The sequence below is a fragment of the Thalassospira sp. MIT121401 genome, from assembly GCF_047125595.1.
GTDB classification, from domain to species: Bacteria; Pseudomonadota; Alphaproteobacteria; order Rhodospirillales; family Thalassospiraceae; genus Thalassospira; species Thalassospira povalilytica.
On record NZ_CP138926.1, the window covers coordinates 2,598,015 to 2,655,685 of the forward strand.

The 57,671-nt window shown below is 54.1% G+C and carries 52 protein-coding genes (2 of these 52 cut by a window edge); 42 read left to right on the top strand and 10 right to left on the bottom strand.

Annotated features, from left to right (window positions below; translation table 11 throughout):
- The 28 genes from SIB88_RS11915 to SIB88_RS12050 form a co-directional block, all read left to right on the top strand.
- Window positions 1-430, top strand: the final stretch of a protein-coding gene (locus SIB88_RS11915; protein WP_068518921.1) for an NADH-quinone oxidoreductase subunit M. It extends 1,088 nt beyond the left edge of the window; only the last 430 of its 1,518 coding nucleotides appear in the window; the start codon falls outside the window, past its left edge; the stop codon is at window positions 428-430.
- A gap of 11 nt (window positions 431-441) precedes the next feature.
- Complete coding sequence (nuoN, locus tag SIB88_RS11920; RefSeq protein WP_412558150.1) at window positions 442-1,881, top strand: NADH-quinone oxidoreductase subunit NuoN; 1,440 nt, start codon at window positions 442-444, stop codon at window positions 1,879-1,881.
- Between the two features lie 2 nt (window positions 1,882-1,883).
- Window positions 1,884-2,651: a biotin--[acetyl-CoA-carboxylase] ligase gene (locus SIB88_RS11925; protein WP_068518923.1), complete on the top strand. Its 768-nt coding sequence runs from the start codon at window positions 1,884-1,886 to the stop codon at window positions 2,649-2,651.
- 34 nt (window positions 2,652-2,685) lie between these two features.
- On the top strand, window positions 2,686-3,477 hold the full coding sequence (locus tag SIB88_RS11930) for a type III pantothenate kinase (protein WP_068518924.1): 792 nt from the start codon (window positions 2,686-2,688) through the stop codon (window positions 3,475-3,477).
- A gap of 81 nt (window positions 3,478-3,558) precedes the next feature.
- Window positions 3,559-5,235 carry a ribonuclease J gene (locus tag SIB88_RS11935; protein WP_181848943.1) on the top strand — a complete coding sequence of 559 codons (1,677 nt, stop codon included), beginning with the start codon at window positions 3,559-3,561 and terminating at the stop codon, window positions 5,233-5,235.
- Window positions 5,236-5,381: 146 nt separating this feature from the next.
- Window positions 5,382-5,786 carry a methylmalonyl-CoA epimerase gene (gene mce / locus SIB88_RS11940; RefSeq protein ID WP_008891215.1) on the top strand — a complete coding sequence of 135 codons (405 nt, stop codon included), beginning with the start codon at window positions 5,382-5,384 and terminating at the stop codon, window positions 5,784-5,786.
- A gap of 95 nt (window positions 5,787-5,881) precedes the next feature.
- Window positions 5,882-6,121, top strand: coding sequence for a DUF1467 family protein (locus SIB88_RS11945; protein ID WP_068518925.1), 240 nt, complete (start codon window positions 5,882-5,884; stop codon window positions 6,119-6,121).
- 523 nt (window positions 6,122-6,644) lie between these two features.
- Window positions 6,645-7,112 carry a hypothetical protein gene (locus tag SIB88_RS11950; protein ID WP_412558151.1) on the top strand — a complete coding sequence of 156 codons (468 nt, stop codon included), beginning with the start codon at window positions 6,645-6,647 and terminating at the stop codon, window positions 7,110-7,112.
- A 199-nt stretch (window positions 7,113-7,311) separates the two neighbouring features.
- Window positions 7,312-8,631 carry a proline--tRNA ligase gene (gene proS, locus SIB88_RS11955; RefSeq protein WP_206927682.1) on the top strand — a complete coding sequence of 440 codons (1,320 nt, stop codon included), beginning with the start codon at window positions 7,312-7,314 and terminating at the stop codon, window positions 8,629-8,631.
- Window positions 8,632-8,745: 114 nt separating this feature from the next.
- On the top strand, window positions 8,746-9,996 hold the full coding sequence (locus SIB88_RS11960) for a lipoprotein-releasing ABC transporter permease subunit (protein ID WP_068518928.1): 1,251 nt from the start codon (window positions 8,746-8,748) through the stop codon (window positions 9,994-9,996).
- The gene (locus tag SIB88_RS11965) at window positions 9,989-10,723 is read left to right on the top strand and encodes an ABC transporter ATP-binding protein (RefSeq protein ID WP_114113330.1); all 735 of its coding nucleotides are present in this window, start codon (window positions 9,989-9,991) and stop codon (window positions 10,721-10,723) included. The genes SIB88_RS11960 and SIB88_RS11965 overlap by 8 nt, the downstream gene beginning before the upstream one ends.
- A gap of 99 nt (window positions 10,724-10,822) precedes the next feature.
- Complete coding sequence (gene dnaE, locus SIB88_RS11970) at window positions 10,823-14,308, top strand: DNA polymerase III subunit alpha (protein ID WP_412558152.1); 3,486 nt, start codon at window positions 10,823-10,825, stop codon at window positions 14,306-14,308.
- 231 nt (window positions 14,309-14,539) lie between these two features.
- Window positions 14,540-15,319, top strand: a complete 780-nt coding sequence (gene rpsB, locus SIB88_RS11975) for a 30S ribosomal protein S2 (RefSeq protein ID WP_068518931.1) — start codon at window positions 14,540-14,542, stop codon at window positions 15,317-15,319.
- Between the two features lie 86 nt (window positions 15,320-15,405).
- Window positions 15,406-16,329: a translation elongation factor Ts gene (gene tsf, locus SIB88_RS11980; RefSeq protein ID WP_068518932.1), complete on the top strand. Its 924-nt coding sequence runs from the start codon at window positions 15,406-15,408 to the stop codon at window positions 16,327-16,329.
- Window positions 16,330-16,495: 166 nt separating this feature from the next.
- Entirely contained in the window at window positions 16,496-17,227 is a 732-nt protein-coding gene (gene pyrH / locus SIB88_RS11985) for a UMP kinase (RefSeq protein WP_068518933.1), read from the top strand.
- Window positions 17,228-17,229: 2 nt separating this feature from the next.
- Window positions 17,230-17,793 (top strand): ribosome recycling factor, encoded by a 564-nt coding sequence (gene frr / locus SIB88_RS11990; RefSeq protein ID WP_068518934.1) that lies wholly within the window; start codon window positions 17,230-17,232, stop codon window positions 17,791-17,793.
- A gap of 2 nt (window positions 17,794-17,795) precedes the next feature.
- Window positions 17,796-18,536 (top strand): isoprenyl transferase, encoded by a 741-nt coding sequence (locus SIB88_RS11995; RefSeq protein ID WP_101246320.1) that lies wholly within the window; start codon window positions 17,796-17,798, stop codon window positions 18,534-18,536.
- Window positions 18,523-19,341 carry a phosphatidate cytidylyltransferase gene (locus SIB88_RS12000; RefSeq protein ID WP_288350771.1) on the top strand — a complete coding sequence of 273 codons (819 nt, stop codon included), beginning with the start codon at window positions 18,523-18,525 and terminating at the stop codon, window positions 19,339-19,341. Before SIB88_RS11995 ends, SIB88_RS12000 begins: the two co-directional genes overlap by 14 nt.
- Before the next feature lie 39 nt (window positions 19,342-19,380).
- Window positions 19,381-20,541: a 1-deoxy-D-xylulose-5-phosphate reductoisomerase gene (locus SIB88_RS12005; RefSeq protein WP_206927678.1), complete on the top strand. Its 1,161-nt coding sequence runs from the start codon at window positions 19,381-19,383 to the stop codon at window positions 20,539-20,541.
- Window positions 20,542-20,579: 38 nt separating this feature from the next.
- Window positions 20,580-21,683: an RIP metalloprotease RseP gene (gene rseP / locus SIB88_RS12010; RefSeq protein ID WP_412558153.1), complete on the top strand. Its 1,104-nt coding sequence runs from the start codon at window positions 20,580-20,582 to the stop codon at window positions 21,681-21,683.
- A 26-nt stretch (window positions 21,684-21,709) separates the two neighbouring features.
- Entirely contained in the window at window positions 21,710-24,010 is a 2,301-nt protein-coding gene (gene bamA, locus SIB88_RS12015; RefSeq protein ID WP_412558154.1) for an outer membrane protein assembly factor BamA, read from the top strand.
- Window positions 24,010-24,588: an OmpH family outer membrane protein gene (locus SIB88_RS12020; RefSeq protein ID WP_068518939.1), complete on the top strand. Its 579-nt coding sequence runs from the start codon at window positions 24,010-24,012 to the stop codon at window positions 24,586-24,588. Before bamA ends, SIB88_RS12020 begins: the two co-directional genes overlap by 1 nt.
- A complete protein-coding gene (gene lpxD, locus SIB88_RS12025; protein ID WP_412558155.1) occupies window positions 24,588-25,607 on the top strand; it encodes a UDP-3-O-(3-hydroxymyristoyl)glucosamine N-acyltransferase in 1,020 nt (339 codons plus the stop codon). Before SIB88_RS12020 ends, lpxD begins: the two co-directional genes overlap by 1 nt.
- An 11-nt stretch (window positions 25,608-25,618) precedes the next feature.
- A complete protein-coding gene (fabZ, locus tag SIB88_RS12030; RefSeq protein WP_068518941.1) occupies window positions 25,619-26,068 on the top strand; it encodes a 3-hydroxyacyl-ACP dehydratase FabZ in 450 nt (149 codons plus the stop codon).
- A 2-nt stretch (window positions 26,069-26,070) separates the two neighbouring features.
- On the top strand, window positions 26,071-26,874 hold the full coding sequence (lpxA, locus tag SIB88_RS12035; protein ID WP_101246314.1) for an acyl-ACP--UDP-N-acetylglucosamine O-acyltransferase: 804 nt from the start codon (window positions 26,071-26,073) through the stop codon (window positions 26,872-26,874).
- Window positions 26,855-27,718, top strand: coding sequence for an LpxI family protein (locus tag SIB88_RS12040; protein WP_412558156.1), 864 nt, complete (start codon window positions 26,855-26,857; stop codon window positions 27,716-27,718). Before lpxA ends, SIB88_RS12040 begins: the two co-directional genes overlap by 20 nt.
- Window positions 27,711-28,877 (top strand): lipid-A-disaccharide synthase, encoded by a 1,167-nt coding sequence (gene lpxB, locus SIB88_RS12045; RefSeq protein WP_412558157.1) that lies wholly within the window; start codon window positions 27,711-27,713, stop codon window positions 28,875-28,877. The genes SIB88_RS12040 and lpxB overlap by 8 nt, the downstream gene beginning before the upstream one ends.
- Before the next feature lie 75 nt (window positions 28,878-28,952).
- Window positions 28,953-29,393 (top strand): VOC family protein, encoded by a 441-nt coding sequence (locus tag SIB88_RS12050; protein ID WP_412558158.1) that lies wholly within the window; start codon window positions 28,953-28,955, stop codon window positions 29,391-29,393.
- A gap of 113 nt (window positions 29,394-29,506) precedes the next feature.
- On the opposite strand, the gene SIB88_RS12055 is transcribed toward SIB88_RS12050, so the two are convergent.
- Together SIB88_RS12055 and gltX are read right to left on the bottom strand one after the other, a co-directional pair.
- A complete protein-coding gene (locus tag SIB88_RS12055) occupies window positions 29,507-30,814 on the bottom strand; it encodes a citrate synthase (RefSeq protein ID WP_068518946.1) in 1,308 nt (435 codons plus the stop codon).
- A gap of 111 nt (window positions 30,815-30,925) precedes the next feature.
- A complete protein-coding gene (gltX, locus tag SIB88_RS12060; RefSeq protein ID WP_228195568.1) occupies window positions 30,926-32,332 on the bottom strand; it encodes a glutamate--tRNA ligase in 1,407 nt (468 codons plus the stop codon).
- 321 nt (window positions 32,333-32,653) lie between these two features.
- Here gltX and SIB88_RS12065 point away from each other — a divergent pair, with 321 nt between their 5' ends.
- A complete protein-coding gene (locus SIB88_RS12065; RefSeq protein ID WP_412558159.1) occupies window positions 32,654-34,624 on the top strand; it encodes a ComEC/Rec2 family competence protein in 1,971 nt (656 codons plus the stop codon).
- Window positions 34,625-34,729: 105 nt separating this feature from the next.
- Here the strand turns inward: SIB88_RS12065 and lexA are convergent, their stop codons facing one another.
- The 5 genes from lexA to SIB88_RS12090 all read right to left on the bottom strand — a co-directional run bounded on the left by lexA (window position 34,730) and on the right by SIB88_RS12090 (window position 38,529).
- Window positions 34,730-35,437 (bottom strand): transcriptional repressor LexA, encoded by a 708-nt coding sequence (gene lexA, locus SIB88_RS12070; protein ID WP_228195566.1) that lies wholly within the window; start codon window positions 35,435-35,437, stop codon window positions 34,730-34,732.
- A 158-nt stretch (window positions 35,438-35,595) separates the two neighbouring features.
- Entirely contained in the window at window positions 35,596-36,075 is a 480-nt protein-coding gene (moaC, locus tag SIB88_RS12075) for a cyclic pyranopterin monophosphate synthase MoaC (protein ID WP_068518950.1), read from the bottom strand.
- Window positions 36,076-36,094: 19 nt separating this feature from the next.
- On the bottom strand, window positions 36,095-36,892 hold the full coding sequence (gene trpC / locus SIB88_RS12080; RefSeq protein WP_412558160.1) for an indole-3-glycerol phosphate synthase TrpC: 798 nt from the start codon (window positions 36,890-36,892) through the stop codon (window positions 36,095-36,097).
- The gene (gene trpD, locus SIB88_RS12085) at window positions 36,889-37,923 is read right to left on the bottom strand and encodes an anthranilate phosphoribosyltransferase (RefSeq protein ID WP_114113316.1); all 1,035 of its coding nucleotides are present in this window, start codon (window positions 37,921-37,923) and stop codon (window positions 36,889-36,891) included. Before trpD ends, trpC begins: the two co-directional genes overlap by 4 nt.
- Window positions 37,924-37,956: 33 nt before the next feature.
- Window positions 37,957-38,529 (bottom strand): anthranilate synthase component II, encoded by a 573-nt coding sequence (locus tag SIB88_RS12090; RefSeq protein WP_412558161.1) that lies wholly within the window; start codon window positions 38,527-38,529, stop codon window positions 37,957-37,959.
- Window positions 38,530-38,810: 281 nt separating this feature from the next.
- Here SIB88_RS12090 and SIB88_RS12095 point away from each other — a divergent pair, with 281 nt between their 5' ends.
- Window positions 38,811-40,037 carry a divergent polysaccharide deacetylase family protein gene (locus SIB88_RS12095; RefSeq protein ID WP_412558162.1) on the top strand — a complete coding sequence of 409 codons (1,227 nt, stop codon included), beginning with the start codon at window positions 38,811-38,813 and terminating at the stop codon, window positions 40,035-40,037.
- Between the two features lie 77 nt (window positions 40,038-40,114).
- Here the strand turns inward: SIB88_RS12095 and trpE are convergent, their stop codons facing one another.
- The gene (trpE, locus tag SIB88_RS12100) at window positions 40,115-41,614 is read right to left on the bottom strand and encodes an anthranilate synthase component I (RefSeq protein WP_412558163.1); all 1,500 of its coding nucleotides are present in this window, start codon (window positions 41,612-41,614) and stop codon (window positions 40,115-40,117) included.
- Window positions 41,615-41,699: 85 nt separating this feature from the next.
- Window positions 41,700-43,592, bottom strand: a complete 1,893-nt coding sequence (locus SIB88_RS12105; RefSeq protein ID WP_412558164.1) for a peptidyl-prolyl cis-trans isomerase — start codon at window positions 43,590-43,592, stop codon at window positions 41,700-41,702.
- A 331-nt stretch (window positions 43,593-43,923) separates the two neighbouring features.
- On the opposite strand from SIB88_RS12105, the gene tpiA reads away from it, so the two are divergent.
- The 12 genes from tpiA (at window position 43,924) to SIB88_RS12165 (ending at window position 57,423) form a co-directional block, all read left to right on the top strand.
- Window positions 43,924-44,679 (top strand): triose-phosphate isomerase, encoded by a 756-nt coding sequence (gene tpiA / locus SIB88_RS12110; RefSeq protein ID WP_101246304.1) that lies wholly within the window; start codon window positions 43,924-43,926, stop codon window positions 44,677-44,679.
- Between the two features lie 97 nt (window positions 44,680-44,776).
- Window positions 44,777-45,112, top strand: coding sequence for a preprotein translocase subunit SecG (gene secG / locus SIB88_RS12115; RefSeq protein WP_068518958.1), 336 nt, complete (start codon window positions 44,777-44,779; stop codon window positions 45,110-45,112).
- 125 nt (window positions 45,113-45,237) lie between these two features.
- The gene (locus tag SIB88_RS12120) at window positions 45,238-46,866 is read left to right on the top strand and encodes a CTP synthase (protein ID WP_068518959.1); all 1,629 of its coding nucleotides are present in this window, start codon (window positions 45,238-45,240) and stop codon (window positions 46,864-46,866) included.
- A 78-nt stretch (window positions 46,867-46,944) separates the two neighbouring features.
- On the top strand, window positions 46,945-47,802 hold the full coding sequence (gene kdsA / locus SIB88_RS12125) for a 3-deoxy-8-phosphooctulonate synthase (RefSeq protein WP_068518960.1): 858 nt from the start codon (window positions 46,945-46,947) through the stop codon (window positions 47,800-47,802).
- Between the two features lie 103 nt (window positions 47,803-47,905).
- Entirely contained in the window at window positions 47,906-49,177 is a 1,272-nt protein-coding gene (eno, locus tag SIB88_RS12130) for a phosphopyruvate hydratase (RefSeq protein ID WP_068518961.1), read from the top strand.
- Between the two features lie 342 nt (window positions 49,178-49,519).
- Window positions 49,520-49,873, top strand: coding sequence for an FtsB family cell division protein (locus tag SIB88_RS12135; RefSeq protein ID WP_068518962.1), 354 nt, complete (start codon window positions 49,520-49,522; stop codon window positions 49,871-49,873).
- A 553-nt stretch (window positions 49,874-50,426) separates the two neighbouring features.
- Window positions 50,427-51,437, top strand: coding sequence for a pyruvate dehydrogenase (acetyl-transferring) E1 component subunit alpha (gene pdhA / locus SIB88_RS12140; RefSeq protein ID WP_068518963.1), 1,011 nt, complete (start codon window positions 50,427-50,429; stop codon window positions 51,435-51,437).
- Between the two features lie 53 nt (window positions 51,438-51,490).
- Window positions 51,491-52,933 carry a pyruvate dehydrogenase complex E1 component subunit beta gene (locus tag SIB88_RS12145; RefSeq protein WP_101246303.1) on the top strand — a complete coding sequence of 481 codons (1,443 nt, stop codon included), beginning with the start codon at window positions 51,491-51,493 and terminating at the stop codon, window positions 52,931-52,933.
- A 63-nt stretch (window positions 52,934-52,996) separates the two neighbouring features.
- Window positions 52,997-54,316: a pyruvate dehydrogenase complex dihydrolipoamide acetyltransferase gene (locus tag SIB88_RS12150; RefSeq protein WP_412558165.1), complete on the top strand. Its 1,320-nt coding sequence runs from the start codon at window positions 52,997-52,999 to the stop codon at window positions 54,314-54,316.
- Window positions 54,317-54,411: 95 nt separating this feature from the next.
- A complete protein-coding gene (lpdA, locus tag SIB88_RS12155; protein WP_068518966.1) occupies window positions 54,412-55,809 on the top strand; it encodes a dihydrolipoyl dehydrogenase in 1,398 nt (465 codons plus the stop codon).
- 118 nt (window positions 55,810-55,927) lie between these two features.
- The gene (lipA, locus tag SIB88_RS12160) at window positions 55,928-56,926 is read left to right on the top strand and encodes a lipoyl synthase (RefSeq protein WP_068518967.1); all 999 of its coding nucleotides are present in this window, start codon (window positions 55,928-55,930) and stop codon (window positions 56,924-56,926) included.
- A gap of 38 nt (window positions 56,927-56,964) precedes the next feature.
- Complete coding sequence (locus SIB88_RS12165) at window positions 56,965-57,423, top strand: type II toxin-antitoxin system RatA family toxin (protein WP_068518968.1); 459 nt, start codon at window positions 56,965-56,967, stop codon at window positions 57,421-57,423.
- Window positions 57,424-57,457: 34 nt separating this feature from the next.
- Here SIB88_RS12165 and SIB88_RS12170 read toward each other — a convergent pair whose 3' ends face one another.
- Window positions 57,458-57,671 carry the final stretch of a CinA family protein gene (locus SIB88_RS12170; RefSeq protein WP_412558166.1) on the bottom strand. Its footprint extends 302 nt past the window's final position, so 214 of the gene's 516 nt are visible here — the last part of the coding sequence; its start codon lies beyond the right edge, outside the window; its stop codon occupies window positions 57,458-57,460.

Sequence of the window (57,671 nt, forward strand, 5' to 3'; positions counted from 1 at the left end):
CTATGGCGGTCTTGTTCACCGTATGCCTAGCTACGCACTGATCTTCATGTTCTTTACCATGGCGTCTGTCGGTCTGCCGGGGACGGGCGGGTTCGTTGGCGAAATCCTTGCACTGCTTGGTGCATTCGAAGCCAACACCTGGGTTGCATTCTTTGCGGCAACCGGTCTGATCCTTGGTGCGGCTTATGCGCTGTATCTCTATCGCCGGATTATTTTCGGGGCACTCACCAAAGAGAACCTGAAAACCATCCTCGATCTGAGCCCGCGTGAATGGCTGATCTTTGCGCCGCTGGTGGTCATCGTTCTGTGGATGGGGGTCTATCCGGTCTCCTTCCTCGACATCATGCATGTTTCGGTTGAAAACCTCGTCAACCAGGTCGAAACGGCACAGGCTGCAGCGGCACATGCCGCCCAGCTGGCCGCGAATTGAGGGGAATGAACATGGGAGTTTCTATGCTCAACCTCGGGGCCGCACTGCCCGAAATGTTTATGGCAGTTTCTGCCTTGGCGCTGTTGATGCTTGGGGTTTTCGCCGGCAAGGACAAAGCGTTCCGTACTGTTTCCTGGCTGGCAGTTGCCGTTCAGGTCATCGCCATCATCCTTGTGATGACGGGCGAGGGCGGTACCGCGTTCTTTGGACAGTTCAGTGCTGATGCATTTGCCAAATTCTGCAAAGTCATGATCCTGATCGGTTCTGCAACCGGCATCATCATGGCGATGAACTTTGCCGAACGTGAAAATATGGCACGTTTCGAGTTCCCGATCCTGATCACCCTTGCCACCCTTGGCATGATGGCGATGGTATCGGCAACCGACATGCTGTCGCTGTATCTTGGTCTCGAACTTCAGTCGCTTGCACTTTATGTCGTTGCTGCTATTCGCCGTGACACCGTGCGTTCGACGGAATCGGGCCTGAAATACTTCATCCTTGGGTCGATCGCATCGGGCATTCTGCTGTATGGCATGTCGATGGTGTACGGTTTCACCGGTTCCACCAATTTCAGCGTCCTTGCAGAAATCCTGACGGCTGGCAACCTGCCGGTTGGTGCGATGGTCGGCATGGCCTTTATCTTTGCCGGTCTGTGCTTCAAGGTTTCCGCTGTTCCGTTCCACATGTGGACCCCGGACGTTTATGAAGGTGCGCCGACCCCGGTCACGTCCTTCTTTGCGGTTGCGCCCAAGATCGCCGGTCTTGCACTGTTCATCCGTGTCGCAATCGGGCCGTTTGGCGGTGTTGTCGAAGACTGGCAGCAGATCATCGTTCTGATTTCGATCCTGTCGATGGCTGTCGGTTCGTTCGCGGCCCTGCGTCAGGAAAACATCAAACGTCTGATGGCCTATTCGTCGATCGGTCACGTTGGTTTCGCGCTTGTCGGTCTGGCAGCAGGCACCAAGGATGGTGTTACCGGTATTCTGGTTTATCTTGGCATTTACCTTGTCATGAACCTGGGCACCTTTGCCGTTATCCTGTGCATGCGTCGTAACGACCGGATGGCCGAAGAGATCACCGATCTTGCCGGTCTTGCCAAAACCAAGCCGCTGATGGCTGCGATCACCGCGATCCTGATGTTCTCGATGGCGGGTATTCCGCCGCTGGCTGGCTTCTTTGGCAAGTTCTATGTCTTCAAGGCGGCTGTCGATGCCGGTCTTGTGACGCTTGCGGTTATCGGTCTCGTGACCTCGGTTGTCAGTGCGTATTACTATCTGCGCATCATCAAGGTCATGTATTTCGACGAGCCGGTCGAAGGGTTCGATCGCAATGGCACCGAGATGAATGTGATCATGGCTGTTGCCACGATCGTCATCCTGGCCTTTGTCTTCTTCCCGAACCTTCTGATGGACAGCGCAGCGGCTGCTGCGGCATCCCTGTTCGGAATGTAAGCATGACAGCGCGAACGATCCGTCTTCCCGAAGGTTTCTACCTTCATGAACTGGAAGCGATCGACAGCACAAATGATGAGGCCAAGCGCCTCGCAGACAAGGGCGCCCAGAGTGGCGCCCTTGTTCTAGCAAGAACACAAACGTCCGGTCGCGGTCGCCGCGGTCGTGCATGGTCATCGCCGGTTGGCAATCTGTATTCATCCCTGTTGTTGCGCCCGACCTGTTCACTGGCCGAAGCCGCACGGCTGACCTTCCTGATTGCGGTCTCGATGGCCGAGGCGGTCGAAATCGTGACTGGCAATCAGGTGCGCCCCGATTGCAAATGGCCAAACGATCTGATGGTCAACGGACGCAAGATTTGCGGTATTCTTCTGGAAAGTGCATCCAATCAGGGTTCGGCGACCGACTATCTGGTGATTGGGACCGGGGTGAATGTTGCCTTTGCGCCCGATGATGCCGAACGGCCTGCCACGTCACTTTCGGCGCTTGGCGCACCGGTTTCGGTAGACGAGCTTGTATCGACCTATCTGGCGCGGATCGCCCATTGGCTTCCAATCTGGGAGGACAAGGGATTTGGCCCGGTTCGGGAAGCCTGGCTGTCGCGTGGGTACGGGATTGGCCAGCCGGTCGTGGCACGATTGACCGAACGCGAACTTTCGGGAACGTTTGTCGGACTTGATGATGATGGTTCACTTGTCCTAAGAGAAGACAACGGAACCGAACACCGTATCGGGGCGGGCGAAGTTTTCTTTGCCACCGGATCTGAATGATTACCTTGCGATTTAGCGGAGGCCTGTAAGCATCATGTTGCTTGCGATTGACGCCGGGAACACCAACATCGTCTTTGCTGTTTTTGATGGCGATACCATCAAGGGGCAGTGGCGCTGTTCAACCACCACCGAACGTACGGCAGATGAATTGGGGGTCTGGCTCCATCATCTGTTTGCGCTGGCAAATGTGCCGGTTGATGCGATTACAGGTGCCATCATCGCAACGGTGGTTCCGGCTGCGGAATTCAGCCTCAAGACCCTGTGTCGCCGTTATTTCAGTGTCGAACCGATGGTGGTCGGCGATCCTGCGGTTGATCTTGATATGAAGATCATCATGGACCGCCCTAGCGAAGTCGGTGCCGACCGTCTTGTCAACGCGGTTGCGGCCCATCAATTGTTTGGCGGGCCGCTGGTCGTGCTTGATTTCGGGACGGCCACGACCTTTGACGTTGTTGATGGCAATGGCGATTATCTGGGCGGGGTGATTGCCCCGGGGGTCAATCTGTCGATCAAGGCATTGCATATGGCAGCCGCCCAGTTGCCGATGGTTGCCATCGAAGCCCCGCGCAATGTGGTCGGGAAAAACACCGTCGAAGCCATGCAGTCAGGTGTCTATTGGGGCTATGTCTCGATGATTGAAGGCCTGTTGGCAAGGATCCGGAAACAGCAAAATCTTGATTATATCAAAGTCGTGGCAACTGGCGGACTTGCGCCGCTATTTGCAAAGGCTGTAGATGAAATTGAACATTTGCACGGCGATCTGACCATGTTGGGTCTTTTGATGATTTATCGTCGCAACAGCGACAAGATCGCCAAACAGGCCTGATCAGACCCGATCAGGTTTGCGCCGGGGGCGGGCATGTTTTGCGCCCCTGATCTGAGCGTCGAAAATAAAGGATTACGGTCAGTGGATTTGTATTTGCCAAAAGACGAAGTGTTGTTCGTGCCGCTTGGCGGTTCGGGCGAAATTGGCATGAACCTGAACCTTTATGGCTACGATGACCAGTGGCTGATGGTTGATATGGGGGTTTCCTTTGGCGAGGAAGGGCTTCCGGGTGTCGATGTTGTCATGCCCGACCCGTCCTTTATCGAGGACCGCAAGGACAAGCTGCTTGGTCTTGTTCTGACCCATGCCCACGAAGATCACCTTGGGGCGGTGCCATATCTTTGGCCACGGCTGAAATGCCCGATCTATGCAACGCCGTTTGCCGCCGAATTCCTTAAGGCCAAGCTTGCCGAAACCGATTTTGCCGATCAGGTGCCGATCCATGTGATCGAACTTGGCGGCCGGTTCAAGCTGGGCTGCTTTGACATCGAATTTGTCACCATGACCCATTCGATCCTTGAACCCAATGCCCTTGCCATCCGCACGCCCAAGGGATTGATCGTTCATACCGGTGACTGGAAATTTGATCCCGATCCACAGATCGGGGAGGCATCCGACGTCAAAAAGCTTGAAGCACTGGGCGACGAAGGCGTCATGGCGCTGGTGTGCGATTCAACCAATGTCTTTTCCGAAGGCAAAACCGGTTCGGAAGGTGAAGTCGCCAAGAACCTGTCGACCCTGTTTAAGGAACATCCGCAAGGACGCATTGCGGTTGCCTGCTTTGCGACCAACGTTGCCCGCGTGCAGTCAGTGATCGAAGCCGCGCATGAAAATGGCCGTTGCGTCGGACTTGCCGGCCGGTCGCTTAATCGCGTGACAGAAGCAGCCCGCGAAGTCGGTTACCTTACCGGCTATCCGAACCTTTTGTCGGACGAAGAGGCAATGGAAGTCCCGAAGGATCAGGTGCTTTTGATTTGTACCGGATCGCAGGGCGAACCGCGCGCGGCTCTTTCACGGATTGCCAAGGGTGACCATCCGACAGTGGAACTTGATCCGGGTGATACGGTTGTGTTTTCCGCCCGTGAAATTCCGGGGAATGAAAAATCCATCGGCTATATCCAGAATCTTTTGATCCGGCGCGGGATCAAGGTCATTACCGCCCGCGATGAGCCGATCCACGTATCTGGCCATCCGGGACGTGAAGACCTGACACGGATGTATCAATTGACCCGCCCGCAAATTCTGGTGCCGGTGCATGGTGAAACCCGCCATTTGTGCGAACAGGCGGCATTGGGGGCGGAATGCCAGATCCCCGAACAGGTCATTCCCCATGATGGTACGGTCATCCGGCTGTCACCGGGCAATGCGCATGTGATTGGCGTAGCGGATGCGGGAATTCTTGCCCTTGATGGCGGACGGCTGCTGAAACGTGATGCCGATACCATCCGCAACCGTAACCGGATTGTCTGGAACGGTGTCATGTTTGTCACCGTGGTCCTGAACCAGTTTGGCGAGATGGTGAACGATCCGATGATCACCGCGCCTAGCCTGTTTGATGAACCCGATGACCAGACGCGGCTTGATCACTTTGCGGCGGAAATCGGCAACCGGATTGATCAGCTTAATGATGACGAGGTCCTTGATGATGCGGCGGTTATCCTTGCCGTACGTCAGGCATTGCGTCGTCCGGTACGCCAGCGCCTTGGCAAACGGCCATTGATCGAAGTCCATTTGGTGCGGGTAACCGAAAAGGGCTGATGGGCAAATCAATGCGACCCTGATCACAGTTCATTGGGCGGGCGCGCGGATAATAACCCTTTCGACGAAATGGGTAATTGTCTTTTGGCGTCTGCCTATCCTAGATTGTCGGTGATCGGGCTGATCACATTCGCAGGAGCAAGACCATGATTGGACGGCTGAACCATGTCGCCATTGCCGTACCGGACCTTGAAGCAGGGATCGCGCAATATCGTGATGTCCTGGGGGCCAAGGTATCAGAGCCACAGGACGAACCCGATCACGGCGTAACCGTTGTGTTTGTCGAATTGCCCAACACCAAGATCGAATTGCTGTATCCGTTGGGGGACAATTCACCGATCAAGGGATTTCTTGAAAAGAACGCGTCGGGTGGCATTCATCATGTGTGTTATGAAGTCGACGATATCCTGGCTGCGCGCGACAAGCTTCAGGCAAGTGGTGCGCGTGTGCTCGGTGACGGGGAACCGAAGATCGGTGCGCATGGCAAGCCGGTGCTGTTCCTGCATCCCAAAGATTTCAACGGCACACTGGTCGAACTTGAACAGGTCTGAGCCAGCGTAAATCATCATTTGGTATCATCCGACCAATCGGGCAGGGTACATCCATCCTGCCCGTCCTATCCGCACCACCATCAAAAGAGATCTTCATGAACTGGTTTTCGGGACTTCTGGTTTACATCGTTATCTGGTGGCTGGTGCTGTTCATGGTGCTGCCGTTTGGTGTGAAGCGGGCAGAAAATGTTGAACCGGGTCATGACAGCGGCGCCCCGCAAAAAGCCCATATGTGGAAAAAGGTGCTGGCAACCAGCCTGATTTCAGCGATCCTTTGGGTGGTTGCGGTTTTCGTTATCACCAGCGGCATGATCGAAGTCCGTCCGCCGAAATAATACCGGGTACGGTCAAACCACCAAAACAGGCCCGCCAACAGAAAACCCCGCACGAAATGCTGCGGGGTTTTGTCGTTTTATGCTGCAAGGAGAACCGGGATCAAAGCGGCGGGCAAAAAAAAAGCAAGATCACAAGGATCTTGCTAAGATGCTATTTTTATAGCTGTTTTCCCGTAATCTTTTTATGCTTCCTCCTAAGACCTGGGCTTCTTGGCACAGGTTTTAATTCGACGTCGCGCCTGCTTCTTGTATGCTTATTGGCAACAAAGCCTCCCGCAATTTTATGAGCGGCTGCGATACGCCTTCCGCAACGATCTTGCGTCGAAAGCGGAGGACTAAAAAGCCACATGTTTCAGTTTTATGCAAGCTGTTTTGACCAAACTTCACAAATGTTTCGATGCTGCAGTGCACACAGATAGGGTGAAACTAAGAGATGCATAATATTCCATTGGTCGAACCTATGTTAAGCCGTGGTTTTGGTCATAAAATCAGACTATTGGCGGCTGTTGCCGTATCATTGTTGGTGACGTGTCCGATATCTTCGGCACTGGCGCAGTCCGAATCCCCGCTGCCAACCAAACAGGATGAACCGGTATCGGGCGATGCCGATCCCGCGGGTGCCGGTGCGGAAACCGCAAAACCCAAAATCATCGTGTCGCGATCAGCCTGCAAGGCCCTGGTACAGCATGTTCCCGATGATGATGTTGCCTACAAACCCGGCGTCGATGTTCACGGCAACAAGGTTGTCGGTGCCGATCTGGACGGGGGCAGCGACATCACCAAATCCCTGCCCAAACAGATCGAATTTCCGGTTACACTGGATTTCTTTGAATATAGCGGCATCGCAGTACCAAGCGGCATGAGCGGCGAGCAATCGGTTGGCAAAATCACCTATCGCAATGGCAGGGTGTATTTCAATGAACAGCCGCTGGGTGACAATGCCTATGATGATGAATTGATTGCGGCATGCCGTGCGGCGGGTTTCCGGTAACCTGGCGATGTTGGAACTTTGGTCATCGCAGTTTTGCCATCATTGAAAATTAGGGTCCGCATTCAATTGCATGTGAACCTTATTTGGGCGGGGACCAGATAACCGAAGTTCCGGCTTGCGTTTCGGGCAGCTCTGTCGCATTTTCCGGGCAAGGTATTCAAACACCCAAATATTCAGATTTGATCATCACGAGGCATTGATGCGTCTTTCCCAGTTCTTCCTGCCGACCCTGAAGGAAACCCCGTCAGAAGCACAGATTGCTTCTCATCGTTTGATGCTGCGTGCCGGTATGGTCCGTCAGCTCACGGCCGGGATTTATTCATGGTTGCCGCTTGGTTACCGTGTTCTCAAAAAGATCGAGCAGATCGTTCGTGAAGAACAGGACGCCGTTGGTTGCAACGAATTGCTGATGCCGACCATTCAGCCGGCCGAGCTGTGGCAGGAAAGTGGTCGTTATGACGATTACGGTCTTGAGATGCTGCGCATCACCGACCGTCATGATCGCAAGATGCTGTTTGGTCCGACCAACGAGGAAGCGATCACCGATATCTTCCGCAAGGATATCCGCTCCTACAAGCAGCTGCCGCAGCTGATGTATCATATTCAGTGGAAATTCCGCGACGAGATCCGCCCGCGCTTTGGTGTGATGCGTGGTCGTGAATTCCTGATGAAAGATGCCTATTCGTTCGATATCGATTACGAAAGTTCGCGTCACGCCTATAACAAGATGTTCCTGGCCTATTGCCGCACCTTTACCCGTCTGGGTGTCAAGGCGATCCCGATGGTAGCCGATACCGGGCCGATCGGCGGTGATCTGAGCCACGAATTCATCATTCTTGCCGATACCGGCGAAAGCGAAGTCTTCTGCGACAAGAAGTGGCTGGACAAGGATCTGAGCGGCAAGGGCGTTGACCTTAATGACCGCACTGCACTTGAAAACTGGGTGCAGGGTACGCTGGTTGACTATGCCGCGACCGAAGAAAAGCACGATGCGGACAACAGCCCGATTTCCGGTGACGACCTGATTGCGACGCGCGGTATCGAAGTTGGTCATATCTTCCATTTCGGCACCAAATATTCCGAACCGATGGGCGCGACTGTTCTGGGCCCGGATGGCAAGGAAGTACCGGTTATGATGGGGTCGTACGGTATTGGCGTTTCGCGTCTGGTCGGTGCGCTGATCGAAGCATCACATGATGAAAACGGCATCGTCTGGCCGGATGCGGTTGCACCCTACAAGGTTGGTCTGATCAACCTGCGTACGGGCGATGACGAATGCGATGCCGCCTGTGAAGATGCCTATGCCAAACTGACCAATGCCGGTATCGAGGTTCTTTATGATGATCGCGATATCCGTGCTGGCGGCAAGTTTGCCGATATGGACCTGATTGGTCTGCCATGGCAGATCGTGATTGGTCCGAAGGGCCTTAAAAACGGTGTTGTCGAATTGAAAAACCGCAGAACCGGTGAAAAAACAGAAGTCACTTTCGAAGCGGCTCTGAACCAGATCAGCGCCTGATAGACCTTGTTCAAACGGGGCAGCGATTGCTGCCCCGTTGCCATTTCCGGTTCTGGATATATCTTAACCTGTTCAAACCGTTTCCCGACCCGCTTCCACAAGGATAGATTGCCCATGTTCAGTCCGTTCGAACGTATGGTGGCCTTCCGCTACCTGCGTCCACGTCGGCAGGAAGGCTTTGTTTCCGTCATCGCCATCTTTTCGTTGCTTGGCATCATGCTTGGTGTTGCAACGCTGATTATCGTGATGTCGGTGATGAACGGTTTCCGCGCCGAATTGCTTGGCCGTATTTTGGGGCTGAATGGGCATATTTCAGTTTATGCCCAGGGCAATGGCGGCATTGGTGATTATGCCAAGATCGAAAAGCAGATCGCTGAAAACGGCAATGTCATGATGACGGTGCCGGTGGTCGAAGGCCAGGTCATGGCGTCCAAAAATGGTCGCGCATCGGGCGCGATTGTGCGCGGCATGCGCCCCGAAGACGTCAAGAAACGCAAAACCATTGCCGACAATATCGTTTTCGGATCCCTTGATGATTTCAAGGGCGATGACACCGTGATCATGGGCGCACGTCTTGCCATGAAACTTGGGGTCGGAGTTGGCGATACCGTCAATCTGATATCGCCCAAGGGCAATGTGACGGCATTTGGTGCCGTGCCGCGGGTGCGCGCATACAAGGTCGCCGGCCTGTTTGACATCGGCATGTATGAATATGACAGCGGCTTTATCTTCATGCCGCTATCAGCAGCCCAAGTTTATTTCCGTCTGCCCGAAAAGATCACGCATTTCGAAGTGATGCTTGATGATATATCGGCGCTTGACGATACCATGGACCAGTTGCTGACAACTCTTTCCGGTGAAAGTTTGCGCCTTGTAAACTGGCAGCAATCCAATGCCGGATTCTTTAACGCGCTTCAGGTGGAACGCAATGTCATGTTCCTGATCCTGACGCTGATCATTCTGGTTGCGGCCTTTAACATCATTTCGGGAATGGTAATGCTGGTAAAGGACAAGGGGCGCGATATCGCGATCCTGCGGACGATGGGGGCAACCCGCCAGTCGATCATGAAGGTCTTTTTCCTGGCCGGGGCATCAATTGGTGTCTTGGGTACGATCAGTGGCCTGATCATCGGGGTTCTGTTCTGTCTGAATATCGAAAATATCCGTCAGTTCATCCAGAGCCTGACCGGAACCGATCTGTTTAATGCCGAGATCTATTTCCTGTCGCAGCTTCCGGCCGATATGGATGTTGGCGAAGTGGTAATGGTTTGCATCATGTCGCTGAGCCTGTCGTTCCTTGCGACCGTCTATCCGGCATGGCGCGCATCACGCCTCGATCCGGTGGAGGCCCTGCGTTATGAGTGATCTTATCAAAACCACTGCTGAACAGCGTTCGCGCAATGTCGTGCTGCGTCTGGAAAAGATTGATCGCATTTTCAATCAGGGTCCGGATCAGCTCGAAATTCTGAAATCGGTCGATCTTGAAATCCATCAAGGCGAAATTGTTGCGCTTGTCGGTCCGTCAGGTGCGGGCAAGTCAACGCTTTTGCAGATTGCCGGACTTTTGGAAAAACCCGATGGCGGGCTGGTTTCGATTGGTGGAAAGCGCAGCACGGATCTGTCAGACCTTGCGCGGACTGAAATGCGCCGGAACCATATCGGCTTTGTATATCAGTACCATCATTTGCTGCCGGAATTTTCGGCCTTGGAAAATGTGGTCATGCCGCAAATGATCAATGGGCTGAAACGGTCCGAGGCCGAAGAACGCGGTCTCGAACTTCTGCGGTGCCTTGGTCTGGAAAAACGCGCCGATCATCGTCCTGCGCGCCTGTCAGGTGGTGAACAGCAACGTGTTGCCATTGCGCGTGCGCTGGCCAATGTGCCCGATGTGCTGTTTGCTGATGAACCGACCGGTAACCTCGATCCGCATACTGCCGATACGGTGTTTGGCATGTTGATGGCGCTGGTGCGTGAAACCGGTCTGGCATCGCTGATTGCGACCCATAACCCGGAACTGGCGCGCCAGATGGATCGGGTTGTGACCCTGCGCGACGGTCATCTGATCGAACTTGACCGGGCTGAACTTTCCTAATCGGTCAAAATTCTTTAAGCTGATTTCCAGCGTCGCTTCGCATTCTTGCAAAGCGGCGCTTTACCTGCCTTTTGTCTTATTTTCCGGGGTTAGACTTCGATGGAAAACGGTTTCGTCCATCTTCGTGTTCACACCAACTATTCGCTTGCCGAAGGTGCCATCACGACGAAGGAGCTTGCCAAACTTTGTGCAGCCGATGGCCAGCCCGCCGTTGCGATGACCGATACCGACAATATGTTCGGTGCTCTTGACTTTGCTGGCGCACTGAGTGGTGGCGGTGTGCAGCCGATCCTGGGTGTCCAGATGGGGGTTGAGCGGTTTGGTGACAAACCGGCCGTTGGCAAAATTGCCCGTGAACCGATGCCCGATCGACTGGTGCTGATTGCCCAGAACAAGGAAGGTTATTTCAATCTTCTGAAAATCGTGTCACGCGCCCATATGACGTCCGAAGCCGGGAGCGAGCCCAAGGCGCTTTATGACCATATTCGGAAATATTCCGGACATATCATCTGTTTGACAGGCGGCCCGACCGGTCCGCTGGCCCGCTTGCTGGCCGATGAGCAGGTTGAAAAGGCCGAAGAATGTCTTGCGCAGCTCAGGGATATTTTTGACAACCGGCTTTATATCGAACTGCAACGCCATGGCGAGGAACTGGAAGACCTGGTGGAACCGGGCCTGATCAAGCTTGCCTATGATCATGATGTTCCCTTGGTTGCGACCAATAACTGCTACTTCCCGTCGGCAGATATGTATGAAGCCCACGACGTCTTCATCTGTATCGGGCAGGGGGCGGTTGTCGGCCAGGAAGATCGCTGGAAACTGACGCCCGATCATCGGTTTAAAACCGCAGCAGAAATGCGCGAACTGTTTGCCGATATTCCAGAAGCCTGTGACAACACGCTTCTGATCGCCAAACGCTGTTCCTGGCATGTCGAAAAAATTGACCCGATCCTGCCGCCATTTGATTGCGGTGAAGGCCGGACAGAGGTCGACGAACTGCGTCACATGTCAGAGGAAGGGCTGAAAGGCCGCCTTGAAAAATATGTCTTTACCGAAGACATGTCGGATGCCGAAAAAGAAGAAATCGCCAAACCGTATTGGGAACGTCTGGATTATGAACTGGGTATCATCAACCAGATGGGGTTCCCGGGCTACTTCCTGATCGTTGCCGACTTTATCCAGTGGGCGAAGGATCATGATATTCCGGTCGGACCGGGTCGTGGTTCGGGTGCCGGTTCGCTGGTTGCCTATGCGCTTTTGATTACGGACCTTGATCCTTTGCGGTTCTCGTTGCTGTTCGAACGTTTCCTTAACCCGGAACGTGTGTCCATGCCCGACTTTGACGTCGATTTCTGTCAGGACCGGCGCGGCGAAGTTATCGAATATGTGCAAAAGAAATACGGCCATGACCGTGTGGCCCAGATCATCACATTCGGTAAGTTGCAGGCAAAGGCAGCCGTGCGCGACGTCGGGCGTGTGTTGAGCATCCCGTATGGTTATGTCGATAAAATCTGCAAAATGATCCCGGGCGACCCGGCCAAACCGATCCCGCTCAAGGAAGGGATTGATATGGAACCGGATTTGCGCCGTATTGCGCGCGAAGACCCGGACATTGACCGACTGCTGTCGATCGCCATGCAGATAGAAGGTCTTTATCGTAACTCTTCGACCCATGCCGCCGGTGTTGTGATTGGTGACCGCGATCTTGACGCGCTGGTCCCGCTTTATCGTGATCCGCGCTCGGACATGCCGGTAACCCAGTTCAACATGAAGTTTGTTGAAAATGCCGGTTTGGTGAAGTTCGACTTCCTGGGTCTTAAGACGCTGACGGTGATTATCGAGGCCGTCAACCTGATGCGTCAGCGCAAGGATGTCCCGCAAAACTTTGATATCGGGGCCATTCCGCTTGATGACCGTGCGGCGTTCAAACTTTTGTCTGCAGCCGAAACGGTTGGCGTGTTCCAGCTTGAATCCCAGGGGATGCAGGACGTGTTGCGCGGCCTGAAGCCTGATACCCTAGAAGACATTATCGCTGTTGTGGCCCTGTATCGTCCGGGGCCGATGGATAACATTCCCCATTACATCGCACGTAAGCACGGTCAGGAAGAACCTGACTATATGCACCCGATGTTGCAGCCGATCCTCGAAGAAACCTATGGCATCATGATCTATCAGGAGCAGGTCATGCAGCTTGCCCAGATCATGGCGGGTTATTCGCTTGGTGGCGCAGACCTGTTGCGTCGCGCAATGGGTAAGAAAATTGCCGAGGAAATGGAAAAACAGCGCGGGCTGTTTGTTGATGGCTCCGAAAAGAACGGCGTCGATCGTGCGCAGGCGTCTGATATCTTTGATCAGGTCGCAAAGTTCGCATCCTACGGCTTTAACAAATCGCACGCGGCAGCCTATGCGCTGGTGGCGTATCAGACTGCGTATCTGAAGGCGAACTATCCGGTCGAGTTCATGGCTGCTCTCATGACGCTCGATATGCATAACACCGAAAAACTGGCGGTGTTCAAGCAGGAGGTCGAACGGCTTGAGATCGAAATTCTGCCACCATGTGTGAACAATTCCCAGGTGGCGTTTTCGGTTGAAAACCATGATGGGGTTCGCAAAATCCGGTATGCGCTGGCGGCGGTTCGAAATGTCGGTGATGCGGCGATGGAAAGCCTTGTCGCCGAACGCGAAGCCAACGGTCCGTTCAAGGACATTACCGATTTCGCATCACGCATCGACAGTCGCGCTGTCAACAAACGTCTGCTTGAAAACCTTGTGCGGGCAGGGGCGCTTGATTGTCTGACGCCCAACCGCAAGGTCATGTTTGAAAATGTCGATAAGGTGATTGCCGTTGCGCAGCGTGAAATGCAGGCGCGCAATGATGACCAGATTTCGATGTTTGGTGACAGCAGCGGCTTTGGCAAGGACAAGATCCGTCTGCCTGATGATCGTGACTGGGTGCCGATGGAAAAACTGACCGAGGAATTTTCCGCCATCGGTTTCTATCTGTCAGCACATCCGCTTGATACATTCGGCAAAAGCATCCAGCGGATCGGTATTGCCCCGATCAAGGAACTGCCCGCGCGTATGCGTGCCCAGAACAAGGGCGCCATTCGTCTTGCCGGGACATTGATCAATGCGCGTGAAATGATTTCAAAAAAGAACGGGTCAAAGTTTGCCTTTGTCATGTTCTCGGACCCGACCGGAAGCTTCGAGGTTGCCTTCTGGGCAGAAGCATGGGCGGCTTATAAGGAAATCATCAATGCGGGGCGGCCTGTTCTGTTGATTGTGGCAGCGGAAATGCGCGAAGGACAGCTGCGCATTCAGGGACAGCGCGTTGAGGATCTTGAACAGGCTGTTGCTGGCGCGGCCGAGGGTATCCGTATTCGCCTCAACCGTCCTGACCCCGTACCGGAAATTTGCCAGCTTCTTGCCGATGCCGGCAAGGGACGGGGGCTCGTGACGCTTTCATCTGTTTGCGATGACGGTCGCATGGCCGAAATTGAACTTGAAGACAAATACAAGGTCGGGCCGTCGCTGATTGGTGCAATTGGCGCAATTCCGGGTGTGGAATTCGCCGAAGAAATCTGATGATTTGACGTCGAAACTGTCTGCGTGTCGGTCAAAGGTTCCCGGATCGCGCAGAAATGCGTACTTTAGGGCTTGCATTCTTGTCAGGACGGGATTAAAACCCGCCCCGAACATCGCACGCGAAAGAGCGGCGACTGCCGTCATATGGCAACTCGTCCATCCGGTGTTTCATGCATGAGGCATGAGATTCCCTTTCGCGGAGGTATTAACCGGAAAAAGGTAGGAACTATTATGGCATTGCCAACCTTTACCATGCGCCAGCTCATGGAAGCTGGTGTCCACTTTGGTCACCACACCCGCCGTTGGAACCCGAAGATGAAAAAATTCATCTTTGGTGCACGTAACGACATCCACATTCTGAACCTGCAGGAAACCGTTCCGATGCTGCATCGCGCGATGCAGGCAGTTCGTGACGTTACCGCTTCTGGTGGTCGTGTTCTTTTCGTCGGTACCAAGCGTCAGGCTTCCCCGATCATCGCAGACGCTGCAAAGCGTTGCGGCCAGTACTATGTCAACCATCGCTGGCTCGGCGGCATGCTGACCAACTGGAACACCGTTTCCAACTCGATCAAGCGCCTTAAAGAACAGGAAGAAATCCTGTCTTCTGGTGCAGAAGGTCTGACCAAAAAAGAAATCCTGAACCTGACCCGTTCGCGCGACAAGCTTGAACGCGCGCTTGGCGGTATCAAGGACATGGGTGGTCTTCCGGACATCATCGTCGTGGTCGACACCAACAAAGAATCTCTTGCCATCCAGGATGCCAAGAACCTGAACATTCCGGTCGTTGCAATCCTCGACTCCAACTCTGATCCGGCAAACATTCAGTACCCGGTTCCGGGCAACGACGATGCGATCCGTGCGATCCAGCTGTATTGCGACCTGTTCGTCGGTTCTGTTCTGGACGGTATCCAGGAAGAAATGACTGCTTCTGGCGCAGATCTCGGCGAAGCGGAAGAAGTTCCGGCCGAAGCAGCTGCCGCAGCTGACGCTGCAGAAGAAGCTTCCGCATAAGTTTCATTTTGTACCTGATGAAACGGCGGCTAGCATGCCGCCGTTTTGTTAGGTGTTCACCTGATCGCGTAATAGGGGCTTAAAAAATGGCTATTACCGCTGCTCTCGTAAAAGAGCTTCGCGAAACCACCGGCGCTGGCATGATGGATTGCAAAAAAGCGCTGTCTGAAACCGATGGTAACCTTGAAGCAGCTGTTGACTGGCTGCGTACCAAAGGTCTTGCTGCTGCTGCCAAGAAAGCTGGCCGTGTTGCTGCCGAAGGTCTGGTTGCTGTTGCTGTTGACGGCACCAAAGGTGCAGTTGTCGAGCTGAACTCGGAAACCGACTTCGTTTCGCGTAACGAAGACTTCCAGAAATTCGTCAGCGAAATCGCAGTACAGGCTGTTTCGGCAAATGGCGACATTGATACCCTTAAAGCTGCTGCTTTCCCGGGTACGTCGCGTAACGTCGAAGAGCAGGTTACCCACATGATCGCCACCATCGGCGAAAACATGTCCCTGCGTCGTTCGGCTGGCCTGTCGGTGGAAAAAGGCGTTGTTGCGTCCTACATCCACTCGGCTGTTGCAGCAAACCTTGGCAAGATCGGCGTTCTGGTTGCTCTGGAATCCGAAGCTGATGCTGCTGTTCTCGAAGGCCTGGGCAAACAGATTGCAATGCACATTGCAGCAACCAACCCGGCATCGGCAACGGTTGATGATCTGGATCCGGAACTGGTCGAGCGTGAAAAAGCCGTTCTGACCGAGCAGGCCAAAGAATCCGGCCGTCCGGCAGAAATCATTGAAAAGATGATCGAAGGTCGTATCCGTAAATATTACGAGCAGGTTGTTCTGGTTGAGCAGACCTTCGTTATTGACGGTGAAAGCAAAGTCAAAGCCGTGATCGAAAACGCTGCCAAAGAAGCTGGCAAGCCGATCACCCTGAAGGGCTTTGTTCGCTTCGAACTCGGTGAAGGCATCGAGCGCGAAGAAAAAGACTTTGCTGCTGAAGTTGCTGAGCAGCTGAACAAATAAAACATCTGATCGGAATGGTGCGTTCGTCATCATTTCGTGTATGATCCAGACCGGCGAGGTCGGCAGCGCATATCCGCCCTGTTACTCGCCGGTCTTTTTATATCTGAATTTTGCATTTCCCGATCCGGGGCAGTGCGCTACATCGGCATTTAAGAGGCATTGAGATATGGCAGAAAACGGCCAACTGAAATTTCGCCGCGTTCTTCTTAAGCTCTCGGGTGAGGGGCTTTTAGGGAAACAGCAATACGGAATTGATCCTGAAACGGTTGACCGGATTGCCAGCGAAATCAAAGCCGTTCATGACATGGGTGCCGAAGTTTGCATGGTGATTGGCGGCGGGAATATTTTCCGCGGCGTCAAGGGCGCCTCACAAGGGATGGAACGCGCAACCGCCGACTATATGGGCATGCTTGCGACCATCATGAATGCGCTTGCGGTTCAGAACGCGCTTGAGCGCCACGGGGTTCAGACCCGTGTGCAGTCCGCGATCCCGATGTCCTCTGTTTGCGAACCCTATATCCGCCGTCGTGCTGTTCGTCACATGGAAAAGGGCCGCGTCGTCATCTTTGCTGCCGGGACGGGCAACCCGTTCTTTACCACCGATACCGCTGCTGCTTTGCGTGCGGTTGAGATGGGCTGTGATGCCCTGCTTAAGGGGACGCAGGTTGACGGTGTTTATACCGCAGACCCGAAAACGGACCCGACTGCGGAACGCTATGATCAGCTGACCTATATGGAAGTTTTGTCCAAAGATTTGCGTGTGATGGATGCATCGGCTATTTCTTTGGCACGCGAAAATGATATTCCGGTTATCGTATTTTCTTTGCATAATCCGGGTGCCTTTGCAGACGTCGTTACTGCGAAGGGGACGTTTACGATTATTTCGAATGGAGACTGAACGTGTCTGACGTTGCTGGCCTAAAAAAGGACCTGTCCCGCCGTATGGAAGGGGCTGTCGAAGTGTTGCACAAGGAATTCACCGGTTTGCGGACCGGACGTGCCAGTGTGAGCCTTCTTGAGCCGGTCATGGTTGAAGCCTATGGCGTTCCGACCCCGCTGAACCAGGTGGCGTCTGTTAGCGTTCCCGAGCCGCGTATGCTTTCGGTTCAGGTATGGGACAAATCCATGGTCAAATCCGTCGAAAAAGCCATTCGTGATTCGGGGCTTGGCCTGAACCCGGCTGCGGACGGAACGCTCGTGCGCGTGCCGATTCCGCCGCTGAACGAAGAACGTCGTGCAGAATTGTCCAAAGTTGCTGGCAAATATGCCGAACAGGCCAAGATTTCCGTACGTAACGTCCGTCGAGACGGTATGGACCAGCTCAAAAAATGGGAAAAAGACAGCGAGATTTCCAAAGACGAGCTGCACAGCGAAGAAAAAGAGATCCAGAAGCTGACCGACAAGGTCATCGGCGAGATCGACGAAGCGCTGTCGCACAAAGAACAGGAAATCATGCAAGTCTGATTATGGCTGTGCTTTCTTCGCAAACCCAACCGTCAGATACGCAAATTGTCCCGCGTCACGTTGCCATCATCATGGATGGCAACGGGCGTTGGGCGCGTAGCCGCGGGCGTCCTCGTACAATGGGGCATCGCGCAGGCGTCGAGGCCGTGCGTCGTACGATCGAGGCATCTGTCGAACTCGGTATCGAGTATCTGACGCTGTACGGTTTTTCGACCGAGAACTGGAAACGCCCGGAAAGTGAAGTAAGTGACCTGATGGGCTTGCTGCGCCTGTTTATCAAGCGCGAGCTTTCCACCTTGCAGAAAAATGGTGTGAAAATCCGGATTATCGGTGACCGGTCGCGGTTTGCAGATGATATCCGTGCTTTGCTTGATAAGGCCGAAAGCGCAACCAGTGGCAATTCGCGGCTTAATCTTACAATCGCACTAAGCTATGGCGCGCGTGCCGAATTGACCCAGGCGATGCGTGAAATTGCCAAAAAGGTCGCATCCGGGGAAATTTCGGCAGACGCGATTACCGAAGATCTGATTGAACAGAACCTGTCCACAGTCGGGATTCCTGATCCTGATTTGTTGATCAGGACCAGTGGCGAACAGCGTATCAGCAATTTCCTTTTGTGGCAGTCCGCCTATACAGAATTCGTTTTCGAAGACGTATTGTGGCCGGATTTCGACCGTAACCATCTGGAAAAAGCCATTGACAACTTTGCCGGACGGGAGCGGCGTTTTGGTGCAGTCATCTGAAACCGAACGTCTCAAAGATAATAATTCCGGATTGAAGCCGCGCATTCTTTCTGCGCTGGTTATGACCCCGGTTGCTGTTGCCGCTGTGTGGTTTGGATCACCATATTTCGATATTCTTCTGTTTGCTTTTTCTGCGGGTATGATGTGGGAATGGTCGCGCATGTGCGCGCCGGCAAACTATAATGGCATTTCGGTTGTTGCAGCTGTAGCACTTGGTGTTGCGATGTTGATGCAAATGACCGGCCAGGAAGAATATATCGTTATGCCGCTTGCCATCAGCGTGATTATTGGCGCTGCCCGGTCGGGCAAGAATTGGTTCCTTGCCGGTTTTGGCATTCTGTATGTATCGCTTGCTGCATTGGCGGCACTTTGGTTGCGCAATCAGGATCATGACGGATTGCTGACCATCATGTGGTTGTTCTTCCTTGTCTGGGCCACCGATACAGGGGGCTACGCTTTTGGAAAGATGATCGGCGGGCCGAAGCTTGCACCGCGTTTCAGTCCGAAAAAGACGTGGGCGGGGCTGATTGGTGGTATGGTGTGTGCGGGGTTGATTGGCGCAATTGTCACCTATTTCAGTGCCGATGCAATTAACTGGATGATTGTTGGTGTCAGCATGTTGCTTGCTGTAGTCGCACAGGTTGGCGATCTTGGTGAATCGGCGCTCAAACGTCGGTTTGCAGTCAAGGACAGCAGTAACCTGATCCCGGGTCATGGGGGCTTGCTTGATCGCGCTGACGGGATGCTGTCGGTATTTCCGGTTGCCTTTGTTATTATCTGTTTCGCAGGGCTTGCGCTGCGATAGGGCGGTTGAACCAGCGACCGCTTTTTTTACAGGTGTTTGATGAGTTTGAAGAAATCCGTCAGTGTTTTTGGCGTGACCGGTTCAATCGGGACCAGCACGGTTGATATTCTCAAAAGCCATGCGGACAAATATAGCGTCGATGCGGTGACAGCACACCGCAATGTTGAGGCCTTGGCGCAAATCGCCAGGGATCTGTCGGCAAAATTCGCGGTGATTGGCGATCCTAACCTTTATGATGAGCTGTGCGATGCGCTTGCCGGATCGGGTATCGAAGCCGGTGCAGGTGAAAGTGCCCTGATTGATGCCGCTCAGCGCCCGTCCGATATTGTTATTGCTGCTATTGTTGGCGCTGCCGGCTTGAAACCTACATTGGCGGCAATCCGGCGCGGGGCACGTGTCGGTTTGGCCAACAAGGAAACCCTTGTCTGCGCCGGTGCCCTTATGACGGCAGAAGTTGCGCAACATGGGGCGACACTCATTCCGGTTGATTCGGAACATAGTGCTATTTTCCAGGTTCTGGAAGACCGTCCGGAACACCAGGTTGATCGCATATTGCTGACGGCTTCAGGCGGACCGTTTCGCGAATGGTCCCTGGACAACATGAAGTCGGTGACCCGTGCACAGGCGCTTGCCCACCCAAATTGGGATATGGGGGCGAAAATCTCAATCGACTCTGCGACGATGATGAACAAGGGGCTGGAGCTGATCGAAGCCTGGCATCTTTTCCCGGTACCGGAAGACAAGATCGAAATTGTTGTTCATCCTCAATCGGTTGTGCATAGTATGGTCGAATATTGCGATGGTTCGGTACTTGCGCAACTCGGTTCACCGGATATGCGAACCCCGATCGCCTATGCGCTGGCATGGCCGGAAAGGATCAAGGTCGATGTACCTCGTCTTGATTTTGCCACGATCGGAGGGTTGAACTTCCAACAACCGGATACAGAACGCTTTCCTGCATTGCGTTTGGCACGCCAGGCCTTGCAGGAAGGTGGTACACTGCCTACTGTCCTGAACGGCGCAAATGAAGTTGCGGTTGAGGCCTTCTTGCGCGATCAGATAGGATTCCTGGATGTTGCGGGAATTGTCGAGACTGTGATGAACAAGATCGGCAGTCATCGATTGACCGATCTGGAACAGGTGTTTGAGACAGATGCGATGGTGCGCCGTGAAACGGCTGCCTGTATCGCTGCTGTTTAAGTTGAAATTTCCGGTTTTTCCGGACAAGGGACGTCTTGATGGAAACCTTACTTGCCTTTCTTTTTGTTCTGTCGGTTCTCGTGTTCGTTCACGAATATGGTCACTATTGGGTCGCCATCAAGAATGGGGTCAAAGTCGAAGCATTTTCGATTGGTTTCGGGCCGGAATTATTCGGCTGGAAAGATAAAAAAGGCACGCGCTGGAAAGTAAGCCTGATCCCGCTTGGCGGTTATGTGAAGATGTTTGGCGACATGAACCCGGCAAGTGCCGGTCAGCGCGATGATCTTGATGCCGAAGAAGAAAAATACGCCTTCCATCACAAAAGCGTTGCTGCACGCGCCGCCATCGTGTTCGCCGGGCCGTTTGCAAATTTCATCTTTGCCATTGTTGTATTTACATTTTTGTTTGCCGCTGTTGGCCAACAGCGCGCGCTGCCTGTCGTTGGGGATGTGCTTGACGACAGTCCGGCTGCGACCGCCGGGTTGCTCAGTGATGATCAGATCACGGCAATTGATGGTGAAAGCGTTCAATGGTTCTCTGAACTGTCAGAAATCGTTCGTGCCCATCCGGCGGAAACACTTTCGGTTACGGTTCTTCGTGATGGCCAGCAGATCGACCTTTCTGTTACGCCCGAGGCAATCACTGCTGATGAAAACGGTCAAACTCAGACCTTTGGGCGTTTGGGCATTACAGCAGGGGCCTTTGACACCAGTCGGGACGGCGTGATCGATGCCGTCAGCCGGGCGTTTGAGACATTCTATTCACTGACAACGCAAACTTTTGCCGCCCTTGGTGAAATGATCAGCGGAGACCGCGATAGCTCTGAGCTTGGTGGGCCGATCCGGATTGCACAGATGTCGGGGCAGGTGGCCGAAGGGGGCCTGGGACCTCTTCTGTTCTTTATGGGCTATCTTTCAATCAGTCTTGGGTTGATCAATCTGATGCCGGTACCTGTTCTTGATGGCGGGCATCTTGTGTTTTACGCGATCGAGGCAATTCGCGGTAAGCCATTGGGGGCAAAAGCACAAGAATATGGTTTCCGTATCGGCGCTGGTTTGGTATTCAGCTTAATCATTTTCGCAACGTGGAACGATTTGACGCAATTGGGTGTCTTCAGTTTCCTCAAAGGACTTGCTGGCTAATGAATGACAGCAACAGGGGGGTTAACTTGCTGCGTAAGGTAAAAGCGGCCGCACTGGCTGCGGCACTGCTTGGCGGTACAGCGCCAATTGTTATTCCGGTGGCAGCATATGCCCAACAGAATTCCGGCCTGATTCGCGAAATTCAGGTCGAAGGCAACAATCGAATTGAAAGCGGTACCGTCAACGCGTATCTGACCGTTGCACCCGGTGATTCCTATGACGCCCGCCAGATCAATGATTCCCTCAAGGCATTGTTCTCGACTGGTCTGTTTGCAGACGTGTCGTTCAGCTTCAACCAGGGTGTGTTGAAGGTAAACGTTGTTGAAAACCCGATTATTAACCGCATTGCCTTTGAAGGTAACAATCGTCTGAAAGACGATGTACTCAGTGCTGAGTTGCAGTTGCGTCCACGTGTTGTTTATACCCGGACCAAGGTTCAGGCAGATGTCCAGCGTATTCTGGAATTGTATCGCCGAAGCGGGCGTTTTGCGGCAACTGTCGATCCCAAAGTCATCCAACTCGACCAGAACCGCGTTGATCTGGTCTTTGAAGTTGATGAAGGCGAAGCAACCGGTGTTCGGAAGATCAATTTCGTCGGCAACAAGGCGTTTGATGACGGTGAGCTTTCCGATGTCATCCGTACCACCGAAAGTGCGTGGTGGAAAATTCTGACATCCGATGACAACTACGATCCCGATCGTGTGACCTTTGACCGTGAATTGCTCCGTCGCTTCTATTTGTCGGCGGGGTATGCCGATTTTCAGGTTCTGTCATCTGTGGCGGAACTGACGCCGGATCGTTCCGATTTCTTCATCACCTATACGGTGAGCGAGGGACAGCGATATCGTTTTGGCGATGTAAAGATCGTATCGCAGATCGACAAAATTGATGCGGATTCCCTGTTGCCACTGATCGAGATCGAAAAAGACGAATGGTATAACGCGACCATGGTTGATGATGCTGTTGATGCATTGACCAACAGCGTCGGCGATCAGGGCTATGCCTTTATCGATATCCGCCCGAGCGTTCAGCGCAACCGCGAAACCGGTACCATCGATTTGACCTTCACGATTGCCGAAGGACCCAAGGTCTATGTCGAACGGATTGATGTTGTCGGCAACGTCAGAACGCTTGATGAAGTTATTCGACGTGAATTCCGTCTGGTTGAAGGCGACGCATTCAGCAGTTCGAAAATGAAGCGTTCGAAGCAGCGTATTGAAAACCTGAACTTCTTCAAATCGGTTGATGTCAAAACCCTTCCGGGCCAGACGCCGGACCAGACTATCCTTGAAGTCGATGTTGAAGAAAAATCAACCGGCGAATTTTCGATCGGGGCAGGTTACGGCACGGATAACGGTGCTTTCGGGCAGTTGGGTATTCGTGAACGCAACCTTTTGGGTAAAGGCCAGGATCTGCGACTTAACTTCACTTTGGGCTCTACGGACCAGCAAGTCGATTTGTCCTTCACCGAGCCTTATTTCCTGGATCGCGAGATTGCCGCAGGTTTCGATGTTTATCGTCGTGAAGAGGATAACCAGGACGAAAGCTCGTACGATGAAGAGCAGACTGGTGGACGTCTTCGTGCAGGTTTCAAATATACCGAAGACCTGTCTCACTCGTTCCGATATACATTGGAACAAAATAGCTACTCGAACATCAGTACAACTGACGCGTCTCGGCTTCTGCTTGCGGAAGATACAGATTTTGTAGAGTCAGCAATTGGTCATACATTAACTTACGACAAGCGGGATAGCTCGGTCGCCCCGACCGAGGGTTATTTTGGGCGCCTGTCCAACGATTTTGCGGGCCTTGGCGGGGACGAGACCTATCTCCGTACGCGACTTGAGGGCGGTTATTACTATCCCCTTGATCGCGAGCACGAATGGGTTCTTTCGACCCGTGCCGGTACCGGTTATATCTTTGGTATCGGTGATGACACCCGCATTTCCCAGCGCTTTATGGTTGGTGGTTCCAACCTTCGCGGTTTCGAATCCGCCGGTGTAGGCCCGCGTGATATCGCAACGGGTGACTCCCTGGGTGGCAAGATGTATTACACCGGGTCTGTTCAGATGGACTTCCCGCTTGGTTTGCCGTCCGAGTTTGCCCTGAAAGGGCGCGTATTCAGTGACTTCGGCTCATCCGAAGGTGTTGACGGTGCGCGTGCCGGTGAAATTTATGACACCGGGTCCATCCGTGGATCGGTCGGTGTCGGTGTTGGTTGGGAATCGCCGTTCGGCCCGATCGGTGTCGATCTTTCCCAAGCCATCCTGAAAGAAGACCACGACAAAGAGGAAGTGTTCCGACTTAACTTCGGAACCAGATTCTAATGATGAAAAAGTCGTTCCAGAAAATTCTCGTTGCGTCTGCACTCGTTTTTGGTGCCGCAATGGTTCCGCAGGCCCAGGCGCAAGAAACGCCAAATCCGGAAACCGTCGCATCGGTCATGATTGTCGATTATGCGGGCATCATGCGTGAAGCATCGGCCATGCAGGACGTCAAAAAGCAAATTCGCGAGCGTCAGGTAACCTATCAGCAGGATATCGAAACGCGTCAGCAGGCGCTGCGCGAAGAGGAAAAGCAACTGGCACAACAGCGCACTTTGCTTGCCGCTGACGTCTATCAGGAAAAGCAAAAGCAGTTCCAGCAAAAGGTCGCGGCATTCCAGAAGTTTGCCCAGGGACGCAGCCGTGTACTTGATCAGGCTCTTGCCGAAAGTCAGGCAACTTTCCAGAAAGCATTGAACGAGGTTATTGCCGGTCTGGCCGAAGAGCGCCGCGCAACGCTCGTCCTGCATCAGGCACAGGTGATTATCTTTGCCAATGCAATGAATGCCAGCAAGGAAGTGTTTGACCGGATCAATAAAAAAGTGCCGACGATCAAGGTTGAGTTCAAGGAAGGCTCCTGATGGCTGATTCCCGTTTCTTTAGCCGCAAAGGACCATTCAGCGTCGCGCAAATCGCCGAGCTGACGGGGGCAGATGTTGTAAATGCTCCTGATCGCGACCGCGTGTTTGATGATGTTTCGCCGCTGCAAAATGCCGACAGCACGATCCTGAGCTTCTTTGATAACCGCAAATACATTGATGCGTTTATCAATAGCAAAGCCGGCGCGTGCTTTGTCCGGCCCGAGTTTGCCGACCGTGCACCAAAGGAAATGGTCCTGTTTACGACCAACGATCCGTATCGGGCCTATGCCAAGGCTGCGACGGCGTTTTACCCGTTCGAGACCGGAAATGGTTCCATTTCCGAATTCGCGGTTGTTGACCCGTCTGCCAAGCTTGGAAAAGGCGTGCAGGTCGATGCCGGGGCCGTTATCGGTGCGAATTGTGAAATCGGTGATGGAACCATCATCGAAGCCAATGCGGTAATCGGCAAGGGTGTGGTTATTGGTGCGGGATGCCGGATCGGGGCAAATGCATCAATCAGTCACAGCCTGATTGGCAATCTTTGCCTGATTTATCCTGGGGCGCGTATCGGTCAGGATGGGTTTGGCTTTGCCATGGGCCCGCAAGGGCACGTAAAAGTGCCGCAGCTGGGCCGTGTTGTAATTGGCAATGATGTCGAGGTCGGGTCGAATTCCACGATTGATCGTGGTGCAGGCCCTGATACCGTTATCGGCAATGGTTGCCGTATCGACAATCTGGTGCAAATCGGCCATAACGTCGAAATGGGTATGGGATGTGTTATCGTATCCCAGGTCGGCATTTCGGGATCGACCAAGCTTGGCAATTTTGTGGTTCTTGCCGGGCAGGCCGGGATCACCGGCCATCTTGAAATTGGCGATGGCGCCAAGGTTGCTGCCCAATCGGGTGTCATGAAAAATATCGGGCCGGGGGAAACAGTTGGCGGAAGTCCTGCTGTTCCGGTCATGGAATATCATAAACAGACGGTGGCCTTGTCCCGTCTGATACGAAAAAAGAAATAAGGGCTACACACATGACCGAATTGGTAAGTGTTGATATTCAGCGCATTCTGGAAATGATTCCGCACCGTTATCCGTTCCTGTTGATCGACAAGGTTGTCGATATTGCCGAGGGTGAATCCGCAACCGGCATCAAGAACGTAACGATGAACGAGCCGCAATTTACCGGTCATTTCCCGCAGCAGCCGATCATGCCGGGTGTTCTGATCGTTGAAAGCATGGCGCAAACTGCGGCCATCTTGGTTGTTCAGACCTTGGGTGCGGATGCCGAAGGCAAACTTGTCTATTTCATGAGCATCGATAACGCCCGTTTCCGCAAGCCGGTTACACCGGGTGATGTCATGCATATTCATGTCACCAAAAAGCAAAGCCGCGGACCGGTCTGGAAGTTCGAAAGCCAGGTCAAGGTTGACGGTCAGGTCGTTGCCGAGGCCACCATCGCCGCGATGATCCGGGATAACTGATAATGTCAAAAGTGCATCCAACCGCCGTTGTCGAAGATGGCGCGCAGATTGGTCAGGATGTCGAAATCGGGCCGTATTGCGTTATTGGTCCGAATGTTGTCTTGGGTGACCGTGTCAAATTGCACAGCCATGTTGCGATGGCCGGGCACACGACCCTTGGCGAGGAATGCGAAGTCTATCCGTTTGCTTCGGTCGGTCATGCGCCGCAGGACTTGAAGTTCAAGGGCGAGCAAAGCCGTCTTATCGTCGGCAAGCGCACGAAAATTCGTGAAGGTGCGACCCTCAATCCCGGTACCGAAGGTGGCGGGATGGAGACCACCATCGGCGATGACTGCCTTCTGATGACCGGGGCCCATGTCGGGCATGATTGTCACGTTGGAAATCATTGCATCCTGGTCAATAACGGCACTTTGGCCGGGCATGTTGTGGTTGAAGATTTCGCGATTGTTGGCGGATTGTCGGCCGTTCATCAGTTTGTACGCATTGGCAAACACGCCATGATCGGCGGCATGACCGGTGTCGAAAGCGATGTGATCCCTTATGGGTCGGTGATCGGCAACCGTGCATATCTGTCAGGCCTGAACATTGTCGGCCTGAAACGGCGCGGATTTGATCGTGAAACCATCCATTCCCTGCGCAAGGCATACCGTTTGCTTTTTGCCCAGGAAGGAACACTGGCCGAGCGCGTAGAAGAAGTTGCCAAAGACTTCGAAGGCGTTGGTCCGGTGATGGAAATCATCAACTTCCTCAAAGCGGAAAGCATGCGTTCCGTGTGTACGCCGAAATATGACAGCTCCGCAGGATAATCCGCGACCGAAACTGGGGATTATTGCTGGGGGCGGGGCGCTTCCGGCCCGCTTGGCTTCTGCTGCGCAGACGGCCGGCCGGGCTGTTTTCGTTGTGAAACTTGATCGCCACGCCGATGACCCCGAACTCGACCAATATCCTGGAATAACGGCAAGACTGGGGGCTGCTGCTAAGATTCTGGACGCCATGCGTGACAATGCTTGTCAGGATGTCGTCCTTGCCGGCAAGGTCGCCCGCCCAAGTTTTACGGCCATTCGGCCCGACTGGCGCGCGGCCAAGCTTTTGATGAAAGTCGGCATGAAGGCGCTGGGCGATGACGGATTGCTGAGACTGGTCGGGCAGGAGCTTGAACGCGAAGGCTTTCGACTGGTTGGTGCGCACGAAATTCTGACAGATCTTGCTGTTTCAGAAGGCGTTCTTGGCACCATCAAACCCGATGATCAGGCATTAAGTGACGCCAGACATGGTTTGCGGGTTGCCCGGATCCTTGGTCAGGCGGATGTCGGGCAGGGATGTGTCGTGCAACAGGGCCTTGTTCTGGCACTCGAAGCGATCGAGGGCACGGATGAAATGGTGCGTCGATCAGCCAATTATCGTCGTGACGGCGTTGGCGGAGTTCTGGTCAAATCATCCAAACCTCAGCAGGACAAACGCCTGGATCTTCCGGCCATCGGTCTGACGACGGTGGAAGAAGCCCACAAGGCAGGCCTGCGTGGTATTGCGCTTCTGGCTGGTGGGACAATGATCATTGACCGGTCGGCTGTGATTGAACGTGCGGACAGGCTCGGGATGTTTGTCATCGGCATCCGTCCGGAACATGACGGGGACCCCGAAAATGATTGATGATGCCCCGGCAACCGGGCCTAAAATCATGCTTGTTGCGGGCGAGGCATCCGGTGATCAGCTGGGCGGGCGTCTGATGGCGGCAATTAAACGTCAGGAACCGGAAGCCCGTTTCATCGGCGTCGGTGGCCCGCGCATGGAAAGCGAGGGCCTTAAAAGCCTTTTTCCGATGAATGAGATGTCCGTCATGGGACTGACCGAGGTCGTGCCCCATATTCCGCATCTGCTTAAACGGATATCGCAAACGGCGGAATTTGCCAAAATACAAAGGCCCGACGCCGTCGTAACCATAGATGCCCCGGATTTCAGTTTTCGCGTTGGTAAAAAACTGAAAGGCAAAGGCATTCCCCTGATCCATTATGTCGCACCATCGGTGTGGGCCTGGCGTGAGGGACGGGCAAAGAAGATTGCCGGATTTCTGGACCATCTTCTCGCGCTATTGCCGTTTGAACCGCCATACTTTGAAAAAGAAGGTCTTCCAACCACCTTTATCGGCCACTCAGCGGTCGAAGAGCGTCATGACGGCAATGCTGAACGGTTTCGGGCCAAACACGATCTGGACGCGGATAAACGGCTTTTGGCGGTATTGCCCGGCAGCCGCAATTCCGAGGTAAAGCGTCTGTTGCCGATTTTCCGAGAGGTCATCGACGCCATCGCTGCAAAATATCCCGATACCCGCATTGTCGTGCCGACGGTCAGCAAGGTGGCGCAAACGGTAACCGACGAAATGCAAGACTGGCCGTTATCGCCGATTGTCGTTACGACCGATCAGGAACGGCATGATGCATTTGCGGCGGCCAATTGTGCCTTGGCCGCATCGGGCACGGTATCGCTGGAACTGGCGATTGCCGGTGTGCCGCATGTCATTGCCTATCAGGTCAATGCGATTACGGGCTGGATCGCCAAACGCCTGATCAAGATTGACACCGTCACCATTGTCAATCTTGTCCTGGGGCGGAAATTGATCCCCGAGTTTCTTCAGGACAAATGCCGGGCAAAGGCGATTTTGCCTGCGCTGGAAGATTTGCTGAATGCGACCCCGACATATGAACAGCAAAAGGCCGGGTTTGACGAGGCATGCCAGATGCTTGGTTTCGCGGATCGCGCGCCCAGCGAAAAAGCAGCCGAACAAATTCTGGCAATTATCGCTAAAAAATAATGGCTAACGACTGGCATCGGTCGTGAAATGCATTTAGTTTCAGGTCATTGATCAATCCATGACGGAGACATTGCTATGCGTTATTTGCACACGATGGTGCGTGTCGAAAATGTCGATGAATCGCTGAAATTCTATTGCGATCTGCTTGGCATGAAAGAGACCCGCCGTATCGAGAGCGAGCAGGGGCGTTTCACCCTGATCTATCTGGCTCCGCCGGCTGATATCGAAAGTGCCAAGGCAACCAAGGCCCCGGAACTTGAACTGACCTATAACTGGGATCCGGAAAGCTATACCGGTGGGCGCAATTTCGGCCATCTCGCCTATGAGGTCGATGACATCTATGCGACTTGTCAGAAGCTGATGGATGCCGGTGTTACCATTAACCGTCCGCCGCGTGACGGCCGCATGGCGTTTGTGCGTTCGCCGGACGGAATTTCGATTGAATTCCTTCAGAAGGGCGGCAACCTTGAGCCGGCCGAACCATGGGCAAGCATGGAAAATACCGGCAGCTGGTGACACGCTATATCTGGCGAACAGCCAAAACCTGTTCACCGGAATTGAAATGCAAAAAGGCCCGGATTTCTCCGGGCCTTTTTTTTTGATCTTGCTCAGATCGTCGTCGGTACGACTTAGCGTTTGTCGACTGGAACGAACGGACGTTCTGCGACGCCGGTAAACAGCTGACGCGGACGACCGATTTTCTGCGACGGATCTTCGATCATTTCTTTCCACTGGGCGATCCAGCCGACGGTACGTGCAACCGCGAACAGCACGGTGAACATGCTGACCGGGATACCCATCGCCTTGAAGATGATGCCCGAATAGAAGTCGACGTTCGGATAGAGTTTCTTCTCGATGAAGTACTCGTCTTCACGTGCAATGCGTTCGAGTTCCTGAGCAACGTCAAGCAGCGGATCGCTGATGTTGAGTTCCTTGAGAACTTCGTGGCAGGTTTCCTGCATGACTTTGGCGCGCGGATCGTAGTTTTTGTAAACGCGGTGACCAAAGCCCATCAGACGGAACGGATCGTTCTTGTCTTTTGCTTTTGCAACGAATTCCGGAATGTTTTTCACATCGCCGATTTCGTTAAGCATCACCAGAACCGCCTCGTTCGCACCGCCGTGTGCCGGGCCCCACAGGGACGCGATACCAGCAGCAATACAAGCGAACGGGTTCGCACCCGAAGAACCGGCAAGGCGCACGGTCGAAGTCGAAGCATTCTGTTCGTGGTCGGCATGCAGGATCAGGATACGATCCATTGCCTTGGCCAGAACCGGATTGACTTCGTATTCTTCGCACGGGTTGCCGAACATCATCTGAAGGAAGTTTTCAGCAAAGCCCAGCTTGTTGTTCGGATAACGGAACGGCTGACCGATCGAATATTTGTATGCCATCGCTGCGATGGTCGGCATTTTCGCAATCAGGCGATAAGCCGAGATCAGACGCTGCTGCGGATCATTGATGTCGGTGCTGTCATGATAGAAAGCAGACATTGCGCCAACGACACCGCACATGATGGCCATCGGATGCGCGTCACGGCGGAAGCCGTTATAGAAATTGCGCATCTGCTCATGCACCATGGTGTGCATGGTGATGTCGTTTTCGAACTGTGCCTTCTGGGTGGCGTTCGGGAGTTCCCCGTACAGCAACAGATGGCAGACTTCCAGGAAGTCGGAGTTTTCTGCAAGATCGTCAATCGCATAACCACGGTGGCGCAGGATCCCTACGTCGCCGTCAATATAGGTCAGCTCGGACTGGCAGGAGCCGGTCGAAGTGAAGCCCGGATCATAGGTAAAATATCCAGTTTCAGCGTACAGCTTGCGAATGTCGATAACAGACGGGCCTACGCTACCCTCAATCACCGGCATCTCGAACGACTTGCCAGTGGCATTGTCGGTCAGTGTTACGGTGTGGGAAGTCTTGGAATTCTGAGCCATGACTTATTTTTCCTTCCCTGTTTGAACGAACACGGTTTCAAGTTGGGTGCAGCATAATGCTGCGGCGCATTAAGCGCAAACAGACTATTAGTTTTTTATAATTCGCTGTTGTTATGCATCGAAATGTCGAATGCGTTTCAGCGTTTGCTCTTTGCCAAGCACGATCATTACTTCGAAGATGCCTGGTGAAGAATTGGAACCGGTAAGCACCGCCCGCAAGGGCTGCGCAACTTTTCCGAGTTTAAGATCAAGTTTCTCGGCAGTTGCACGAACACATGCGTCAACGTTCTCTTCGGTCCAGCTTTCAAGCGCTTCAAGACTGTTGGCCAATTCTGCAAACAGACCTTCAGGTGCGCTATCGATCAGGGACTGAGCTTTCTCGTTAACGGACAATACGCCGTCAGTAACATAGAAGGCCGAAGATTCGGCGAGCTCGATAAGTGTCTTGGCCCTTTCTTTAAGGCCTGACATGCCATTGATCAAGATTTCTTTTTGCGCTGCATCAATTGCATCGGTTCCAATAATGGTCGCAACCCGTTGGGAAATCTCGTCTACAAGCCGTTTATCATCGGCCTGCCGCATGTAAATGCCGTTAAGGTTTGTCAGCTTCGCAAAGTCGAAACGTGCCGCACCCTTGCCAACATCCTTGATGTCGAACCATTCGATGGCCTGTTCCTGGGAAATGACTTCATCATCGCCATGGCCCCAGCCCAGACGCAGGAGATAGTTGTTCACGGCTTCCGGCAGGAAACCCATCTCGTCGCGATAGGAATCAACACCCAGCGCACCGTGACGTTTCGACAGTTTCGCACCATCCGGCCCGTGAATAAGCGGAATATGGGCAAAGGTCGGAACATCCCAGCCCATGGCGTCATAAAGCGCCTTCTGGCGGAACGCGTTGGTCAGATGATCGTCACCGCGAATGACGTTGGTAACGCCCATATCATGGTCATCAACAACAACCGAAAGCATATAGGTCGGGGTGCCGTCGCCACGCAGAATGACATAATCGTCAAGCTGTTCATTGGCGACACGGACTTCACCCTGGACCTGATCATTGATCACGGCGTCCCCATCCTGCGGCGCCTTGAGACGCACGACAGGTTTTACACCTTCCGGGGCTTCTGAGGGATCGCGGTCGCGCCAGGTGCCGTCATATTTCATCGGGCGACCTTCGGCGCGGGCCTTTTCGCGCATCGCGGTCAGTTCTTCGGGCGTGCAATAGCAATAATATGCTTTGCCGGCATCCAGCAATTGTTGTGCAACTTCGGCATGGCGGTCGCGACGGGCGAACTGGAAGGTCGGTTCATCGTCTGCGGTCAGGCCAAGCCAGTTGAGTCCGTCAAAAATGGCTTCGACGGCCTCGGGCGTTGAACGTTCGCGATCGGTATCTTCAATACGCAGCAAGAATTTGCCGCCGGTGTGTTTGGCATAAAGCCAGTTATAAAGGGCGGTGCGTGCGCCGCCGATGTGTAAAAACCCGGTCGGAGACGGGGCAAAACGGGTAACAACCGTCATTCAATCTATCCGCTATCTGGATGTTGTCGCTTGTCGTATGGACTTTTGGCGTGCAGGCTATAGCACAAATGACACGCTGTTGCACCACAGCCGATGTTAGATAGAAACTAAGCTTAAGGCGGGCTATTGGACATTCGTCGTAATACTTTTACAAGAAGTATTAAAAAACAAAGACTTGTGGGGTTTTTCTCGCAAGTCATATTTGTTGTTACAAGCCAAAGAAATAAATGGTTTCTGTCATCTGTTATCTTCTTTGGGTTGGGATGCGCCCTTTATTTTTTGCTTCCTGCGCGCATTTCCGTTGCAGAGATTTCAGTTGCCGTGATTCTTTCGGTCTGCGCGTTCTGGATGGTTCGCAGCAAAGCCTGGCTGGCATTTTTGATGCAACTGATGGCCAGTATCACGGTAGGTTGTCTGATCAGTGCCCTGCATACGGAACTGGGACCGGAAAATATCCCGACCAGAACCCTTTATTCGACCGAAATCATCGGAACTGTCATCGGTATTGAGCCCCGCGGCAGTCGCATGCGCGTTACCCTTGATCCGACAAATATTCAGGGTCTTTCCAATGATCAGATCGACTGGAATGTTCGGCTCAGTTTTCTCGGTGACAGCGCGCTTTCGATCGGTGATGAGGTGCGCGTAAAGGCACGGTTGTTTCCACTGCGCCCGCCGTCGGTTCCCGGTGATCCCGATTTCGCGCGCAACCTTTATTTCAGCCAGATCGGCGCAACCGGGTTTGCATTCGGTCGTCAGTTCGAAGTGTTGAGCGAGAAGGATGCTTATGAAAACAATGGTATAGGATACGTTGTTGAACACCTGCGTCAGAAAATATCCGACGTGATCAATCGATACGTAACCGCGCCCGAGGCCGGGATTGCCAAAGCATTGATCATCGGTGAACGCGGCGATGTCACTGCTGAAATTGCCGAGGATCTGAGGAAATCCGGGCTGGCCCATCTTTTGGCGATTTCCGGATTGCATATGGGGTTGCTGTGCGGAACCGTTTTCTTTCTGGTGCGTCTGGGTTTGGCTGCGATACCGGGGATCGCATTGCGCTATCCGGTCAAAAAATGGGCGGCACTCGCGGCCGCCGGGGCGGGGTTCATTTATCTCGGATTGTCGGGGGCAACAGTGCCGACGCAGCGGGCCTTTGTGATGTTGCTGGTGGTATGGATTGCCCTGTTGCTTGATCGCCGTGCCATATCTTTACGGCTGGTGGGTGTGGCCGCACTGGTTGTTCTGGTGTTAAGGCCCGATGCGGTACTTGGTGCCAGTTTTCAGCTTTCCTTTGCTGCTGTCGGGGCACTTGTTGCCTTTTATGACGGGCCCGGGCGCCGTTGGCTTGACCGCCATGGCGGACGTCCGTGGCATGAACGTCTTGTGGTCTATATGGCGGGGCTTTTGATCACCAGTGTCATTGTGACGGTTGTGACGGCATCGATTATCGGATTTCATTTCGGGCGGATATCGGTGCTTGGCATTGTTGCCAATCTGGTTGCCATTCCGATAATGGCATTCTGGGTGATGCCGTTAATTGTACTGACGCTGGCATTCATGCCATTCGGGTTGGCGGGCGGTGTGCTTGCGCTGATGGCGCCCGGATTGACTGTTCTGATCAAAACAGCATCCCTTGTCGCCGCCCAGGAATGGGGGTTGTGGTATGTGGCCGGGCTCGGTGATGTGGCAACCGCCTGTTTGTTGTTGGCGATTGCGTGGGCCGTGATCTGGCGCGATCAGATTGCCCTTGTAGTTTCCGGGCCGCTTTTGATCATCGCCATCATTGCGCAGGTGACCCACCAAACTCCGGATGTTCTTGTATCGGGTGATCAGGAAAGCTGGGCCGTTTATGACAGGGAACAGGAAATCCTGCATTTGGCCGACGGGCTTGGTGATTTCCAAAAATCCCTGTGGATGAGCCGTTTTGGCATCCGTCCGGAAGATGAAGCCACAAGAATAAGGTATTGTAAAAACGATCCGTGTCTTGTGGTCACTGGCGTTGGTGATAATGAAACTAGGACCATTGTCGCAACCAGTCTGGCCAATCCGTTCTATGCCTGTCGCAATGCCGATCTTGTGATTACGCTAAAAAACGATTTGCCAATCCGAACCTGTCGCCAGGCCGGGGCGCGGGTGATGATTGATGATGGCGTCTTGTGGTGGCAGGGCGGTGTCGCCCTTGATACGGCTAAGCTTGATCAGGGAAGGTCGTCATTTGAAACCGTGCGGGCAATATCCGGTCACTGGCCATGGATCGTGATTGGCGGCAAAGCTGCTCCATCGCAACGGTAATCAGTGGCCGTGCCTGGACCGGGCCGGATGCACTGATCCCGAATACACAAAATCGCCCGTGTGAAAATCACAGCGGGCGATTTTGTGTGTGCAGTTGCTGGTGGCTTAATACTGACGCAGCAACCCGACCAGACGACCCTGAATACGCACGCGATCCGGTGACAGGGCACGGGTTTCATACCGGGCATTGGCCGGTTCCAGAAGAACCTCACCGCGCCCGCGTTTAAGGCGCTTAAGGGTCGCTTCGCTGTCATCGACAAGCGCAACGACAATCGTGCCATCATGGGCCTGCTCGCACCGCTGGATCAGGACGGTATCACCATCAAGGATGCCGGCCTCGACCATGGAATCACCGGATACTTCAAGTGCATAATGATCGCCTGATCCCAAAAGGGCAGCGGGCACCTGAACCATGGTGCTTTGATCACGCAATGCCTCGATCGGGGTACCCGCAGCAATTCGCCCATAAAGCGGAAGCGAAATAGCTTCACCGGTTTCGGCAAAGGCCGTGGGCACGGTTGCCGGACGATGGGGGGCTTTGCGCGCACTGGCAATGGATGTGACGTTGTTCGGGGTTTCGGGGGCGTCATCATCGCTGTTTTCCGGAAGCCGGATGACTTCCAGCGCACGGGCGCGATGCGCAAGACGGCGGATAAAACCGCGTTCCTCAAGCCCGGTAATCAGACGATGGATCCCCGATTTGGATTTAAGGTTCAGGGCCTCTTTCATTTCATCGAAAGAGGGCGAGATACCGTGATCGCGAAGGTAATTGTCAATATAGACCAGCAACTCATATTGCTTGCGCGTCAGCATGATATTTCCCGAACCTGTAGCAAGAACAAAAAGGATACATAAATGTTCTACTTTAGTTCTTTTGTCGGGTCAAGCGCGTCGGGCCAAAAACAACGGATTGGCCGTAATTCAGGCCATAATTACGGGTTTTGAATGGTGGTCGCCCGCTCGCAAACACCCTAATCGGCGATGAAAGTCCCCGATTTCCCGCCTTCCTTGCGGGTGACGCGGATATCGGTAATCTGCATGGCCTTGTCGACAGCCTTGCACATGTCAAACACGGTCAAGGCTGCGACAGAGGCCGCTGTCAAGGCCTCCATCTCGACACCGGTCTTGCCGGTGGTCTTGCAGGTCGCGGTGATATCGACCCCGTCAACATCATCGGCCAGTTCAAGATCAACCGTCACCGATGTCAGGGGCAGGGGATGGCAAAGCGGGATCAGATCGGGGGTCTTTTTTGCTCCCATGATCCCGGCAAGCTGTGCGATGCCAAGAACATCACCCTTCTTATGGCCACGATCGGCAATCAGCTTTGCCGTTTGCGCAGACATCAATACCCGTGCCTTGGCAATGGCAATGCGGGTGGTATCGGCCTTGTCCGAAATATCCACCATCACGGCGTTGCCACCGGCATCAATATGGGAAAGCTTGTCTGTCATGTGCTTTGCCAGTCCCAGGTCAGGCCGCAAGGCCAAGAAGGTTGCGGGTTGCCGCAGCCACGTCATCCTGACGCATCAGGCTTTCCCCAATCAGGAAGCACTGCGCACCAACCTTGGCCATGCGTGCAAGGTCTTCGGGCGTGAACAATCCGCTTTCGGCGACCAGAAGACGGTCGCTATCGACCATGCCAGCCAGTTCCTCGGTCGTGGTCAGCGAAATTTCCATGGTCTTGAGGTTACGGTTATTGACCCCGACCAGACGCGATTTCAGTTTCAGGGCACGTTCAAGTTCCGGCGCGTTGTGAACTTCGATCAGAACATCCATGCCAAGACTGTGTGCCGCATCTTCAAGTTCGGCAGCCAGTCCGTCTTCAAGGGCCGCCATGATCAAAAGGATGCAATCGGCCCCCAAGGCGCGTGCTTCGGTGATCTGGTAAGGATCAACCATGAAATCCTTGCGCAATGCCGGAAGGTCAACAGCCGCGCGCGCCGCGACAAGATAGCTGTCATCCCCCTGGAAATAGGGCACATCGGTCAGAACCGAAAGGCAGCTTGCCCCGCCAGCCTGATAGGCCTTTGCCAGTTGCGGCGGATTGAAATCGGCGCGGATCAGTCCCTTGGACGGGGATGCTTTCTTGATTTCGGCAATCAGGCCATAACGGCCATCGGCAACACTGGTTTCAAGGGCCTTGATAAAGCCGCGCGGTGCCGATTGGGCTTTGGCTTCGGCTTCAAGCGTGCCAAGGCTTTTGCGGGACTTGCAGGCGGCAACGTGTTCGCGTTTGTCGTCGCAGATTTTCTTAAGAACGTCGCTCACGCTGCGTTTCCTTCGTTGGTAATGGTGACAAGACCCTGAAGCGTTTCTGCGGCCTTGCCGCTATCAATTGCTTCGGATGCCTTTTTGATGCCATCGGCAAGATCGCTGGCAACGCCGGTCACCACAAGTGCCGCCCCGGCATTCATCAGAACGATATCGCGATAGGCATCTTTTTTCGCTGCCAGAAGGTCAAGAATGGCCTTGGCATTCACATCCGCATCGCCGCCCTTGAGGTCATCAAGCGTTGCTGTCTCAAACCCGAAATCGCCAGGGGAAATTTCAAAGGTGGTGACATTGCCGTCTTTGACTTCGGCGACAAAGGTCGGGCCCGTGGTCGAGATTTCATCAAGACCGCTGTGGCCATGAACCACCCATGCATGAACCGATCCAAGGCGATTGAGCACATGGGCAACCGGTTCGACCCATTCCTTGGCAAAGACGCCAAGAACCTGGCGTTTGGTCTTTGCCGGGTTGGCAAGCGGACCCAGCAGGTTAAAGATCGTGCGTGTGCCCATTTCAACGCGGGTCGGCATCACGTGACGCATCGCCGAATGGTGACGGGTCGCCATCATGAAGCACAGCCCAATCTCACGGAGGGCCTTTTCCAGCAATTTCATATCGGCATCAAGATTGACACCAAGCGCCATCAAAACATCAGCCGAACCCGATTTCGACGATGCCGCGCGGTTGCCGTGTTTGGCAACGGTCGCACCTGCGGCGGCGGCAACAATCGCCGCACCGGTTGAAATATTGAAGGTGCCGCTGCCATCACCACCAGTGCCACAGGTATCAACCGCATTTTCCGGGGCAATGATGCCGGTGGCCTTTTCACGCATGACACGTGCTGCCCCGGTAATTTCGTCAACGGTTTCGCCCCGAATGCGCAACCCCATCAGGAAAGCCCCCATCTGCGACGGGGTTGCCTGACCCGACATCAGCACGTTAAAGGCCTGTTCGGCCATGCTTTCGGTCAGCTTTTCACCATCTGCGACTTTGGCCAGAATTGGCTTCAGATCATTATCAGTCGACATTCGGGTTTCCTCGGTTTGCGGTCCGGTGCGGTTTCAGGCGCCGGTAAAGTCGATAAAATTCTTTAACAATGCGTGGCCATGTTCCGATGCGATGCTTTCGGGATGGAACTGAACGCCATGTATCTGATGGGTTTTGTGCCGAACGCCCATGATCAGACCATCCGCGCTTTCGGCCGTGATTTCAAGACTGTCAGGCAAAGTTTCGCGTTCAATCACCAAAGAATGATAACGCGTTGCTTCAAACGGACTTGGAAGGCCGGCAAAGACGCTGGCACCTGAATGGTTCATGGCATCGGTTTTGCCATGCATGCATTCGGGGGCGCGAACAACCTTGCCGCCAAAAGCCTGCCCGATGGATTGATGGCCAAGGCACACGCCCAGAAGTTTGACCTTGCCGGCTGCCTCCCTGATCAGATCAAGGCAGATACCCGCGCGTTCCGGATCACAGGGGCCAGGTGAAATCACAATGCCTTCGGGCTTGAGAGCAAGAGCATCTCTAACGGAAATCTCATCATTGCGGCGCACTTCGACCTCGGGGCCGAGTTCGCGCAGATAATGCCACAAATTGAATGTGAAGCTGTCGTAATTATCGATGAGGAGATACATCGGAAAAGGCGCCTGTGCACATGAAGGTCGGCAGAGAATAAACGCCCTTGCCGCTACGTCAAGCGGAAGCAGGGTAAGGGTTTTTTCCTACAGCCGGTTGTTGTCGCCCGCGCTTAAAGGATCTCTTAACCCGGTGCTAACCAGCACCGATTTAAAACATCCCGACAATATCCGACAATATCCGACATGATCGGTCTATAATCACCATATGGGAAGGAGCTGCGAAGGTCATATTCGCAGCGCCGACGAGCGACCCAGAAAACGATACTGGAGACCACCGCGTGGCACGCCGGGCAACGACCGCCAAACGAAAAAAGGCGGCACCCAAAAAATCCAACCGCAAAAAAGCTGCACCGAAAAAGAAATCGGGTGGCATTGGCCGCCTGATGCTGGGCGGTGCCTTTGTTGCGGGAACGCTGTCGGCCATTATTGCCGTTGGCAGCATGCTTGAACTTGACCGCGCGTCCGACGAGTTCGGCCGTGCATCCGATCAGCGTGCGCCTGACTACACACTTGCGGCACCCGAAACAAAGCCGATGCTGCGCAAGGATTATCAGCTTCCCGACACACCGCCCCCGGGCATTCAGGGACGCACAGGCTATCTGATTGATGAAAACGGGCGCCAGACGGCAAATCAGACCAAAAATCAGGGGCAGGGTGGGCAAAACCTGTCCGATTTCGTCGAAAACCCGAAACCAGACTCCAAAACATCGGTCTTGCCAGGTGAAAGCGGTACGGATAGCCCGGCGCTGACAACTGCTACGCCGACAGACAATTCTGTGCCCTGGCGCAAATTTGCGGCCCTTGCCCCCGATGCCGGGCAAAAACCGGTCATTGCAATCGTGATTGATGATGCCGGTCTGGACCAGCCGCGCACCGCGCGCACGGTCAAACTGCCCGGACCGATCACGATTTCCTATTTGCCCTATGCTCGCGATTTGCAGCCGCAAGTCAATGCCGCACGCACTGCCGGGCACGAGGTCATGCTTCACATGCCGATGGAGCCGTCATCTGCTGCGGTGGATCCGGGGCCGCACGCGCTGCTTGCGACCTATGATCGTCAAAAAATCCTCAGTGAAATGAACTGGATGCTTGACCGGTTTGACGGTTATGTCGGTGTGAACAACCATATGGGCAGCAAATTCACATCCGATCCGGAACGGATGCGGATCGTGATGGAAGTCATGAAGTCGCGCGGATTGATGTTCCTTGATTCGCGTACAAGCGCCACATCGGTAGGCTATTCGACCGCCAACAAATTCGGCGTTCCCGCCATCACACGCGACGTTTTCATCGATGATGCGGATGATGCGGAAAAAATCGCAGAAATGCTGGCGCGTACCGAACGTGTAGCAGCCAAACAGGGATATGCGATTGCCATTGGACATCCCCGTGACCTGACGATCAGTGCCCTTCAAAAATGGATACCCGAAATCGAAGCACGCGGCTTTGTGCTTGTACCGGTCACGGATATCTTGCGCCGGTCATCACAAAGCGTAACCGGTTAGTTTGATATTCTGAAAAATGCAGACATTAAAAGGGCCGCAAATGATTGCGGCCCTTTGGTATTTGATCAGCTTGGATATTACGCGAACCGGTATGCTTCGCGGGCCGCGGCCATCAGGGCACCGGCCTTGTTGCGGCATTCCTTGTGTTCGAGTTCCGGTTTGCTGTCGACGACAATCCCCGCACCGGCCTGAATATGGATTTTCTCGTCCTTGATGACGGCGGTGCGCAGCGCGATACAGGTGTCCATTGACCCGTCAGCCGAGATATAGCCGATACACCCGGCATAAATGCCGCGCCGTACCGATTCCAGTTCATCAATGATTTCCATGGCCCGAACTTTGGGGGCACCCGATACGGTTCCGGCCGGGAAGCCGGCCTTGAGCGCATCCATCGCGTCATATTTCGTGTCGTCAATCTGACCGACGACATTGGAAACGATATGCATGACGTGGGAATAATATTCGATCTGTTCGCGATCCGTGACGCGCACGGTGCCCGGCTTTGACACGCGCCCGACATCATTGCGGCCAAGATCAAGCAACATCAGATGCTCGGATCGCTCTTTCGGATCATCCAGAAGGTCCTGGGCCATGACCTTGTCATCTTTTGGCGTTTTGCCGCGCCGGCGTGTTCCGGCAATCGGGCGAATGGTGACTTCGCCGTCGCGCAGACGCACCAGAATTTCCGGGCTGGCGCCGACCACCTGGAAACCACCAATATCAAGATAGAACATGAAAGGTGACGGGTTGATCCGGCGCAGCGCACGATAAAACGCAAAAGGCGGCAACTGATAGGGCAGCGTATAGCGTTGCGACAGCACCACCTGGAAAATATCGCCAGCCCGGATATATTCCTTGGCCTTGTCGACCATGTCATAAAATCCGGCTTCATCCACGCTGACCTTCGGGTCGGGCAGGGTATCGGGCACGGATTTGGAACGGCGATCGATGAACAGATTGCGCTGGAACTGCATGACCACGTCATTCAGACGCGCACAGGCCAGATCATAAGCCGCATTGGCATCAATGCCGTCTTCCGGGCGGACCGGGGTGACGACGGTTACGGTATCTTCGATGGTGTCAAAGCTTGCCGTGACGGTAGGGCGAATGAAAATGCCATCAGGTACGCCAAGTTCATCCTTGTTGCTGTCTGGCAGCTTTTCCATCAGGCGAACCGTGTCATAACCCATATAGCCAACCAGACCGGCGCTCATTGGCGGCAGGTTGTCGGGCAGCTCGATATGGCTTTCGGCAATCAGCTTTTTCAGGCTTTCAAGCGGGGCTTCGGCTTCGTCAACGAAGGCGTCGGCATCGGCCATCGCACGGCGGTTCAGTTCGGCCTTGTGGCCAAAACACCGCCAGATCAGGTCGGGTTTAAGGCCCAGAAACGAATACCGACCGCGAACAGCGCCGCCTTCAACAGATTCAAGCAAATAGGTATTGGGCATGCCTTCGGCGATCTTGAGGAAAGCCGAAACCGGCGTATCCAGATCTGCTGTCAACGCGGTCCAGAGAACCTGCGAGACGCCGTTATCGTAATTTTGCTTGAAGCTGTTGAAATCCGGTTTGATTTCCATGGTCTATCCAAATGTTGGTCTTGGTCGTAAATGTCATAAAAGAAAAAGGGCGACCGGATCAACCGGTCGCCCTTTTGTGTGGCTGTCAGTTTGCAGCGGACGGGGCGTAAAGCCCGTTGATCACGCTGTTATTGACCGTGACCGAGATTTCATCACGCAGATAGTCAAGATACTGTGACAGGATATCTTCATTGATCGCCTGTTTGAGTTCATCATTGACCGGCTGGGCATCTGCGGTTTCGACATTGGCTTGCTTGATTTCGTCAAGACGCACAACCAGGACGTCTTCACCGGTCTGGATTGCCTTGGCCTTGCCGTCTTCAAGCGTGAAGAGGGCTGCTGCCACCGCCGGATTGACATCGGCACCAAGGCCCTGTCCGGTCCGCTTGGTCAGGCCGCTTTCCTTGACCGATGCGCCATTTTCCGATGCAACTGCTGAAAGGTCGGCATCAGATGTGTTGACGCTGTTGGCAAGTTCTTCGGCCTTGGCAACCATCAGTTTCTGGCGTTCTTCGGACTTCCAGGCGGCAATGACATCTTCGCGGACATCTTCGAACGGGCGCAATGCCGACGGCGTGACATTTTCAACCCGGACAACATAACGGGTGCCCGATGCGGTTTCTTCAAGGAAGCTTTCCTCGCCGTTTTCAAGCTCGAAGATCTTTTCATTGATCTCGTCAGCCCCGTCGATGTTTTCGCCGGCAAGACCTTCGCCACGGACAATACCGTTAAGCTTGTAGGTCTTTGCACCGACATCGCGTGCTGCGTCTTCGATCGGGGTGCCAGCACCCAGTTCCTCGTCAAAATTGGCCGCCAGATCATAGATCGCGTCTTCGGCCTTGAACTGTTTGATGCCGTCGACAATCTCGTCGCGGACTTCGTCAAGCGACTGAACGCTGCCCGGCGTTACCGACGTCACACGCAGGATATGCCAGCCAAGTGCTGTTTCAACTGGTTCGGAGAAACCGCCTTCGGGCAGGGCAAAGGTCGCGGCACTCAGATCAGGCAAAATGTCGTTGGCGGTGAATTCGCCAAGCTTGACCATCGACTCATCCATGCCGGCTTCCTTGGCCGTTTCCATGAAATCGGCACCGCCCTGAAGGCTTTTGTAAGCTTCGCGTGCGGACTGTTCATCACCCGGCGCAAACAGGATTTGCTCGACAACGCGCTTTTCCGGGGTCTGGAATTCGGCTTCGCGCTGCTTGTAGGACTCCGCGATTTCGTCTTCGGTAACAGTGACCGTCGCAATCAGGTCCGCAGCACTCAGCGTTGCAAGCGTTACGTCACGGCTTTCCGGTGCCGTGAACTGCGCTGCATTGTCTTCGTGGAATTTGCGAAGGGTGGCGTCATCTGCAACGGCGATATCATCGAACTCTGCACCATTCAGGGCAAAGAACGAACCGCGACGCTGCTCATTACGATAGGCAACAATCTGCTTTGCCAGCATTTCAGGAACAGCCGCCGTGCCGGTCAGGCTGCCGACAACCTGCTGGCTCATCAGATCACCACGAACACCTTCGATGAATTCCTGTTCGGTGTAGCCCGCAGTGTAAAGAGCCTGAAGGAAACGGTCGCGGCTGAACTGGCCGGTGGTCGGGTCCTTGAAGTTGTCCGACGCAAAGATGGTATCGCGGACTTTATCGTCGCTGATACCGATCCCCATATCCTTGGCGTCTTCACGCAGCACCTTCTGCGAGACAAGCGACTGAACCGTATTGTTCAGAAGACCCATCTGGACAGCTTGTTGCTGGTTGAAATTCGGGCCGAATACATTTCGCATATTCTGCACGCTGCGCTGGAAGGCGCGTTCCAGTTCGACCGGGGTGATCTTCTGGCTGCCGATTTCGGCAACTTCACGCGATGTGCCAAGATTCAGCATCGATGCGTTCAGGCCCCAGATAACGAAGCTCAGTGCAATCACGCCAAAGATCACTTTGGCAAAGATTGATTTCGAAAATGTGCGAATGCCAGCAAGCATATGATAAGCCTAACAATTCGTGGTTTGGTGTCGATATAATGTATCGACAGCTTTTAATTATGATCGCCCAGGGACGCAAATCCCGACGAAATTGCCGGGCATCTTAATGGCGAGAGGTAACAGCGGCAACAGCCGATTGCATAGAAGATCATTGCAATTCCAAACGAAATGCATGAACGCGTGTTTTCCGGGACTTGGCCCGGTGCGGTGGACATGCTAAAAGCCGCTTCGAAATTGATCCTGTAACAATTCGTAACGATTGCCATTGATGCAATATCGAATTGTTATCAAAGGAATTTATCTGAAATCGACCAGCACGAGGTAGCTTCCCATGACCCAACGCCGTCCCCTGATCGCCGGAAACTGGAAAATGAACTGTTTGCGTGCGGATGGTCTTGCGCTGGCATCCGGACTTGCTGCAAAGGCATCCGAAAAGGGAACTCTGGGCTGCGATATTCTTGTTTGTCCGCCCGCGACACTGCTGTCTGATGTGGTTGGCGTCACCAAGGATAGTGCAGTTGGCGTTGGTGGCCAGGATTGCCACGCAGCCGTATCGGGTGCGCATACCGGTGATATTGCTGCACCCATGTTGGCTGATATCGGTGCTGGGTATGTTCTGGTCGGTCATTCGGAACGTCGTGCTGATCATGGTGAAAGTTCGACGGATATCCGTCGCAAGGCCATCGCCGCACATGATGCCGATCTGGTTGCTGTTGTTTGTGTCGGTGAAACCGAACAGGAACGCGATCTTGGTGCGACCCTGTCTGTTGTAAACGGGCAGGTGGCTGTTTCGGTTCCGGACGGGGCAACCGCAAAGAATACCGTGATCGCCTATGAGCCGGTCTGGGCAATCGGAACCGGACGCACCGCAAGTGTTGCCGAAGTCGCCGAAGTTCACACCGCGATCCGTGCCGAGCTTGTCAAACGCTTTGCCGATGGGAACGAATTCCGGATTCTTTACGGTGGTTCGGTCAAGCCGTCCAATGCGGCGGAATTGCTTGCCCTTGAAGATGTCGATGGCGCGCTTGTCGGCGGGGCGAGCCTCAAGCTTGAAGATTTTTGGAAAATTATTGAAACTTGCGCCTAGCCAACAGCCATAAAACGCGTTAAATACGCATCAAATTTATGCCCGATCCGGGCCAAATTGCGTTCGGATCGGAAGTTAGGACAAGAGTTTCGAGACCATGCAAACAGTCATTCTGGTAATCCACCTTCTTCTTGCGCTTGGCTTGATTGCCGTCATTCTCGTGCAGCGCAGCGAGGGCGGTGGGCTTGGTATCGGCGGTAACAGCGGCGGCGGAGGCGGTGGCTTCGGCGTGATGAGTTCACGCGGCGCTGCGAACCTGCTGACCCGTACCACTGCGATTCTGGCAGGTGCATTCATGATCACCAGCATCATTCTTGCACTGCAGTCCAACAGCCACACCAAGCCAGCTTCCATTCTGGAACAGGCACCGGCTTCGGCCCCGGCGGTTACTGAACCCGCCGAGGATACCGGGCCCGCGGCTCCGACCCGCTAAACAAATTAACCGACGACACGAGGCGGCAAACTTGCCGCCTCAATTTTTGATTGTTGTATTCCCCGGTTCGTGATGCACTAAACGGCATTGAACCGAGGCTTTGTGCTTTGAGATGAGGCAAAGAAATGACTCGTTATATCTTTATTACCGGTGGCGTTGTTTCTTCGCTGGGCAAGGGCCTGGCTTCCGCTGCTTTGGGTGCTTCGTTACAGGCACGCGGCTTTACAGTTCGTCTGCGCAAGCTTGATCCGTATATCAACGTTGATCCGGGCACCATGAGCCCGTACCAGCATGGCGAATGCTATGTGACCGAAGACGGTGCCGAGACCGACCTTGATCTTGGTCACTATGAACGTTTTACCGGCGTTTCTTCGCGCCGTTCCGACAACGTGACCACCGGGCGCATCTATTCGAACGTGATCGCCCGCGAACGCCGCGGTGATTATCTTGGCGGGACCGTCCAGGTCATTCCGCACATCACCGATGCGATCAAGGAATTCGTTCAGTCTGACGCGACCGAGGATTTTGTGCTTGTCGAAATCGGCGGCACGGTTGGCGACATTGAAAGTCTGCCATTCCTTGAAGCGATCCGTCAGATGGGCAACGACCTTGGTGATGGTCGCACGCTGTTCATGCATCTTACCCTGGTGCCCTATATCTCGACCGCTGGCGAGCTGAAAACCAAACCGACCCAGCATTCCGTCAAGGAACTGCAAAGTGTCGGTATTCAGCCTGATATTCTGCTTTGCCGTTGTGATCGTGAAATTCCGATCAATGAACGCCGCAAGATCGCGCGTTTCTGTAATGTCCGCGAAGCAGCAGTCATTCCGGCCTATGATGTCGATAACATCTATCAGGTGCCGATCAGCTATCACCAGTATGGTCTTGATAGCGAAGTTCTCCATCACTTCGGTCTTCAGGCCCAGGACCCGGATCTGGCACCGTGGGAAAACATCTGCAACACCATCCGCAACCCGGAAGGTGAGGTCACCATCGGTATCGTTGGCAAATACATCCAGCTTCCCGATGCCTACAAATCCCTGACCGAAGCCCTGACCCATGGCGGTATCGCCAACAAGGTCCGCGTCAATCTGGAATGGATTGCGTCTGACGAGCTGGAAAAAGAAGGCAACGTCAACGAAATCCTGTCCAAGCTTGATGCGATCATGGTTCCGGGCGGCTTTGGCGAACGTGGCGCAGAAGGCAAGATTGCCGCAGCACGCTACGCCCGTGAAAACAAGGTGCCGTATTTCGGCATCTGCTTTGGCATGCAGATGGCTGTTCTGGAAGCAGCCCGCAACCTTGCCGGTCTCAAGGACGCATCTTCGTCCGAATTCGGCCCGACCAAAACCCCGCTTGTTGGTCTGATGACCGAATGGGCAAAGGATGGCGGTTCGGTTGAACGTCGTACCGGCGAAGATGATCTTGGCGGCACCATGCGTCTGGGCAATTATGAGTGCAAGCTGGTTGACGGCACCCGTGCACGCGACATCTATGGCAGTGAAACCGTTCTGGAACGTCACCGCCATCGCTATGAAGTTAACGTAAACTTCATGTCGCAGCTTGAGGAAAAAGGTCTTAAATTCTCGGGCTTGTCGCCGGATGGTCGTTTGCCGGAAATCGTTGAATACCCGGATCATCCGTGGTTCATCGGTGTCCAGTTCCACCCGGAACTGCGTTCGCGTCCGCTCGACCCGCATCCGCTGTTCGTGTCTTATATCAAGGCCGCCAAAGAGCGCAGCCGTCTGGTATAATTGACACGCAGTCTGATTGCGCGAATGGCCGCGTGCTGTATGCGTGAATGGCCGAATGCTTGAATGAAAGTCATCGCAATGACCGAAATTAAAACTGTCAAAGTCGGCAATATCGAAATCGCCAATGACAAGCCCTTTGCCGTTCTGGCCGGGCCGTGCGCGATCGAAAGCCGTCAACATGCACTCGAAATGTCCGCAGCCCTTAAGGAACTGTCCGAAGGGCTCGGCATCGGTCTGGTTTACAAAAGCTCGTTTGACAAGGCGAACCGCACCAGCACCACATCCAAGCGCGGTGTAGGTCTGTCCGAAGGTCTTGATATCCTGGCAGAGGTCAAATCGGTCACCGGTCTTCCGATCGTGACGGATGTGCATTTGCCGGACCAGTGTGCGGCGGTTGCCGAAGTTGCCGATATTCTTCAGATCCCGGCATTCCTGTGCCGTCAGGCGGATCTGTTGCAGGCGGCGGGCAAAACCGGTCGTGCGGTCAATGTCAAAAAGGGCCAGTTCCTGGCACCTTGGGACATGGCCAATGTGGCGAACAATCTTGCCGCGACCGGCAATGACAATATTATGCTCTGTGATCGTGGGACCAGCTTTGGCTATAACACGCTTGTCACGGACTTCCGCGGACTTCCCACCATGGCCCGTCAGGGCTATCCAGTTGTTTTCGATGCAACCCATTCGGTTCAGCAGCCAGGCGGGCAGGGCACGTCGTCCGGCGGCCAGCGTGAATTCGCGCCGGTTCTGGCCCGCGCAGCCGTTTCGGTTGGTATCGCAGCACTGTTTATCGAAACCCACGATAATCCGGCAACGGCCATTTCGGATGGCCCGAACCAAATCCCGTTGAACAAATTACCCGAAGTTCTTTCGGTCCTGATGGAACTGGACAAAGTGGCAAAAGCCAATCCGGTTCGTCTGGATATGTTTGACGCATGATTTTCAAATGCCGCCAATCGTCATTGGCGGCATTCTTTTTTGCTGTAACCTGCATGCCTGACAAAAAGGCATGGTTCCTACCAGTGAGGAGAACGTTTCTGTCATGACCGCTATTATCGATATTCGCGGCCGCGAAATCCTTGACAGCCGTGGTAACCCGACGGTCGAAGTTGATGTAACTCTGGAAAATGGCGCCTTTGGTCGTGCAGCCGTTCCGTCGGGTGCATCCACCGGTGCCCACGAGGCTGTTGAACTTCGCGACAAGGAAGACCGTTATCTTGGCAAAGGCGTGACCAAGGCTGTTGCTTCGGTCAATGGTGAGATTTTCGAAGCGCTTGTCGGCATGGATGCCGAAGACCAGGTTGCTGTCGACAATGTCATGATCGAACTCGACGGCACGGATAACAAGTCCCGTCTGGGTGCCAATGCCATTCTTGGTGTTTCACTTGCGACCGCAAAGGCGGCTGCTGAGGACGCAGGTCTTCCGCTTTACCGTTATGTTGGTGGTGCCTTTGCCCGTACGCTTCCGGTCCCGATGATGAACATCATCAACGGTGGCGAGCACGCCGATAACCCGATCGATGTTCAGGAATTCATGATCATGCCGGTGTCGGCAGAGACCGGTTCTGACGCGATCCGCATGGGTGCGGAAATCTTCCACAACCTGAAAAAGGCACTGTCGGCAGATGGTCTGAACACCAACGTCGGTGACGAGGGCGGCTTTGCGCCGAACATCGCATCGACCGAAGCTGCCATCAGCTATGTCATGAAATCGATCGAAGCTGCCGGCTACCGCCCGGAAGAAGACGTCGTTCTGGCCCTTGATGCGGCATCGACCGAATTCTACAAAGACGGCAAATATGTTCTGGCGGGCGAGGGCAAGACCCTTGATTCCAGCGGCATGGTAAAATATTGGGCCGACCTTGTTGGCAAATACCCGATCTTCTCGATCGAAGACGGTATGGCCGAAGACGACTGGGATGGCTGGGCTGAACTGACGGCCGCCATTGGTGCCAAGACCCAGCTTGTCGGTGATGACCTGTTTGTCACCAACCCGAAACGTCTGGCTGATGGCATCAAAAAAGGCGTGGCCAACTCGATCCTGGTCAAGGTGAACCAGATCGGTACGCTTTCTGAAACGCTGGAAGCTGTCGAAATGGCTCATCGTGCCGGTTACACCGCGGTCATGTCGCACCGTTCGGGCGAAACCGAAGATTCGACCATTGCTGATCTTGCTGTTGCGACCAACTGTGGTCAGATCAAAACCGGTTCGCTGTCGCGTTCTGACCGTATGGCAAAATACAACCAGCTGATCCGCATCGAAGAGATGCTTGATGCCGGTGCCTACTATCCGGGTCGTTCGATCCTGAAATAACCGGAACGGGTGATTTCATATCACCGGATTTCTGCGGGATGCGCCATGTGCTGGTGCATCCCGTTTTTCGTTTCGATGGCGTTTTGCGGGCTGACTGACAGTGGAAAACAGTAAATCAGAACTATCTGATTGACCGTAAATTGCGGTGCTTGAGGGTGCCGTTTAACGCTATTTTTACCAATGTCTGTGTTACTTGGTGCGTAATATTGGCCGATATATGACTTTGTTCTAAGGCAAGTTGCTGAAGACAAATGGAAATGACGTATGTTGTTTTCTTGTTTTGGTTTCAAAATGGTCAGTGATGCGGTCAAAGTCGCGTTTCCGCGCAAGGGGCAAGGGTAAATGTCGTCACACTCACCGGTTTTTCGTCGTCTGCAACAGGCAGTCGCGCCGGTCATCGCATTTACAGTCATGGCATATTTCATCTTTCACAGTGTGGAAGGTGAACGTGGTCTGCTGACCTACTGGTCGATGCAGGACCGGGTGACCGAAATTGCCAAGGTGCTTGATGAAACGACCGAGCGCCGCAAAAAGCTTGAACAACATGTCATTTCCTTGCGCGCCAATCATCTTGATCCCGATCTTCTCGATGAACGCGCGCGTGCGATGTTGAATGCCGCACATCCCGATGACGTCATCATCTTTCATCATGACGGTTATCAGGACATGACCACCATCGCTGCCCACACCAACTGATCTGTTCCCGAACTGCGGGTCGCATCCGCCCAGAGAATCCGGGGGCATGGTATCCCGTGTTTGGGCGGGGCAATTGGCCGTTGCGGCGCGCTGTCACATCAAAAATCAAAGAAATTCCTGGTTGTGAAATCTGGTCAGCAATGATCGTTTGCCGGTAAGGTATTGTTTAAACTGACTTCTGGTTTATAGTCGGAAAACTGGCCGGATCGGTTGATTGCATTGATAATGAATGCATTCTTTGGGTTGTTTTCGATCTAGAACGGCTATGCGGTATTATCGTCATAAAAGCATAGCATTTGTGACACAGGGGAATGAACGAAATTTAACGCATTCGCCCAAGTCGCTGAAAATACTCAATCTCTGTATATTTGCCAAAATGCACAAATTAACTGAAATCAAGTTTATTTGTGATTGTGCGTTGCAAAACAACAGTTTATTCGGCGTTTGATTGCTTGCCCTTGGAGGTCGTTTTAGGTAGTCATTTCGGTGGTCCAGTACCGAATTAAGCGCTCATACATGATGCTTAAGCGATAGCCATCCACCGGGAGGAAACATGGCGACCACGAAACGCAAACGCGCCACTACGCGCGCCGACAACCAGGCGAGCAGTGACGATCTCCTCAAATATTACCGTGAAATGCTGCTGATCCGCCGCTTTGAAGAAAAAGCCGGTCAGTTGTATGGCATGGGTCTTATTGGTGGCTTCTGTCACCTGTATATCGGGCAGGAAGCCGTTGTTGTCGGCATGCAGTCTGCCATCACGGGTGATGATGGTGTGATCACCAGTTACCGTGATCACGGCCACATGCTGGCTTGCGGCATGGATGCCGGTGGGGTTATGGCCGAACTGACGGGCCGCGAAGGCGGTTATTCCCGCGGTAAAGGCGGCTCCATGCACATGTTCTCGAAAGAAAAGAACTTCTATGGCGGCCACGGGATCGTCGGTGGCCAGGTGCCGCTGGGGACCGGTATTGCCTTCAATTACAAATATCGCGGTGAAGACCGTGTTTGCCTGACTTATCTTGGTGACGGTGCCGTCAACCAGGGTCAGGTCTATGAAGCCTTCAATATGGCCGCTCTCTGGCAGCTTCCGGTGGTTTATTGCATCGAGAACAACCAGTACGCCATGGGCACCTCGACCCAGCGTCACTCGTCCAGCCCGGATCTTTATCAGCGCGGTATGGCCTATGGCATTCCGGGCGAACAGGTCGATGGCATGGACGTTCTTGCGGTCAAGGAAGCCGGTGAACGTGCCGTTGCACACTGCCGCGAAGGCAAAGGCCCTTATATCCTTGAGCTGAAAACATACCGCTATCGCGGTCACTCGATGTCAGACCCGGCGAAATATCGCACCAAGGACGAACTCGACAAGATGCGCAAGGAACACGACCCGATCGATATGGTCAAAAAGCTGCTGATCGATGGCAATATCATCGACGAAGCTGGCCTTAAGGATATCGACAAGGAAGTGAAAGCCGAAGTCGCAAAAGCGGCCGAGTTCGCGCAGAACAGCCCGGAACCGGATGTTTCTGAACTGTTCACCGATATTCTGATCGACGCGTGATCGCGACTTTCGCGAACCGCTTTTGACCGATATTTCCCGGGAGAGAGGGAACAATGCCGATTGAAGTTTTGATGCCGGCCCTGTCGCCGACCATGACCGAAGGCACGCTTGCCAAATGGAACGTCAAGGAAGGCGACACGATCGCATCCGGTGACGTCATCGCAGAAATCGAAACCGACAAAGCAACGATGGAAGTCGAAGCTGTCGATGAAGGTACTGTGGGCAAGATCGTCATCGCCGAAGGTACTGAAAATGTCGCAGTGAATGCTGTTATCGCCTATATCCTCGAAGAAGGCGAAGACGCATCCGCGCTTGATAACGTTTCTGCATCGTCTGGCGGCGCTGCACCGGCTGCCGAAGAAAAAACGGCTGCACCGGCCGAAGAAGCAGCACCGGCTGCAAGCACGGCAAGTGCCGCACCGGTTGCGGCCAGCGGCGCAATCGAACGTTCTGACGCCGAGCCGCGCGCCATGAGCGTGATGAACGCGACCCAGGACGAAAAGACCTATACCAGCTTTAAAACCCAGACCGTTCGTGAAGCCCTGCGTGATGCAATGGCCGAAGAAATGCGCGGTGACGAAAACGTCTTCGTCATGGGTGAAGAAGTCGCACAGTATCAGGGTGCCTACAAAGTCACCCAGGGGCTGCTTGACGAATTCGGTGACCGCCGTGTTGTCGATACCCCGATTACCGAAATCGGTTTTACCGGTATGGCAACGGGTGCGGCATTCATGGGCCTCAAGCCGATTGTTGAATTCATGACATTCAACTTCGCCATGCAGGCCATTGACCACATCATCAACTCTGCGGCCAAGACGCTTTACATGTCCGGTGGCCAGCTTGGTTGCCCGATTGTCTTCCGCGGTCCGAACGGTGCTGCTGCCCGTGTTGGCGCACAGCATTCGCAGTGCTATGCATCCTGGTATGCACATTGCCCGGGTCTCAAGGTGATTGCACCGTGGTCGGCTGCTGACGCAAAAGGCCTTCTCAAGGCCGCGATCCGTGATCCGAACCCGATCGTCTTCCTTGAAAACGAAATCATGTATGGTCAGAGCTTTGAAGTTCCTGACGATGACGATTTCGTTCTGCCGATCGGCCAGGCCAAAATCGAACGCGAAGGGACCGATGTTACCATCGTTGCTTTCTCGATCATGGTTGGCAAGGCGCTCAAGGCGGCTGAACAGCTGGCAGAGCAGGGCATCTCGGCCGAGGTCATCAACCTGCGTACCATTCGTCCGCTCGATGTGAACACCATCATTCGCTCGGTAATGAAGACCAACCGTCTTGTTACCTGTGAAGAAGGCTGGCACTTCGCCGGTATCGGTTCTGAAATCGCATCTGTGGTCATGGAGCATGCCTTTGACTATCTCGATGCACCGGTTGCCCGCGTGACCGGCGAAGATGTTCCGATGCCGTATGCTGCAAATCTCGAAGCGCTTGCGCTTCCGCAAGAGCAGCACATCGTCGATGCGGCCAAGGCCGTTTGCTATCGCTAAGTGATACGGACAGGGGCAGGCGCCGTCCAATGTGCGCCGCCCCGTTACCGGGAGAATGTGTTCATGCCTGTAAAAGTATTGATGCCGGCCCTGTCGCCGACCATGACCGAAGGCACCTTGGCAAAATGGCACGTCAAGGAAGGTGACACCGTTGAATCGGGCGATGTCATCGCAGAAATCGAAACCGACAAAGCCACGATGGAAGTCGAAGCCGTCGACGAAGGCAAGATCGGTAAAATCCTTGTGGCCGAAGGCAGCGAAGGTGTTGCTGTAAACGAAGTCATCGCGCTTCTGCTTGAAGAAGACGAAGACGAAAGCGCGCTTGATGGTGCCGATACGTCTGCTGCGGGTACTGCCCCGGCGGCCGAAGCCCCGTCCGAACCCGCATCTTCGTCGGCACCGGCCCAGTCAGATGCACCAGCAAAAGCCAGCCCGGCCCCGGCTGCGCCGGTTTCGGGTGGTGATCGGATCAAGGCAAGCCCGCTTGCGCGTCGCATTGCCGCCAATGACGGTGTTGATCTTGCATCGGTGACCGGTTCTGGCCCGCGTGGCCGCATCGTCAAACGCGATGTCGAAGCCGCCAAATCGGCAAAACCGGCAGCAGAATCTGCATCCGCCGAAAAATCAGCACCCTCTGCACCGGCTGCGGCAGCAGCACCGGCCGCTTCGGGCTGGAACCCGGATCTTACCGGTTTGCCGGAATACGAGGAAATCCCGAACAGCGGCATGCGCAAAACCATCGCGCGTCGCCTGACGGAATCCAAACAGCAGGTTCCGCATTTCTACCTTACGGTCGATTGCGAACTCGACAATCTGTTGGCAACCCGCAAGCAGCTGAATGAAAAAGCCGGCGACGGCGTCAAGATTTCGGTCAATGACTTTGTCATTCGTGCGGTGTCGCTGGCGCTTAAGAAAGTCCCGGCTGCCAACTCCATCTGGACCGACAAGGCGACCCTTCAGTGCAAGAAACAGGATATCTCGGTGGCGGTTGCCATTGATGGTGGCCTGATTACGCCGGTCGTTCGTGATGCCGGTTCCAAAGGTCTTGCTGAAATCTCGTCCGAGATGAAAGCACTGGCTGGCAAGGCCCGTGATGGCAAGCTGATGCCCGAAGATTACCAGGGCGGGACCTTCTCGGTTTCCAACCTTGGCATGTTTGGCATCAAGGAATTTTCTGCCATCATCAACCCGCCGCAGGGCTGCATTCTGGCCGTTGGTGCCGGTGAACAGCGCCCGGTCGTCAAGGATGGCGCTCTTGCCATCGCGACCGTCATGAGCTGCACGCTTTCTGTTGACCACCGTGCGGTCGATGGTGCGGTCGGTGCCCAGTTCATGGCCGAATTCAAAAAGCTGATTGAAGACCCGCTGAGCATGCTGCTCTAACGGTCCAAAGTTGCGCGGGGACTTTCGAAAGTCCCCGCAAGCATTTGAATTTTAAGACCTGTGACCGGATACGGGCAGGCGAAGGAGATCCTACGATGGCGGATAGCAATTTCGACGTAATCGTGATTGGTGCAGGTCCGGGTGGTTATGTAACCGCAATCCGTTCTGCCCAGCTTGGCCTGAAAACGGCCGTTGTTGAACGTGAACATCTTGGTGGCATTTGCCTGAACTGGGGCTGTATCCCGACCAAGGCGCTGCTGCGTTCGGCCGAAGTTTATCGCAACATGAAACACGCCAAGGAATATGGCCTGTCCTGCGAAAAACCGTCCTTTGATCTTGATGCGGTCATTCAGCGTTCGCGCGGCGTGTCCAAGCAGCTTGCTGGTGGCGTTGGTCATCTTCTGAAAAAGAACAAGGTCACCGTGATCAACGGCGAAGCCAAGTTTGACGGTCCAAAAAAGATCGTTGTAACGGGCAAGGATGCCGGTACCTATACCGCGAAAAATTACATCATCGCGACCGGTGCACGCGCCCGTTCGCTGCCCGGTCTTGAAGCCGATGGCAAAGTTGTTTGGGATTACAAGAAGGCAATGACGCCTGACAAGATGCCCAAAAGCCTTGTTGTTGTCGGTTCTGGCGCGATTGGGATCGAATTTGCCAGCTTCTATCACACCATGGGTGCGGATGTGACCGTGGTTGAAATCATGCCACAGATCATGCCGGTCGAGGACAAGGAAGTCGCAGCCCTTGCACAGAAGATGATGACCAAGGACGGGATGAAAATCCTGACCGAAGCCAAGGTCGCCAATCTCAAGCGCAATGCAGACAATGTTGTTGTGACGGTCGAAACCAAAGACGGCAAGAAACAGGAACTCACCGTTGATCGCGTGATTTCGGCTGTTGGTGTGATCGGCAATACCGAAAATCTTGGTCTTGAAACCACCAAGGTCAAAGTTGATCGCAACGTCATTGGCACCGATGAATATTCCCGCACCGCAGAACCGGGCATCTTTGCCATCGGTGACGTTGCCGGCCCGCCGATGCTTGCCCACAAGGCCGAGCATGAAGGTGTGATCTGTGTTGAAAAAATCGCGGGCGTTAAAAACGTCCATCCGATTGATCCGCTCAAGATCCCGGGATGCACCTATTGCCACCCGCAGGTCGCAAGTGTCGGCCTGACCGAAGCCAAGGCCAAGGACGCCGGCTACGACGTCAAGGTCGGTAAATTCCCGTTCATCGGCAATGGCAAGGCGGTCGCATTGGGCGAGGCCGAAGGTCTGGTCAAAACCGTGTTTGATGCCAAGACCGGCGAATTGCTTGGTGCGCACATGGTTGGCGCCGAAGTGACCGAACTGATCCAGGGCTTTGTCGTTGCGATGGGCCTTGAAACGACCGAAGAAGATCTGATGCATACGGTCTTCCCGCATCCGACCCTTTCGGAAATGATGCATGAGTCGGTCCTTGACGCTTACGGGCGTGCGATCCACTTCTAAAATATTGCGTTTTACCGGGCGCACATGCCCGGTATGACCATTTTTGACGAATGTCGGTTTGACAAATGCGTGACGTGGCGGCAAATTGCCGCCCGTCCAATCCTTCGGAGGTAACTCTATGTCGACGGCGCGCAACGAAGCAAAAGCACTTCGTCACCCGGAAAAACAAAAACGGCCTGATCGTCCTTCCGGACGCAAGCCGTCCTGGATTCGCGTCAAGGCGCCAACCTCCAAGGGCTATCAGGAAACCCGCGAACTTGCGCGTGGCCTGAACCTTCATACGGTTTGCGAAGAAGCCGCTTGCCCGAATATCGGGGAATGCTGGCAGAAGAAGCACGCATCCTTCATGATCATGGGCGACACCTGCACGCGTGCGTGTTCGTTCTGTAACGTGAAGACCGGCATGCCAAACGCGCTTGACCCGTTCGAGCCGGAAAACCTTGCAATGGCCGTTGCCGACATGCAGCTCAAGCATGTTGTGATCACCTCGGTTGACCGTGATGATCTTGCCGATGGCGGGGCGGCCCATTTTGCCCGCGTGATCGAAGCCATCCGCTACAAGTCGCCGGAAACCACCATTGAAATTCTTACGCCGGACTTCCGTGACAAGCCAGGTGCCGTTGAAATTGTCGCCAAGGCCCGTCCGGACGTGTTCAACCACAACCTTGAAACGGTTCCGCGTCTTTACACCAACATCCGTCCGGGCGCGCGTTATTACCAGTCGCTGCGTATCCTTGATCGCGTCAAGCAGATTGACCCGACCATCTTCACCAAATCCGGCCTGATGGTTGGCCTTGGCGAAGAACGCAAGGAACTGGCACAGGTGATGGATGACTTGCGTGTGGCGGATGTCGATTTCCTTACGATCGGTCAGTATCTTCAGCCGACGCTGAAACACGAACCGGTGCATCGCTTTGTCACGCCGGACGAGTTTGACGAATATGCGTCGATGGCACGTGGCAAGGGCTTCCTGATGGTGTCGGCAACGCCGCTGACCCGTTCGAGCTATCACGCTGATCGTGACTTCGAACAGCTGCGTGAAGCCCGCGAGAAAAAACTCGCCGCCGCAGAAGAAGCAAAAGCCAAGGCAGCACGCGCAGAAGTCGCTGCCCAGTAAACCTGAAACGATACGCGCGACGACAAAGGGAGATACGAGTGCCGACGCATGCAGAGCGCAGGAAACTGCCCTATACGCCGGAACAGCTCTTTGAACTCGTCGCGGATATCGATTCCTATTCCGAGTTTTTGCCGTGGTGCGTTGCATCACGGGTGCGCAAGCGTGATGGCGATGTGCTCCAGGCCGATCTTGTTATCGGCTTCAAGATGTTTCGCGAAAAATACACGTCCAAAGTCACCCTTCAGCGCCCCCATCGTGTTGATGTCGAATATCTTCAGGGGCCGTTCAAATACCTCAATAACCATTGGGTATTCGAAGAGGACGAAGATGGCGGGACCTGGCTTGATTTCTTTGTCGATTTCGAATTCCGCTCGGCATTGCTGCAAAAGATGATCGGTGTCGTCTTTAATGAAGCAGTCAAGCTGATGGTTGGCGCATTCGAAAATCGCGCCCGCGAAGTCTATGGGGATCCGAACACCGGTTCTTCGCAAAGCTGATAATGCGTGCTTTAGCCGGGCCGGGCAGGGTGCTTTAACCGCCCAGGCCCTTTTTCTGATCAATCATCTCGGCGATCAGGGCAAATGCCTTAAGGACCGTGGCCTTGCGAACTGCGTGGCGGTCACCGGCAAAAACTTCGTGATAGGTAACCGTCTGGCGTTCTTTGCCCGCACAACCAAAATGAACCAGCCCGACGGGCTTGGTTGCCGTTCCGCCGCCCGGGCCGGCAATGCCGGTCACTGAAACA

Excerpts from the sequence above, each read along its gene's own strand:
- trpD (WP_114113316.1), bottom strand. The coding sequence starts at position 37,923 with ATGTCGACTGATAATGATCTGAAGCCAATTCTGGCCAAAGTCGCAGAT.
- SIB88_RS12020 (WP_068518939.1), top strand. The coding sequence starts at position 24,010 with ATGATGAAAAAGTCGTTCCAGAAAATTCTCGTTGCGTCTGCACTCGTT.
- lpxA (WP_101246314.1), top strand. The coding sequence starts at position 26,071 with ATGTCAAAAGTGCATCCAACCGCCGTTGTCGAAGATGGCGCGCAGATT.
- trpE (WP_412558163.1), bottom strand. The coding sequence starts at position 41,614 with ATGGAAATCAAACCGGATTTCAACAGCTTCAAGCAAAATTACGATAAC.
- lexA (WP_228195566.1), bottom strand. The coding sequence starts at position 35,437 with ATGCTGACGCGCAAGCAATATGAGTTGCTGGTCTATATTGACAATTAC.
- SIB88_RS11930 (WP_068518924.1), top strand. The coding sequence starts at position 2,686 with ATGTTGCTTGCGATTGACGCCGGGAACACCAACATCGTCTTTGCTGTT.
- rpsB (WP_068518931.1), top strand. The coding sequence starts at position 14,540 with ATGGCATTGCCAACCTTTACCATGCGCCAGCTCATGGAAGCTGGTGTC.
- SIB88_RS12145 (WP_101246303.1), top strand. The coding sequence starts at position 51,491 with ATGCCGATTGAAGTTTTGATGCCGGCCCTGTCGCCGACCATGACCGAA.
- nuoN (WP_412558150.1), top strand. The coding sequence starts at position 442 with ATGGGAGTTTCTATGCTCAACCTCGGGGCCGCACTGCCCGAAATGTTT.
- SIB88_RS12120 (WP_068518959.1), top strand. The coding sequence starts at position 45,238 with ATGACTCGTTATATCTTTATTACCGGTGGCGTTGTTTCTTCGCTGGGC.
- pdhA (WP_068518963.1), top strand. The coding sequence starts at position 50,427 with ATGGCGACCACGAAACGCAAACGCGCCACTACGCGCGCCGACAACCAG.
- SIB88_RS11995 (WP_101246320.1), top strand. The coding sequence starts at position 17,796 with ATGGCTGTGCTTTCTTCGCAAACCCAACCGTCAGATACGCAAATTGTC.
- moaC (WP_068518950.1), bottom strand. The coding sequence starts at position 36,075 with ATGACAGACAAGCTTTCCCATATTGATGCCGGTGGCAACGCCGTGATG.
- tpiA (WP_101246304.1), top strand. The coding sequence starts at position 43,924 with ATGACCCAACGCCGTCCCCTGATCGCCGGAAACTGGAAAATGAACTGT.
- lpxB (WP_412558157.1), top strand. The coding sequence starts at position 27,711 with ATGATTGATGATGCCCCGGCAACCGGGCCTAAAATCATGCTTGTTGCG.
- kdsA (WP_068518960.1), top strand. The coding sequence starts at position 46,945 with ATGACCGAAATTAAAACTGTCAAAGTCGGCAATATCGAAATCGCCAAT.
- lpdA (WP_068518966.1), top strand. The coding sequence starts at position 54,412 with ATGGCGGATAGCAATTTCGACGTAATCGTGATTGGTGCAGGTCCGGGT.
- fabZ (WP_068518941.1), top strand. The coding sequence starts at position 25,619 with ATGACCGAATTGGTAAGTGTTGATATTCAGCGCATTCTGGAAATGATT.
- SIB88_RS12105 (WP_412558164.1), bottom strand. The coding sequence starts at position 43,592 with ATGCTTGCTGGCATTCGCACATTTTCGAAATCAATCTTTGCCAAAGTG.
- rseP (WP_412558153.1), top strand. The coding sequence starts at position 20,580 with ATGGAAACCTTACTTGCCTTTCTTTTTGTTCTGTCGGTTCTCGTGTTC.
- dnaE (WP_412558152.1), top strand. The coding sequence starts at position 10,823 with ATGGAAAACGGTTTCGTCCATCTTCGTGTTCACACCAACTATTCGCTT.
- gltX (WP_228195568.1), bottom strand. The coding sequence starts at position 32,332 with ATGACGGTTGTTACCCGTTTTGCCCCGTCTCCGACCGGGTTTTTACAC.
- proS (WP_206927682.1), top strand. The coding sequence starts at position 7,312 with ATGCGTCTTTCCCAGTTCTTCCTGCCGACCCTGAAGGAAACCCCGTCA.
- tsf (WP_068518932.1), top strand. The coding sequence starts at position 15,406 with ATGGCTATTACCGCTGCTCTCGTAAAAGAGCTTCGCGAAACCACCGGC.
- SIB88_RS12090 (WP_412558161.1), bottom strand. The coding sequence starts at position 38,529 with ATGTATCTCCTCATCGATAATTACGACAGCTTCACATTCAATTTGTGG.
- eno (WP_068518961.1), top strand. The coding sequence starts at position 47,906 with ATGACCGCTATTATCGATATTCGCGGCCGCGAAATCCTTGACAGCCGT.
- SIB88_RS12005 (WP_206927678.1), top strand. The coding sequence starts at position 19,381 with ATGAGTTTGAAGAAATCCGTCAGTGTTTTTGGCGTGACCGGTTCAATC.
- mce (WP_008891215.1), top strand. The coding sequence starts at position 5,382 with ATGATTGGACGGCTGAACCATGTCGCCATTGCCGTACCGGACCTTGAA.
- SIB88_RS12040 (WP_412558156.1), top strand. The coding sequence starts at position 26,855 with ATGACAGCTCCGCAGGATAATCCGCGACCGAAACTGGGGATTATTGCT.
- lipA (WP_068518967.1), top strand. The coding sequence starts at position 55,928 with ATGTCGACGGCGCGCAACGAAGCAAAAGCACTTCGTCACCCGGAAAAA.
- SIB88_RS12150 (WP_412558165.1), top strand. The coding sequence starts at position 52,997 with ATGCCTGTAAAAGTATTGATGCCGGCCCTGTCGCCGACCATGACCGAA.
- SIB88_RS11945 (WP_068518925.1), top strand. The coding sequence starts at position 5,882 with ATGAACTGGTTTTCGGGACTTCTGGTTTACATCGTTATCTGGTGGCTG.
- SIB88_RS12050 (WP_412558158.1), top strand. The coding sequence starts at position 28,953 with ATGCGTTATTTGCACACGATGGTGCGTGTCGAAAATGTCGATGAATCG.
- SIB88_RS11965 (WP_114113330.1), top strand. The coding sequence starts at position 9,989 with ATGAGTGATCTTATCAAAACCACTGCTGAACAGCGTTCGCGCAATGTC.
- SIB88_RS11925 (WP_068518923.1), top strand. The coding sequence starts at position 1,884 with ATGACAGCGCGAACGATCCGTCTTCCCGAAGGTTTCTACCTTCATGAA.
- SIB88_RS12055 (WP_068518946.1), bottom strand. The coding sequence starts at position 30,814 with ATGGCTCAGAATTCCAAGACTTCCCACACCGTAACACTGACCGACAAT.
- SIB88_RS12135 (WP_068518962.1), top strand. The coding sequence starts at position 49,520 with ATGTCGTCACACTCACCGGTTTTTCGTCGTCTGCAACAGGCAGTCGCG.
- secG (WP_068518958.1), top strand. The coding sequence starts at position 44,777 with ATGCAAACAGTCATTCTGGTAATCCACCTTCTTCTTGCGCTTGGCTTG.
- SIB88_RS11960 (WP_068518928.1), top strand. The coding sequence starts at position 8,746 with ATGTTCAGTCCGTTCGAACGTATGGTGGCCTTCCGCTACCTGCGTCCA.
- pyrH (WP_068518933.1), top strand. The coding sequence starts at position 16,496 with ATGGCAGAAAACGGCCAACTGAAATTTCGCCGCGTTCTTCTTAAGCTC.
- lpxD (WP_412558155.1), top strand. The coding sequence starts at position 24,588 with ATGGCTGATTCCCGTTTCTTTAGCCGCAAAGGACCATTCAGCGTCGCG.